The sequence below is a fragment of the Kitasatospora sp. NPDC087271 genome (assembly GCF_044744605.1).
GTDB lineage: Bacteria > Actinomycetota > Actinomycetes > Streptomycetales > Streptomycetaceae > Kitasatospora.
In genome coordinates, this window is the sequence record NZ_JBIUYQ010000004.1 from 225,600 (window position 1) to 282,580 (window position 56,981).

45 protein-coding genes, 2 tRNA genes, 1 pseudogene and 1 riboswitch (2 of these 49 cut by a window edge) are annotated in these 56,981 nt (G+C 73.3%); of the genes and pseudogenes, 39 read left to right on the forward strand and 9 right to left on the reverse strand.

Features of this window, described 5'->3' with window-relative positions:
• The 8 genes from rsmI to ACIO9K_RS09855 all read left to right on the forward strand — a co-directional run.
• A protein-coding gene (rsmI, locus tag ACIO9K_RS09820) for a 16S rRNA (cytidine(1402)-2'-O)-methyltransferase (protein ID WP_400328248.1) crosses the window boundary here: on the forward strand, positions 1-420 show its 3' portion. Its footprint begins 462 nt before the window's first position; 420 of the gene's 882 nt are visible here — the last part of the coding sequence; its start codon lies beyond the left edge, outside the window; it ends in the stop codon at positions 418-420.
• Between the two features lie 247 nt (positions 421-667).
• Positions 668-1,093, forward strand: a complete 426-nt coding sequence (locus ACIO9K_RS09825; RefSeq protein ID WP_363585339.1) for a hypothetical protein — start codon at positions 668-670, stop codon at positions 1,091-1,093.
• A gap of 175 nt (positions 1,094-1,268) precedes the next feature.
• Positions 1,269-2,888 (forward strand): methionine--tRNA ligase, encoded by a 1,620-nt coding sequence (metG, locus tag ACIO9K_RS09830; RefSeq protein WP_363619213.1) that lies wholly within the window; start codon positions 1,269-1,271, stop codon positions 2,886-2,888.
• Complete coding sequence (locus tag ACIO9K_RS09835; RefSeq protein ID WP_363619214.1) at positions 2,888-3,766, forward strand: TatD family hydrolase; 879 nt, start codon at positions 2,888-2,890, stop codon at positions 3,764-3,766. Before metG ends, ACIO9K_RS09835 begins: the two co-directional genes overlap by 1 nt.
• A gap of 70 nt (positions 3,767-3,836) precedes the next feature.
• Positions 3,837-4,436 carry a Uma2 family endonuclease gene (locus tag ACIO9K_RS09840; RefSeq protein WP_400328251.1) on the forward strand — a complete coding sequence of 200 codons (600 nt, stop codon included), beginning with the start codon at positions 3,837-3,839 and terminating at the stop codon, positions 4,434-4,436.
• 28 nt (positions 4,437-4,464) lie between these two features.
• On the forward strand, positions 4,465-5,388 hold the full coding sequence (rsmA, locus tag ACIO9K_RS09845) for a 16S rRNA (adenine(1518)-N(6)/adenine(1519)-N(6))-dimethyltransferase RsmA (RefSeq protein WP_400328253.1): 924 nt from the start codon (positions 4,465-4,467) through the stop codon (positions 5,386-5,388).
• The gene (locus tag ACIO9K_RS09850; protein ID WP_400328255.1) at positions 5,385-6,302 is read left to right on the forward strand and encodes a 4-(cytidine 5'-diphospho)-2-C-methyl-D-erythritol kinase; all 918 of its coding nucleotides are present in this window, start codon (positions 5,385-5,387) and stop codon (positions 6,300-6,302) included. Before rsmA ends, ACIO9K_RS09850 begins: the two co-directional genes overlap by 4 nt.
• A gap of 151 nt (positions 6,303-6,453) precedes the next feature.
• The gene (locus ACIO9K_RS09855) at positions 6,454-8,313 is read left to right on the forward strand and encodes an ABC-F family ATP-binding cassette domain-containing protein (RefSeq protein ID WP_363619218.1); all 1,860 of its coding nucleotides are present in this window, start codon (positions 6,454-6,456) and stop codon (positions 8,311-8,313) included.
• Between the two features lie 120 nt (positions 8,314-8,433).
• Here the strand turns inward: ACIO9K_RS09855 and ACIO9K_RS09860 are convergent, their stop codons facing one another.
• The gene (locus ACIO9K_RS09860; protein ID WP_363619219.1) at positions 8,434-10,332 is read right to left on the reverse strand and encodes an FUSC family protein; all 1,899 of its coding nucleotides are present in this window, start codon (positions 10,330-10,332) and stop codon (positions 8,434-8,436) included.
• A 417-nt stretch (positions 10,333-10,749) separates the two neighbouring features.
• On the opposite strand from ACIO9K_RS09860, the gene ACIO9K_RS09865 reads away from it, so the two are divergent.
• The 4 genes from ACIO9K_RS09865 (at position 10,750) to ACIO9K_RS09880 (ending at position 15,795) form a co-directional block, all read left to right on the forward strand.
• Entirely contained in the window at positions 10,750-11,196 is a 447-nt protein-coding gene (locus tag ACIO9K_RS09865; RefSeq protein ID WP_400328257.1) for a hypothetical protein, read from the forward strand.
• Positions 11,197-11,239: 43 nt separating this feature from the next.
• Positions 11,240-12,919 (forward strand): WXG100 family type VII secretion target, encoded by a 1,680-nt coding sequence (locus ACIO9K_RS09870; RefSeq protein ID WP_400328259.1) that lies wholly within the window; start codon positions 11,240-11,242, stop codon positions 12,917-12,919.
• A gap of 99 nt (positions 12,920-13,018) precedes the next feature.
• Positions 13,019-14,338 carry a S8 family serine peptidase gene (locus ACIO9K_RS09875; protein ID WP_400328261.1) on the forward strand — a complete coding sequence of 440 codons (1,320 nt, stop codon included), beginning with the start codon at positions 13,019-13,021 and terminating at the stop codon, positions 14,336-14,338.
• Between the two features lie 122 nt (positions 14,339-14,460).
• Positions 14,461-15,795, forward strand: a complete 1,335-nt coding sequence (locus ACIO9K_RS09880) for an MFS transporter (protein ID WP_363585328.1) — start codon at positions 14,461-14,463, stop codon at positions 15,793-15,795.
• Between the two features lie 20 nt (positions 15,796-15,815).
• On the opposite strand, the gene ACIO9K_RS09885 is transcribed toward ACIO9K_RS09880, so the two are convergent.
• Positions 15,816-16,412 (reverse strand): flavodoxin family protein, encoded by a 597-nt coding sequence (locus tag ACIO9K_RS09885; RefSeq protein WP_363619223.1) that lies wholly within the window; start codon positions 16,410-16,412, stop codon positions 15,816-15,818.
• 185 nt (positions 16,413-16,597) lie between these two features.
• Here ACIO9K_RS09885 and ACIO9K_RS09890 point away from each other — a divergent pair, with 185 nt between their 5' ends.
• The 5 genes from ACIO9K_RS09890 to ACIO9K_RS09910 all read left to right on the forward strand — a co-directional run bounded on the left by ACIO9K_RS09890 (position 16,598) and on the right by ACIO9K_RS09910 (position 20,528).
• The gene (locus ACIO9K_RS09890; protein WP_363585326.1) at positions 16,598-17,047 is read left to right on the forward strand and encodes a helix-turn-helix domain-containing protein; all 450 of its coding nucleotides are present in this window, start codon (positions 16,598-16,600) and stop codon (positions 17,045-17,047) included.
• A 195-nt stretch (positions 17,048-17,242) separates the two neighbouring features.
• Positions 17,243-17,318: transfer RNA gene (locus ACIO9K_RS09895), tRNA-Thr, on the forward strand.
• Positions 17,319-17,500: 182 nt separating this feature from the next.
• Entirely contained in the window at positions 17,501-18,169 is a 669-nt protein-coding gene (locus ACIO9K_RS09900) for a LuxR C-terminal-related transcriptional regulator (RefSeq protein ID WP_063348056.1), read from the forward strand.
• Positions 18,170-18,319: 150 nt separating this feature from the next.
• The gene (galE, locus tag ACIO9K_RS09905; protein WP_350877731.1) at positions 18,320-19,282 is read left to right on the forward strand and encodes a UDP-glucose 4-epimerase GalE; all 963 of its coding nucleotides are present in this window, start codon (positions 18,320-18,322) and stop codon (positions 19,280-19,282) included.
• 298 nt (positions 19,283-19,580) lie between these two features.
• Positions 19,581-20,528 carry a response regulator transcription factor gene (locus ACIO9K_RS09910; protein ID WP_363619224.1) on the forward strand — a complete coding sequence of 316 codons (948 nt, stop codon included), beginning with the start codon at positions 19,581-19,583 and terminating at the stop codon, positions 20,526-20,528.
• Positions 20,529-20,543: 15 nt separating this feature from the next.
• Here ACIO9K_RS09910 and ACIO9K_RS09915 read toward each other — a convergent pair whose 3' ends face one another.
• On the reverse strand, positions 20,544-21,041 hold the full coding sequence (locus tag ACIO9K_RS09915; protein ID WP_363585323.1) for a MarR family transcriptional regulator: 498 nt from the start codon (positions 21,039-21,041) through the stop codon (positions 20,544-20,546).
• A 110-nt stretch (positions 21,042-21,151) separates the two neighbouring features.
• On the opposite strand from ACIO9K_RS09915, the gene ACIO9K_RS09920 reads away from it, so the two are divergent.
• Positions 21,152-21,943 (forward strand): methyltransferase domain-containing protein, encoded by a 792-nt coding sequence (locus ACIO9K_RS09920; protein ID WP_363619225.1) that lies wholly within the window; start codon positions 21,152-21,154, stop codon positions 21,941-21,943.
• Between the two features lie 91 nt (positions 21,944-22,034).
• Here ACIO9K_RS09920 and ACIO9K_RS09925 read toward each other — a convergent pair whose 3' ends face one another.
• Together ACIO9K_RS09925 and ACIO9K_RS09930 are read right to left on the reverse strand one after the other, a co-directional pair.
• Entirely contained in the window at positions 22,035-22,637 is a 603-nt protein-coding gene (locus ACIO9K_RS09925; RefSeq protein ID WP_063348051.1) for a TetR/AcrR family transcriptional regulator, read from the reverse strand.
• Between the two features lie 191 nt (positions 22,638-22,828).
• The gene (locus tag ACIO9K_RS09930; RefSeq protein ID WP_363619226.1) at positions 22,829-23,821 is read right to left on the reverse strand and encodes an acyl-CoA desaturase; all 993 of its coding nucleotides are present in this window, start codon (positions 23,819-23,821) and stop codon (positions 22,829-22,831) included.
• A 249-nt stretch (positions 23,822-24,070) separates the two neighbouring features.
• On the opposite strand from ACIO9K_RS09930, the gene ACIO9K_RS09935 reads away from it, so the two are divergent.
• The 6 genes from ACIO9K_RS09935 to ACIO9K_RS09960 all read left to right on the forward strand — a co-directional run bounded on the left by ACIO9K_RS09935 (position 24,071) and on the right by ACIO9K_RS09960 (position 28,938).
• Positions 24,071-24,141, forward strand: a tRNA-Gln gene (locus ACIO9K_RS09935).
• A 144-nt stretch (positions 24,142-24,285) separates the two neighbouring features.
• Entirely contained in the window at positions 24,286-25,740 is a 1,455-nt protein-coding gene (gene glmU / locus ACIO9K_RS09940) for a bifunctional UDP-N-acetylglucosamine diphosphorylase/glucosamine-1-phosphate N-acetyltransferase GlmU (RefSeq protein ID WP_363619227.1), read from the forward strand.
• Between the two features lie 200 nt (positions 25,741-25,940).
• Positions 25,941-26,918 (forward strand): ribose-phosphate diphosphokinase, encoded by a 978-nt coding sequence (locus ACIO9K_RS09945; RefSeq protein ID WP_350877737.1) that lies wholly within the window; start codon positions 25,941-25,943, stop codon positions 26,916-26,918.
• A gap of 283 nt (positions 26,919-27,201) precedes the next feature.
• Complete coding sequence (locus tag ACIO9K_RS09950) at positions 27,202-27,789, forward strand: 50S ribosomal protein L25/general stress protein Ctc (protein ID WP_363619228.1); 588 nt, start codon at positions 27,202-27,204, stop codon at positions 27,787-27,789.
• Between the two features lie 109 nt (positions 27,790-27,898).
• Positions 27,899-28,477, forward strand: a complete 579-nt coding sequence (gene pth, locus ACIO9K_RS09955; protein WP_063348046.1) for an aminoacyl-tRNA hydrolase — start codon at positions 27,899-27,901, stop codon at positions 28,475-28,477.
• Positions 28,478-28,614: 137 nt separating this feature from the next.
• The gene (locus ACIO9K_RS09960; protein ID WP_363619229.1) at positions 28,615-28,938 is read left to right on the forward strand and encodes a hypothetical protein; all 324 of its coding nucleotides are present in this window, start codon (positions 28,615-28,617) and stop codon (positions 28,936-28,938) included.
• 160 nt (positions 28,939-29,098) lie between these two features.
• Here the strand turns inward: ACIO9K_RS09960 and ppc are convergent, their stop codons facing one another.
• Positions 29,099-31,834, reverse strand: a complete 2,736-nt coding sequence (ppc, locus tag ACIO9K_RS09965) for a phosphoenolpyruvate carboxylase (protein ID WP_363619250.1) — start codon at positions 31,832-31,834, stop codon at positions 29,099-29,101.
• A 334-nt stretch (positions 31,835-32,168) separates the two neighbouring features.
• Here ppc and ACIO9K_RS09970 point away from each other — a divergent pair, with 334 nt between their 5' ends.
• Entirely contained in the window at positions 32,169-33,437 is a 1,269-nt protein-coding gene (locus ACIO9K_RS09970; protein WP_363619230.1) for a histidine kinase, read from the forward strand.
• A gap of 69 nt (positions 33,438-33,506) precedes the next feature.
• Here ACIO9K_RS09970 and ACIO9K_RS09975 read toward each other — a convergent pair whose 3' ends face one another.
• Both ACIO9K_RS09975 and ACIO9K_RS09980 read right to left on the reverse strand, forming a co-directional pair.
• A complete protein-coding gene (locus ACIO9K_RS09975; RefSeq protein WP_363619251.1) occupies positions 33,507-34,016 on the reverse strand; it encodes an SUKH-3 domain-containing protein in 510 nt (169 codons plus the stop codon).
• Between the two features lie 77 nt (positions 34,017-34,093).
• Complete coding sequence (locus ACIO9K_RS09980; protein ID WP_350877742.1) at positions 34,094-34,555, reverse strand: YwqJ-related putative deaminase; 462 nt, start codon at positions 34,553-34,555, stop codon at positions 34,094-34,096.
• Positions 34,556-34,935: 380 nt separating this feature from the next.
• Here ACIO9K_RS09980 and ACIO9K_RS09985 point away from each other — a divergent pair, with 380 nt between their 5' ends.
• The 7 genes from ACIO9K_RS09985 (at position 34,936) to ACIO9K_RS10015 (ending at position 48,088) form a co-directional block, all read left to right on the forward strand.
• A complete protein-coding gene (locus ACIO9K_RS09985) occupies positions 34,936-36,120 on the forward strand; it encodes a Gfo/Idh/MocA family protein (protein ID WP_400328268.1) in 1,185 nt (394 codons plus the stop codon).
• Positions 36,117-37,247, forward strand: a complete 1,131-nt coding sequence (locus tag ACIO9K_RS09990) for a DegT/DnrJ/EryC1/StrS family aminotransferase (protein ID WP_400328269.1) — start codon at positions 36,117-36,119, stop codon at positions 37,245-37,247. Before ACIO9K_RS09985 ends, ACIO9K_RS09990 begins: the two co-directional genes overlap by 4 nt.
• A gap of 104 nt (positions 37,248-37,351) precedes the next feature.
• A complete protein-coding gene (locus ACIO9K_RS09995; RefSeq protein WP_363588387.1) occupies positions 37,352-38,353 on the forward strand; it encodes an SMI1/KNR4 family protein in 1,002 nt (333 codons plus the stop codon).
• A gap of 60 nt (positions 38,354-38,413) precedes the next feature.
• Positions 38,414-40,954: an SUKH-4 family immunity protein gene (locus tag ACIO9K_RS10000; protein WP_400328271.1), complete on the forward strand. Its 2,541-nt coding sequence runs from the start codon at positions 38,414-38,416 to the stop codon at positions 40,952-40,954.
• A gap of 265 nt (positions 40,955-41,219) precedes the next feature.
• Positions 41,220-42,542, forward strand: a complete 1,323-nt coding sequence (locus ACIO9K_RS10005) for a hypothetical protein (RefSeq protein ID WP_400328273.1) — start codon at positions 41,220-41,222, stop codon at positions 42,540-42,542.
• Positions 42,543-43,358: 816 nt separating this feature from the next.
• Positions 43,359-46,988 (forward strand): transcription-repair coupling factor, encoded by a 3,630-nt coding sequence (gene mfd, locus ACIO9K_RS10010; protein ID WP_363619234.1) that lies wholly within the window; start codon positions 43,359-43,361, stop codon positions 46,986-46,988.
• A gap of 71 nt (positions 46,989-47,059) precedes the next feature.
• Entirely contained in the window at positions 47,060-48,088 is a 1,029-nt protein-coding gene (locus tag ACIO9K_RS10015) for a MazG family protein (protein ID WP_400328275.1), read from the forward strand.
• Positions 48,089-48,105: 17 nt separating this feature from the next.
• Here the strand turns inward: ACIO9K_RS10015 and ACIO9K_RS10020 are convergent, their stop codons facing one another.
• The gene (locus ACIO9K_RS10020; RefSeq protein ID WP_363588377.1) at positions 48,106-48,531 is read right to left on the reverse strand and encodes an SDR family NAD(P)-dependent oxidoreductase; all 426 of its coding nucleotides are present in this window, start codon (positions 48,529-48,531) and stop codon (positions 48,106-48,108) included.
• A 275-nt stretch (positions 48,532-48,806) separates the two neighbouring features.
• On the opposite strand from ACIO9K_RS10020, the gene ACIO9K_RS10025 reads away from it, so the two are divergent.
• The 7 genes and pseudogenes from ACIO9K_RS10025 to ACIO9K_RS10055 all read left to right on the forward strand — a co-directional run.
• Positions 48,807-50,102, forward strand: a complete 1,296-nt coding sequence (locus ACIO9K_RS10025) for a cytochrome P450 (protein WP_400328278.1) — start codon at positions 48,807-48,809, stop codon at positions 50,100-50,102.
• Positions 50,103-50,312: 210 nt separating this feature from the next.
• A riboswitch (cyclic di-AMP (ydaO/yuaA leader) is annotated at positions 50,313-50,480 on the forward strand.
• Between the two features lie 5 nt (positions 50,481-50,485).
• Positions 50,486-51,403: a transglycosylase family protein gene (locus tag ACIO9K_RS10030; protein ID WP_363588373.1), complete on the forward strand. Its 918-nt coding sequence runs from the start codon at positions 50,486-50,488 to the stop codon at positions 51,401-51,403.
• Between the two features lie 267 nt (positions 51,404-51,670).
• Positions 51,671-52,957, forward strand: a complete 1,287-nt coding sequence (gene eno, locus ACIO9K_RS10035) for a phosphopyruvate hydratase (protein ID WP_400328280.1) — start codon at positions 51,671-51,673, stop codon at positions 52,955-52,957.
• A 206-nt stretch (positions 52,958-53,163) separates the two neighbouring features.
• Positions 53,164-53,676, forward strand: coding sequence for a septum formation initiator family protein (locus ACIO9K_RS10040; RefSeq protein ID WP_400328282.1), 513 nt, complete (start codon positions 53,164-53,166; stop codon positions 53,674-53,676).
• Positions 53,648-54,187, forward strand: a pseudogene (locus tag ACIO9K_RS10045) (DUF501 domain-containing protein); the annotation flags it as partial. The gene ACIO9K_RS10040 and the pseudogene ACIO9K_RS10045, both read left to right, overlap by 29 nt.
• Before the next feature lie 131 nt (positions 54,188-54,318).
• Positions 54,319-55,254 carry a Ppx/GppA phosphatase family protein gene (locus tag ACIO9K_RS10050; protein ID WP_063348031.1) on the forward strand — a complete coding sequence of 312 codons (936 nt, stop codon included), beginning with the start codon at positions 54,319-54,321 and terminating at the stop codon, positions 55,252-55,254.
• A gap of 428 nt (positions 55,255-55,682) precedes the next feature.
• On the forward strand, positions 55,683-56,981 hold the 5' portion of the coding sequence (locus ACIO9K_RS10055) for an NAD(P)/FAD-dependent oxidoreductase (protein ID WP_063348030.1). Its footprint extends 69 nt past the window's final position; the window shows 1,299 of its 1,368 coding nt (coding positions 1-1,299); its start codon is at positions 55,683-55,685; the stop codon falls past the right edge of the window.

Genomic DNA, 56,981 nt, shown 5'->3' on the forward strand with positions numbered 1-56,981 from the left:
GAGCCGCGCACCATGGTCTTCTTCGAGGCGCCGCACCGGATCGCCGAGGCGCTCGCCGCGATGGCCGAGGCGTTCGGCGCCGACCGGCCCGCCGCCGTGTGCCGCGAGCTCACCAAGACGTACGAGGAGGTGAAGCGCGGACCCCTCGGCGACCTGGCGGCCTGGGCCGCCGAAGGCGTCAGGGGCGAGATCACCGTCGTCGTCGCGGGCGCGCCGCCGGCGGCGCCGCAGGAGCTCACCCCCGCCGAACTGGCCCGGTTGGTGGCCGTCCGGGAGGAGGCCGGGGAGCGCCGCAAGGAGGCCATCGCGGCCGTCGCGGCGGAGCTCGCGCTGCCGAAGCGGGAGGTGTTCGACGCGGTGGTGGCGGCCAAGAACGAGGCGAAGAACGAGGCCGCGAAGGGGGCGGGGACGGGGCCGTGAAAGAGGGGTGAATTCCGGGGGGTTGCGTGACCCCGGGGGAGTCGTACCTTTGAGGGAAGGCCCCGGTAAACGCCCACGGAGCTGAAAGTTCGGTCGCGGTTTCCGGAACGATCCAGGCCTTTCGTATAGGAGTTCCCAACCCGCGTCCAACTCTTCACAAGCAGGGCATCGGCCGAGGCCGTCAGGGCATTTCCTGGAATGGAAAGACCCAGCCGGGCGAGCGCCCGGCGGGCGCTGGGAGACGGCTATGAGCGAGATGATCGGTAGCCCCCTCGGTGGCAACGCGCTGAGCGCCCCCGGCCTGGCCGGACGGCCGCACACTCCCGTCGAGACCGTGCGGGAGGCCTACTCCTTCGCCTGCCTGCGATGCGGGTACGGCTGGGAGCAGGCGTACGACATCGAGCACCACGCCGGCAAGGACGGGCACGTCGTGTTCGAATACCACGCCAACGGTGTCCGGGTACCGTCCCCGCTGCTCAAGCCGACCTGCCCGGGGTGTGGCGGACACACCGTCCGGATCATGCGCGAGGGCCGGGTCGCCACCGCCGACCAGTCCTGGCACCACGCCCCCGGCTACCCGGCGCACGCCGAGCCGGCCGGGGCGGCCCCGGTGACCGACCCCGCGAAGCCGCGCGGACGCTGGGCCCGGTTCTGGTCGCGGCTGCTGGGCTGACCGCCGGCACCGGGAGCGCACCCGGGGGCCGCCCGCCGCGAGCAGCGCGGCGGGCGGCCCCCGCCGTCGCCGGCCGGGCGGCAATCCGCCGAGGGCGGCGGGCGGTGATCCGTCGAGGGCGGCGGGTGGCAATCCGGTCGAGGGCTGCGGGCGGGCCCGACTAAGCTTTCCGACCATGGCGGCCACTGCAGACCACAGCACCACCGGGGCGACCGCCCCGGCGTACTACGTTTCCACCCCGATCTACTACGTCAACGATCGCCCGCACCTGGGCCACGCGTACACCACCGTGGCGGGCGACGTCCTCACCCGCTGGCACCGCCAGCGCGGCGAGAAGGTGTGGTACCTGACCGGCACCGACGAGCACGGTCAGAAGATCATGCGGACCGCCGAGGCCAACGGCGTCAGCCCGCAGGAGTGGTGCGACAAGCTGGTCGAAGAGGCCTGGAAGCCGCTCTGGGAGCACCTGGAGATCGCCAACGACGACTTCATCCGCACCACCCAGCAGCGCCACACCGACCGCGTGCAGGAGTTCGTCCAGGACCTGTACGACAAGGACGAGATCTACAAGGGCGGCTACTCCGGCCCGTACTGCGTCGGCTGCGAGGAGTTCAAGCTCCCGGCCGAACTGCTCGACGGCGCCACCGAGGACGAGAAGCTCTGCGCCGTGCACAAGCGGCCGGTCGAATGGCTGGAGGAGGAGAACTACTTCTTCCGCCTCTCCGCCTACGGCCCGAAGCTGCTGGAGTTCTACGCCGCCAACCCGGACTTCATCCAGCCGGCCTCGGCCCGCAACGAGGTGCTGCGCTTCGTCGAGCAGGACCTGAAGGACCTCTCGATCTCCCGCTCCACCTTCAACTGGGGCGTCCCGCTGCCCTGGGACGAGAAGCACGTCCTGTACGTGTGGGTGGACGCGCTGCAGAACTACATCACCGCGGCCGGCTACGGCAGCGACCCGGAGCGCTTCGCCGAACTGTGGCCGGCCTCCGTCCACCTGGTGGGCAAGGACATCCTGCGCTTCCACGCGGTGATCTGGCCCGCCATGCTGATGGCCGCGGGCCTGCCGCTGCCCAAGCGGGTCGTCGCCAACGGCTGGCTGATGGTCGGCGGCGAGAAGATGTCCAAGTCCAACCTGACCGGCATCTCGCCCACCGACCTCACCTCGCACTTCGGCGTGGACGCCTACCGCTACTACTTCCTGCGGGCGATCCCCTTCGGCACCGACGGCTCGTTCTCCTGGGAGGACTTCACCGCCCGGTACACCTCCGAACTCGCCAACGACTTCGGCAACCTGGCCTCCCGGGTCGCCGCCATGGTCGGCAAGTACTTCGACGGCGCGCTGCCGGCCGCCGCCGCCCCCGGTGACGCCGAGCAGGCCATCGCGGACGGCCTCGCCACGGCCCTCGCCACCGCCGACCGGAAGATCGGCGAGGAGCTGGACTTCGCCGGCGGCCTCGCGGCGATCTTCGAGTTCGTCAAGCAGGTCAACGGCTACCTCACCGAGCAGGAGCCGTGGAAGGTGGCCAAGGACGACTCGGAGCAGGGCCGGGCCCGCCTCGCCACCATCCTCTACACCGCCGCCGAGGCGCTGCGCGGCACCGCCGTCATGCTCAACCCGGTGATGCCGTCCACCGCCGAGAAGCTGTGGACCTCGCTCGGCGCCGAGGCCGGCCTCGGCGCGCTCGCCGCGCAGACCATCGCCACCACCGCCGACTGGGGCCGGCTGCCCGCCGGCAGCACCGTCACCAAGGGCGAGATCCTGTTCCCGCGCCTCGAAGAGAAGCCCGCCTCCTGATGTCTGCCAAGGACGACGCCCGGTCGACCCCGCCGCCACTGCCGGAACCCCTGGCCGTGGCGGTGGCCGACTCGCACACCCACCTCGACATGCAGGCCGGCACCCCGGCCGAGGGACTGGCCCGGGCCGCCTCGGTCGGGGTCACCACGGTCGTCCAGGTGGGCTGCGACGTGCCCGGCTCGCGCTGGGCCGCCGAACTGGCGGCCCAGTACGAGCAGGTGCACGCGGCCGTCGCCCTGCACCCCAACGAGGCGCCGCGGATCTTCCTCGGCGACGCGGACGGCTGGTCCGGCCAGCAGCGGAAGGCGGGCGGCGAGGCCGCGCTGGAGGAGGCGCTCGCCGAGATCGACCGGCTCGCCGCCCTCCCGCAGGTCCGCGCCGTCGGCGAGACCGGCCTCGACTACTTCCGCACCGGCCCCGAGGGCGTCGAGATCCAGAAGGAGTCGTTCCGCCGCCACATCGAGATGGCCAAGCGGCACGACAAGGCCCTGGTCATCCACGACCGCGACGCCCACGAGGACGTCATCGCCGTCCTGCTGGCGGAAGGCGCCCCCGAGCGGACGGTCTTCCACTGCTACTCCGGCGACGCCGAGATGGCCAAGGTCTGCGCCGAACACGGCTGGTACCTGTCCTTCGCCGGCCCGGTCACCTTCAAGGCCAACCAGCCGCTGCGCGACGCCCTCGCCGCCACCCCCCTCGACCGGATCCTGGTCGAGACCGACGCGCCCTTCCTCACCCCCCACCCCTACCGCGGCCGGCCCAACGCCCCGTACCTCATCCCGGTCACCGTCCGCTCGATGGCCGGCACGCTGGGGCTGCACGAGGACGAGCTGTCCACGGCGATCGCGGAGAACACGGCCCGGGCCTTCGGGTACTGAGCCGGTCGAACGAAAGTCTGATTCCGGTGGAACGATTCGGCACTCCCGGCTGCTTCTCAGGCTGGCTAGCATGAGTGCAGTGGGGGAGGTGGCGATGACCGCCGAGCCGATCGACTGGATGCATCCGCCGTCCCAGGGCTGGACGTACGAGCAGGTCAAGGACCTCGACCTGCCGTTCGATTGGGAACTGGTGGACGGAGCCGTCGTGGTCCGAGGGACGGCGAAGTGGTGGCACGACCAGGTGCGCGATCAGCTGCTCATCAGGTTGTCCGGCGCGCGGACCACGCCTTACGTCGTGAACGCCGAGCGCTGCGTCCTGCTCGACGAGTACAACACCTCCAAGCCCGACGTCGTCGTCATCGACAAGACCGGCCTCGACTTCTTCGAGCTGGAGTGCACCCCTCCCGAGTCGGTGGTCCTGGCGGTCGAGGTCGTATCACCCGGCTCCAGGGTCGCCGACCGTTTCCGCAAGCCCGGCCAGTACGCCGAGAAGAAGATCCCGTACTACTGGCGGGTCGAGCGCGGCCTCGACAACCTGCCGATCGTGCACGAGTTCCACCAGGACGAGGAGAAGGGCGTCTACCTGCCCGTCGCCCAGCACGAGGGCGTGCTCCGCACCTCGGTGCCGTACCCCGTCGAGATCGACCTCGCCCAGGTCGTCGAACTCTGAGGGCCCCGCGCGCCCGTATCCTTGGCGCGTGAGCACCACCGACCCCACCCCTGACAGCCACCTGCTGGGCGCCGCCGACATTCGGGAGCTGGCGGCCGCGTTCGGCGTGAAGCCGACCAAGCAGCGCGGGCAGAACTTCGTCATCGACGGCAACACCGTGCGGCGGATCGTCCGGGCAGGCGGGGTGACGGCCGAGGACGCGGTGGTCGAGGTCGGGCCCGGGCTCGGGTCGCTGACGCTGGCGCTGCTGGAGGTGGCCGCGCACGTCACGGCGGTGGAGATCGACCCGGTGCTGGCACAGCACCTGCCGGCGACCGTCGCGGCCCGGATGCCCGGCAAGGTCGACAGCTTCGACCTGGTGTTCAGCGACGCCATGGAGGTCACCGAGCTGCCCGGGCCGGCGCCCACCGCGCTGGTCGCCAACCTGCCGTACAACGTGGCCGTGCCCGTCCTGCTGCACATGCTGGCGACCTTCCCCAGCATCGAGCGCACCCTGGTGATGGTGCAGGCCGAGGTCGCCGACCGGCTCGCCGCCAAGCCCGGCAACAAGGTCTACGGCGTCCCGTCCGTCAAGGCCAACTGGTACGCCGACGTGAAGCGGTCCGGCGCCATCGGCCGGAACGTGTTCTGGCCCGCCCCCAACGTCGACTCCGGGCTGGTCTCGCTGATCCGCCGCGAGCCGCCGAAGACCACCGCCAGCCGCAGGGAGGTGTTCGCCGTCGTCGACGCCGCGTTCGCCCAGCGGCGCAAGACCCTGCGGGCCGCGCTGGCCGGCTGGGCCGGCTCCGCCGCCGGGGCCGAGCAGGCGCTCGCGGCGGCCGGGATCGACCACAAGCTGCGCGGCGAGATGCTCACGGTGGAGCAGTTCGCCGCGATCGCCGAGCACAAGCCGGAGATCGCCGAGCACGAGCCGGAGATCGCCGAGCACGAGCCGGAGGCGGACTCCCAGTGATCACCGTGCGGGTTCCGGCCAAGGTCAACGTCCAGCTCGGGGTGGGCGGACTGCGCGCCGACGGGTTCCACGACCTGGCCAACGTGTTCTTCGCCGTCGCCCTCGGCGACGAGGTCACCGCCACGGCGGGGGAGGGCGTCACGCTCTCCTGCAGCGGGCCGGACGCCCACGTCGTACCCCTCGACGACAGCAACCTCGCCGCCCGCGCCGCCCGCCTGCTCGCCGCCCACCACGGCATCGCGGACCCCGGCGTGCACCTGCACATCGCCAAGGCCATCCCGGTCGCCGGCGGCATGGCCGGCGGCAGCGCCGACGGGGCCGCCGCGCTGGTCGCCTGCGACGCGCTCTGGCAGCTCGACACCCCCCTCGACACCCTCCTGGAGCTGGCCGCCGAACTCGGCTCCGACGTGCCGTTCGCCCTGCTCGGCGGCGTCGCGCTGGGCCTCGGCCGGGGCGAGATCCTGCAGCCGCTCACCGTCGACGGCACCTTCCACTGGGTGTTCGCGGTCGCCGACGGCGGCCTCTCCACCCCCGCCGTCTTCCGCGAGTGCGACCGTCTGCGCGAGGAGGCCGGCACCGGCTCCAGCGACACCGACGTCCGCACCCCCGACGCCGACCCCGCGCTGCTCGCCGCCCTCGCCCAGGGCGATGCCGTCGCCCTGGCCGCCGCCCTCGCCAACGACCTCCAGCCCGCCGCCCTCTCGCTGCGGCCCGCGCTCGCCGCCACCCTGCGGGCCGGCACCGAGGCCGGCGCGCTCGGCGCCCTCGTCTCCGGCTCGGGGCCGACCTGCGCGTTCCTCGCCAAGGACGCCGACGCGGCCGCCGCCGTCGCCGAGGCGCTGCGGGCCTCCGGCACCTGCCGGACCGCGCACGCCACGTACGGGCCGGTGCCGGGGGCGGCGCTGGTGCCGTAGGGCCCGCCGGTTTCGGGCCCCCGCCGCCGCAGGCGGTGAGGGCGCTTCGGCGGGCCCATTAGGCTGGGGAGATCGGGGCGTCCCCGACAGGGGTGCCCGGCCGCGACCGGCGGGCCGCCCCGAGACCGCCAATCCCAGGAGCGCAGCAGACGTGGCCGTCAACCTCGCCACCATCGAGTCCGTCACGAAGGTCTACGGCACCCGCGCCCTCCTGGACGGAGTCAGCCTCGGCGTCAGCGAAGGCGACCGGATCGGCGTCGTCGGACGCAACGGCGACGGCAAGACCACCCTGATCCGGATGCTCGCCAAGCTGGAGGAGGCCGACAGCGGCCGGATCACCTGGAACGGCGGCCTCCAGCTGGCCGTCCTCACGCAGCACGACTCGCTCGACCCGACGGCCACCATCCGGCACGAGGTGATCGCCGACCGGGCCGACCACGAGTGGCTCGGCGACGCCCGCATCCGCGACATCGTCGAAGGCCTCTTCGGCGGCCTCGACCTGCCCGGCTTCGCCGACGGCCTCGACACCGTCATCGGCCCGCTCTCCGGCGGCGAGCGCCGCCGGATCGCCCTCGCCAAGCTGCTCCTCGGCTCGCCCGACCTGATCGTCCTCGACGAGCCCACCAACCACCTCGACGTCGAGGGCATCAACTGGCTCGCCCAGCACCTGCAGAAGCGCCGCTCCGCGCTGGTCTGCGTCACCCACGACCGCTGGTTCCTCGACCAGGTCTGCACCCGGATGTGGGACGTCCAGGGCGGCGCCGTGCACGAGTACGAGGGCGGCTACTCCGACTACGTCTTCGCCCGCGCCGAGCGCTCCCGGATCGAGGCCGTCGAGGAGCAGAAGCGCCAGAACCTCGCCCGCAAGGAACTCGCCTGGCTGCGCCGCGGCGCCCCCGCCCGCACCTCCAAGCCGCGCTACCGGATCGAGGCCGCCAACGCCCTGATCGCCGACGTGCCGGAGCCCCGGGACCGGTCCGAGCTGATGAAGTTCGCCAACGCGCGACTGGGCAGGACCGTCTTCGACCTGGAAGGCGTCACCGTCAAGGCCGGCCCCAAGCTGCTGCTGGAGAACCTCACCTGGCAGCTCGGCCCCGGCGAGCGGATCGGCCTGCTCGGCGTCAACGGCGCCGGCAAGACCTCGCTGCTGCGCGCCCTGCGCGACGCGTACGCCTCCGAGGGCGACGTGCAGCCCGCGTCGGGTCTGATCAAGGTCGGCAAGACGGTGCGGCTCGCCTACCTGTCGCAGGAGGTCGTCGAACTGGACCCGGCCATCCGGGTGCTCCAGGCCGTCGAGCAGGTCCGCTCGCGCGTCGACCTCGGCAAGGGCCGGGAGATGAGCGCCGGCCAGCTGTGCGAGCAGTTCGGCTTCGGCAAGGACAAGCAGTGGACGCCCGTCGGCGACCTGTCCGGCGGCGAGCGGCGGCGGCTCCAGCTGCTGCGCCTGCTGATGGACGAGCCCAACGTGCTGTTCCTCGACGAGCCCACCAACGACCTCGACATCGAGACCCTCAACCAGCTGGAGGACCTGCTCGACGGCTGGCCCGGCTCGATGATCGTCATCAGCCACGACCGGTTCTTCATCGAGCGGACCACCGACGTCGTCCACGCGCTGCTCGGCGACCAGAAGATGCGGATGCTGCCGGGCGGCGTCGACGAGTACCTGGAGCGGCGGGCGCGGATGGCCGCCTCGATCGCCGCCGCCGCTTCGGCCGCGTCGGGTGCTTCGACCGCCTCGACCGCTTCGGCCGCGGCGTCCGGCGGCTCGGACGCCGGGACCGCCGCGTCGGCCCTGTCGGGCGGCGACCTGCGGGCGGCGAAGAAGGAGATGCAGAAGATGGAGCGGCAGATCGCCAAGCTGGACCAGAAGGAGTCCAAGCTGCACGCCCAACTCGCCGAGCACGCCGCCGACTTCTCCAAGGTCGCGGAGCTGGACGCGCAGCTGCGCGCCGTCCGGGAGGAGAAGGAGGAGCTGGAGCTGAGCTGGCTGGAGCTGGCCGAGCAGGTCTGATCCCCGGTCGGGGTTCTGGCCGGAGTCCTGATCGGAGTCCTGATCGGGGTTCTGGCTGGAGTTCTGGTCGGAGTCTTCTGGTCGGAGTCCTCTGGCCGGGACCGGGACTCCGGTCGGGCCCTACCGGGCCAGCAGGGCCTCCAGCTCGTCCGCCGCACGGCCCAGCGCACTGCGCGCCGGGTCGTGCGGCGCCGTCGGGCGGGCCGCCGCCCCGGTCGGCGGGCGGTGCTCGCGGGCCGCCGCCGTCAGCTCGTCCAGCGCCCGGCGCACCCGCCCCACCTCCGCCGGATCCGGCACCCGGCCGCCGTACCGCAGCTGCGCCGCGAACGCCGCCACCGCGCCGCCCAGCCGCTCCAACGCCGCCGTCGCCGGCAGCCACTGCTCCGCCAACCGTCCCGTCGGCGGCGGCTCGGCCAGCCCCTGCCGCACCTCCTGGCGGGCGTCCTCCAACGCCCGGTACGCCGTACGGCGCAGCCACACCTCGGCCCGGCCCGCGTCCCCGGTGACCGCGTCCAGATAGGCCCGCAGCGCGGTGGCCGCGTCCACCAGCCGGGGCTCGATCCGGTGCCGCGGACGCTCCGGCCACAGCAGATAGCCGAAGAGCAGCACGATCGCGCTCGCGAGCACCGTGTCCAGCACACGCGGCCAGAACTCGGCCGCGCTGCTCTGCCCGCCCAACTGGAGCAGGATCAACGCCATCGGCGTCATCGCCACCGTGTTCAGCCCGTAGTGCGCCGCCGTCGCGTACGGCAGCAGGGCCACGCAGAACGCGGCGATCGCCGTCAGTACCCACGCGTCGGTCGTGAGCGACACCACGGCCGCCGTGACCGCCACCCCGAGCACCGTGCCGACCGAGCGGCTCACCGCCCGCAGGAACACCGAACCGAGATCCGGCTTCAACACGAAGGCGATCGTCATCGGCACCCAGTAGCTCTTGCTGAGCGGGTAGCTGGCCGTCACCGCCGAACCGACCGCGATGCACAACGCCACCCGCAGCCCGTACCGGACCGAACCGCGCGACAGCAGCCGCACCCGCAGCCGCCACGGATCGGGCGGCGGCGCCGGGGCGGTACCGACCTCCGCCTCCCGGCCGGCCACGGTGTCGGCCGCCGCGCGCAACGCCACGTCCAGGGCCTGCCGGGACGGCGTGTCCGGCTGCCACTGCGGAACGGCGACCTCGCCGCCGCCCCGCCGGACCGCGTCCGCCAACCGGAGCGGCACCTCCGCGACCTCGGGCGGCACCGGCCGCCACGCCCACAACAGGCCCGTCGCCGCCTCGGTGGCGGCCAACGCCGCCTCGTACATCCGGCGCAGCCGAACCGTACGGGCGGACTCCGACCCCGGGCGGTGCGGTCGCGGGAGGAGGTCCTGCAACTGGTTCAACCGGGCCGTCAACACCTGGCGCGAAGCCGCGCCCTGCGGCGTGCCCAAATCGGCCAGCGTCCGGCCGAACGCCTCGTACACGGCCGCCAGCGCACGGTTGCGCGGATCCGAGGCGGGACGGCGGTGCGCGCCCCCCGGCAGACCCAGCACCACCACGAACGCGGCACCCGCCAGCATCATCGGCGCCGCCGCCCACCACGGATCCGGCAACGGCATCCCGCTGCCCAACGCCGCCGACACCAGCAGAAGCATCCCCGCCGCCGAACCCCGCGGGCCCGTCGCACTCAGCGCGCCGGACGCGAACGCCGTGAACGTGAGCGCCGCACCGAGCACCACCGCCGAAACGTGCGCGTGCTGGAGGGAAGTGCCGATCAGCATGCCGAGCGCCGAAGCCAGCACCGCCGACACGATCCGGGGCACCCGCAGGCCGCTCGGCTCCGCGCGGTCGTTCATCGTCGCGTGCATCGCGCCCAGACCGGCGAACACCCCCAGATCCAGCCGGTGCGCCAGCAGCCCTGCGGCCAGCGGCACCGCCATGCCCACCGCCGCGCGGGCCATCAGCGCCAGCGGCACCGGCGGCCGGGAAGGACGGGCGGCACGGGCCCACCAGGAGGGGGCGGACTCGTCTGCGGGCATCAGGTCACGTCCGTTCTGCGGCCAGGGGTCGCTGCTGTGCGACATTGCGCGGCAGATGGGGGCGTACCCGGTCCAACCGGGCGAGACCAGTCTACCGGGGCCCGGCGTGACACCCCCGAGGGCCGCACGTGTCAAGTTCGTACCGATCCCGCACAGGCGGGCCAAGGGCCCTGCCGACCCGACAGGGGCGGTGGCTACGATTACGGAGGCGGAGACCGCCCCCAGGGCGGGCGGTGCACCGACCAGCACTGTACGACCGAGAAGTTGACGGTATGTTGCGGAGCGGCGGCCCCGGGGCTACCCCGAACCGCCGCCCGTACGGGGGAGAGGTGAACTGCTGTGGCAGGAGAGGTTCCACCGAACACGGGGGCCAGTCCGGACACGTCCGGTGACGTCACGCCATTTATGCTCAGCCACATGCTGGGGTTCGGCCCCCTCGTCAGCACCGTGCAGACGAACGTCAGCGCCGCCGACCTGGTGTCCGCCTTCGGCAAGAAGGACGTCAAGGTCGAGCTCGACACGCTCACCGCGTTCGCCAAGAAGATCGAAGCCCTGCTCCAGGCCATGGAGGGCTCCCCGGCGGCCCCGTACAAACTCCAGGAACAGAAGCTGACCGGCGGAAGCTTCGCCAGCGCGGAGTTCGCCGAAGCGACGGCCCTGACCGCGGCCTACGACAAGGTGCACACCCAGCTCGTCAAGCTGCACAAGGACTTCGTGGCGCAGATCGAGGCGATGAAGACCGCGGTCGCGGCGACGGCGGGCAACTACTCGGCCAACGAGGACGACACGGCGGCCGCGCAGAACGCCGTCGCGAAGAACGCGGGCGGCCCCACGCCGCCGCGGGCCGGCGGCGAGGGCTTCTGATGGTGGTCGGCGAGGGCGCCCACGGGGAAACGGGGAGTAAGTAGTGGCAGACGGAACGAACTTCGAGGGCGTCGGACACGCCCAGCTCAAGAAAATGGTCCAGAGCACCGACCCCACGACGGTGCTGAGCCGCGGCACCCAGCTGCAGTCGGCCGGCCGTGTCCTGAAGGAACTCGGCGCGGCACTCAAATCGCACATCGGCAACGTCAGCTGGGAAGGGCCGGCCGCCGAGAGCTTCAAGACCTGGGCCGGCAACCTGCAGCAGTCTGCCGCGTTGCTCGGTGACTACTCCACAACCGCCGGCGACGCCATGAACCAGGCCGGTGAGGCACTCAGCACCGCCAAGGTGGCCGTGCCGGACGTGCCACACGACGATGTCGACATCGTCAAGACGCGCTCGACCCAGGGGGCGCCCAACCAGTTGGCGCTCACGAGCGCCAACTTCACCCCGGCCGGGCCGACCACCGCCACGGTCGACGCCATGATGAAGAAGCAGAACTGCTCCTGGGTCACCGAGACGGAGGCTCTGGCCGCCTCCCAGCGGGTCTACAAGGCTCACCAGGAAGCCATCCACCAGATGGAGAAGCTGGGGCAGGCGTACGAGGCGGCGACGACGAAGCTGGCCGGGCTCGGGGACGTGGCTCTGCCGGGCACGCCGGATGCGAGTAAGAGCCGAGACGATGTGTCGGATTACCCAAAGGGTGGCAGCTACGGCGGCTACGGCGGTTCCGTCCGCAGCCCTCGTACGGGCAGTGGCGTCACCACCAGAGGGAGTTACAGCCTGCCAGGTGGAACCTATGGTGGCGGCTCGGCTGCACCCCGCAACCTGGGGTCGAGCTCGCAAGGCCCGCTCGTACCAGGCCACGCCGACCCGATTCCGCCGCGAAGCGGTGGCCAGGTGCCGCCGACGCCGGTGGGCCCGGGTTCCTCGACGCCTCCCTCTGTGTCGTCGGAACCCGTCCACCGTCCCGGTACCGGCCTCGACAGCCTGCCGACCGTGCCGCCCCTGCCAGGTCAGACCGGCCCGCTCGGCCCCAGTGGTGGTGGAAGTCTCCCGCCTGACGGTCCGAGTGGGATTCCCGGATACCCGGGTGGCCCCGGTGGCACCCCGGGATATCCGGGTGGTCCGGGTGGCGGCCCGGTGACCGGTTTCCCGGCCGGGGTCGGCGGTGGCTCGATCCCGGCCAAGGGTGGTGGCGGATCCGTCTCCGGCAGGGGCGGGGGCTCGATCCCCGCCCGTACGGCTCCGTTCGGCGGCGGCTCGGTGCCGGGAAAGTCCGGTGGCAACCCGGGTCTGCCCAGCGGGACGGTCTTCGGCGCCCGTGAGGCCCAGGCTGGTCGGGCGGGAGCGGCTGGCAGCGCAGGCGGGGTGGGCGGTATGCATCCGGGGATGGGTGGTGGTTCCGGAGCCGTTGGTTCGGGCGGCAGCTCGCGGGGTCGAGGCCTGACCTCGACCGGAGGAGGGGCGGTCGGCGGCCGCAGGGGACCGGCTGCTGGCGGGGAGTTCACGCCGGGTGGTACGGGCCTGCGTAACCGGGCGGCTGCTGCGGGAGCCGTTGAGGGCGAAGCCCGCTCCGGGCAGAACGGCATGATGGCTCCTGGAACGGCGGGTCACTCCGGGCGGAACGAGCGCGATCGCCGCAAGCGGGCCGACTACCTCCACGAGGACGAGGAGACCTGGACCAGCGGTACGCCGCACAGCAACCCGGACGTGATTGAGTAGGACGGCAACGACTGCCCGGCCACTGGGCTCTCCCGGTGGCCGGGCAGACCTGTTCGGGGCACGCTCCCCGGTCGACGGAGAGATTGACGAGGAGTTGCGATGGGGCGGACGAGCGCGCGCGCACGTTGGCGGATGTTCGCTGCGGCGCTTCTGGTGACGGGCGTCATGGCCGGTCCGGCGGCACCACTGGCGATCGCAGGCGATTCGATCCGCGAGGATCAATGGCATCTGGATGCCATGCATGCATCGGAGATGTGGAAGATCTCCAAGGGGGAGAGCGTTACCGTCGCAGTGATCGACGGCGGATTCAAGTTGGATCACCCGGATTTGGTGGGGCAGTTTATTCCGGGTAAGGACTTCAGTGGAAGCCCTGGTGGCGTCGGATCCTATGCGGAGGGGCATGGTACGCAGATGGCCAGCCTCATTGCAGGGTCCGGAAAATCCGACGGTGGAAAAGGTGCTTACGGTCTTGCTCCTGGCGCTAAAATCCTTCCATTGAAGATTTCCAACGGATCCGATGGGGCGGTGATTTCGTCCGATTTCCTTGGGCAGATTGGCCAGGCCGTCACCTATGCAGTCGAGCAAGGTGTCAAGGTCATCAACATTTCTCAGGGAACTTCTGCTGTCGCGACTCACCCTGAAGATGTTGCGAAGCTGAATACTATCCTGGCTTGGGCGCGAACGAAGGGGGCACTGGTAGTTTCCAGTGTCGGGAATTCAGCCCAGTCGGGAAATCTTGTGGAATATCCGGGCGCGCTCCCCAATGTTGTTGGAGTGGGGGCGGTGGGCCGCGATGTCATTGCGACATCGGAGTCACAGCAGGGTCCGCAGGTAGTCCTCGCAGCTCCTGGTGTCGATATGATCGAGGCTTGCACGGGGAAAACTGGATACTGCAAGAGTCATGGCACCTCGGATTCTGCTGCATTGGTGTCCGCCTCGGCTGCATTGATCTGGTCTATTCACAAGGATTGGTCGGCGAATCAGGTTCTGCGGGTGTTGATCAATACGGCCGGGAAGCCGACTGATGGATCCGTCCGCAACAATGATGTCGGTTATGGCGTAGTGCGGCCTCGGGTCGCTCTGGCGGACCCTGGTGATCCCGGGCCGGCGGACGTGTCTCCGGTTCCGGCGGCGGAGACTGCGCCTTCGGCCAGCCCGTCCGCGTCGGCGAGCCCGTCGGCTACTTCGACGCCTTCGCCGAGTACGGCCGCCCCGAGTCCGAGTGAGGTGGCCGTGGGGGTGCCTCCGGTGGGGCCGGCGGCGGAGAAGTCCTCCGGCTCGGGTGGTGCATTGCCGGTCGTGGCCGGTGTGGTGGGTGGGTTGGTGCTGGTCGTCGGTGTGGTGTTCGTCGTGCTGCGGCGGCGGAAGGCCGGTGGACAGCCTGCGGTGCCGCCGGGGGAGGACCCGTACGTGCGGTGATCCGGGGGCCTGCGCTGGTGTGCGCCTGCGGTGTTGAGCCGGGGGCGCGTGGGGTGGGGTGTGCGCGGGGGTCACTCGGGTGGGGGCTGGTGGCGGGGCGGGCTGGTGTCCAGGGTGGTGGTATGGATGCGGAGGAAGCCCGGCGGGCGGGGCAGTTGAGGCGTGCGGCGGCTGCGGCGCTGATCGGTACGGCGATCGAGTTCTACGACTTCTTTTTGTACGGGACGGCGGCGGCCTTGGTGTTCGGGTCGGTGTTCTTTCCTGAACTGGGCACGGTGGGGGCGCTGTTGGCGGCGTTCTCGGTGTACGCGGTGGCGTTCCTGGCCCGGCCGCTGGGGGCGGTGGTGTTCGGGCATTTCGGGGACCGGGTGGGGCGGAAGGCGACGCTGGTGGTGTCGCTGCTGTTGATGGGGCTGTCGACGGCGGCGGTGGGGGTGTTGCCGGGGTTCGGGTCGTGGGGGTGGTGGGCGCCGGTGGCCCTGGTGGCGTTGCGGGTGTGTCAGGGCGTGGGGTTGGGCGGGGAGTGGGGCGGGGCGGCGCTGCTGATCGCGGAGAACGCGCCGGCCGGGCGGCGGGGGCGGTACGGGGCGTTCCTGCAGTTGGGGCCGACGAGCGGGTTCGTGTTGGCGAACGGGGTGTTCCTGGCGGTCCAACTCGGCTTGGACGAGCGGGCGTTCCGGGAGTGGGGCTGGCGGGTGCCGTTCCTGGCGTCGTTGGGGCTGGTGGCGGTGGGGCTGTTCGTGCGGCTGCGGTTGGAGGAGACGCCGCTGTTCCGGCCGGACGAGCCGAGGGACCGGGCGCCGGTGGTGGAGGTGTTGCGCGGGCACTGGCGCACGGTGCTGCTGGGCTGCGGGGCGATCACCGTGGGGTACGCGCTGTTCTACCTGACCACGACGTACGCGTTGGCGTACGCGACGTCCGGGCTCGGGGTGGCGAGTTCGCTGGTGCTGGTGATGCTGCTGGTGGGCGCGCTGGGCATGGGCGTGACGGTGTGGGTGAGCGCGTCGCGCAGTGACGGCTGGGGGCGGCGGCGGACGCTGTGCTGGGCGACGGGCCTGGCGGCGGGGTGGTCGCTGGTGCTGTTCCCGCTGCTGGAGACGGTGCGCCGGCCGTTGATGTTCGTGGCGCTGGCGGGTGCGTTGGTGGTGCTGGGGTGCCTGATGGGGCCGGTGGCGGCGTTCCTGCCGGAGTTGTTCCCGACCCGGGTGCGGTACACGGGTGCCGCGTTGACGTACAACCTGGGCGGCGTGGTGGGCGGGGCGACGACGCCGCTGGTGGCGACGCGGCTGACGGAGGCGTACGGGACGGCGGAGCCGGTCGGCTGGTACCTGGTGGGGTTGGGCGCGGTGGCGCTGGGGTGCCTGTGGCTGCTGCCGGAGACCGGTGGCGCGGAGTTGGGGGCGGTGGACGGCGGACGCCGCCGGGCGCCCCTCCTGGGGGCGGACCCGGCGGCGTAGGTGCCGACCGTGCGGTGCGGTCAGCCGGCGAGGGCGGCGCGGCCGGCCAGCACGACGGCGGTGTGCTGGGCGACCCGCTCGCCGAGGTACTCGGCGGTCGCGATGTCGGCCTTGTGCACGGCCTCGGGGCCGGCGTCGGACGGGCTGGAGGCGGCGGCGCCGTTGAAGAAACCGAGGCGGTTGAGGTCGTTCTCGGTGGCGGTGGTGGCGTTCCAGCCGGGCTTGAGGCCGAGGTTGACCCAGCTCATGCCGTGCTGGGCGGCGAGGGTCTGGAAGAAGCCGAGGGTGCCGGCCTTGTCGCCGCTCTTGGAAGCGGAGTTGGTGAAGCCGGCGGCGACCTTGTCCCGCCAGGCGTCGGAGAACCAGCGCTTGCTGGTGGCCTCGGCGAAGACGTGGAAGGCGCCGGAGGCGGTGCCCATGTAGGTGGGGGAGCCGAAGACGATCGCGTCCGCGGCGTCGAGCTGGGCCCACTGCTCGTCGGTGATGGTGTCGACGGCGATCGAGACGACCTCGGCGCCGGCGGCGGCGGCGCCGCGGGCGACGGCCTCGGCGATGACGGCGGTGTGGCCGTAGCCGGAGTGGTAGGCGAGGGCGACGGTCGGGCGGATGGCGGTCATACGGGGGCACTCCTGTACGGGAACGGGTGCGGGCAGGGGCAACGCAGGCAAGGCAGGGGCAAGGCAGGGAGCGGCGGCGGGGGGCGTGCTGCCGCACCCCGGCCCGTCGACCGGTCTCCAATATAGACCAAGTCTCCATTAGTTACCAAGGGTGGATTGGAGACCGCGGGGCTACCCTGGACGGCATGACGACGGAGGAAGCGGCCCGGGCGGAGAGCGGCACCGGGCGGCAGGGGCAGGAACGGGAGGGCGGGCAGGACCGGGAGCAGGAGCTCGACGTCTTCGCCCAGCTCTGTCCCAGCCGCGCGATGTTCGCCGAACTGGCCGACAAGTGGTCGATGTTGATTCTGATGAGCCTCGCCGCCTGCGGGCAGCAGCGGTTCTCCGAACTGCAGCGCGGCGTCGGCGGGGTCAGTCGCAAGATGCTCACCCAGTCGCTGCGCAGCCTGGAGCGCAGTGGACTGGTGCGCCGCACCGTGTTCCCGGAGACGCCGCCGCGGGTGGTCTACGACCTGCTGCCGCTCGGCCGGGAGCTGGCCGTACTGCTGGCGCCGCTCGGCCGGTGGACGGAGCAGCGGACCGGGCAGATGCTGGCCGCCCGCGAGGAGTTCGACGAGACGCACGCCGAAGGCTGACCTGGCGCACGCCGAAGGCTGACCACGCGCGCACCGAAGGCGCGCCGAGGACTGGCCGGGCCCGCGCCGAGGGGCGGGTGCCCGCCCGCCGGGGGTCGGTCCGGCATGCGCCGGGGCCGCGGACCCGATTTCCCTTCCTGGCCGCCAGCCGTGTAATGTCTTCCTTGTTCGACCGGCCCGGTGAAAGCCCGGCAAGCCCCTATAGCTCAGTCGGTAGAGCGTCTCCATGGTAAGGAGAAGGTCTGCGGTTCGATTCCGCATGGGGGCTCCATTCGAAGGCCCTCGCTTCATGGCGAGGGCCTTTTGCTGTTCCCCGATCAGACCGTCGGGCCCGGTGCGGAGGCCGAGCGCGGCGGCCTAGCGGGTCGGGTACGGAATGCGCTGTGATGGTGCGTCATCGGCCGCCCGCCCATGGGGTGCGGGCGCGAGCCGAACCCCGACCGGGAGGGCGTCATGGGCGTTCGACTCGTGGTGGTCGACGATCACCGGCTGTTGGCCGAGGCGCTGGCCACGGCGTTGCAGCTGCGCGGCCACCGGGTGCTCGCGGTCGGCTGCCCGGCCGGGGTCGCGGCCGATCTGGTGGTCGGCCGGCGGCCGGAGGTGTGTCTGCTGGGGGTGGCCGCGCCGAGTGAGCCGGCGGCTTTCGACGGGCTGCGCCGGATCCGCCGGGAGCGCCCCGAGGTGGCCGTGATCGTGCTCGGTCCAGTGGGTGAACTGCGCGGTGTGGCGGGGGCGTTCGCGGCCGGGGCGGCGGGGTACGTGCCGAGCGACGAGCGGATCGGGGTGGTCGAGCGGGCGATCGGGCGGGCCCGGGCGGGCGAGGCGGCGGTGGCCGTGGACGTGCTGCGCGGGGCCTTCGACCAGTTGCTGCGGCCGGTCGCCGAGCCGGACGACGAGGCGGTGCGGCTGCTGCGGCTGCTGACCCGCCGTGAGGTGCAGGTGCTGGCCCGGATCGCGGACGGGGAGGACACGGCGGCGATCGCCGCCGGGATGCGGATCGCCGCGAGCACCGCCCGGACGCACGTCCAGCGGGTGCTGATGAAGCTCGGTGCGCGGACCCGGCTGGAGGCGGCCGCGGTGGCGGCCCGTACCGGGCTGCTGGAGCGGATGGCCGGCGGCTGAGGGGGGCTCGGGGTCCGTGAAACCGGCTCCCGGGCGGCCCGTTCACATGGTCCTGGGCACTCCGGCGGGCAGGGAGAATAGCCTCAGTCGTACACACGTCATCGACGGCCGCCGCTGACCGGCGGACCGTCGCCCGCTGGAGGTCTCATCATGAGTAAGTACCTGGTCACGGGTGGCGCCGGCTACGTCGGCAGCGTGGTGGCCGCCCACCTGCTGGAGGCGGGGCACCAGGTGACCGTCCTGGACGATCTCTCCACCGGTTTCCGCGAGGGCGTCCCGGTCGGTGCCGAGTTCGTCGAGGGTCGGGTCCAGGAGGCCGGCCGGGTGCTGGACGGTTCCTTCGACGGCGTGCTGCACTTCGCCGCCTCCTCGCAGGTCGGCGAGTCGGTCGTGGACCCGGAGAAGTACTGGCGCAACAACGTGGCGGGTTCGCTGGAGCTGGTCGCGGCGATGCGCGCGGCGGGTGTGCGCAAGCTGGTGTTCTCGTCCACCGCCGCCGTCTACGGCGAGCCGGAGGTCGTGCCGATCGCGGAGACCGCCCGCACCTCGCCGACCAACGCCTACGGCGCCACCAAGCTCGCCGTGGACCACCTGATCACCAGCGAGGCCGTCGCGCACGGCCTGGCCGCCGTCTCGCTGCGCTACTTCAACGTGGCCGGTGCGTACGGCGCGTACGGGGAGCGTCACGACCCCGAGTCGCACCTGATCCCGCTGGTGTTCCAGGCGGCGCTGGGTCAGCGCCCGCACATCGCGGTGTACGGCGAGGACTACCCGACCCCGGACGGCACCTGCATCCGCGACTACATCCACGTCGCGGACCTGGCCGACGCGCACCTGCTGGCGCTGGACGCGGCCAAGCCGGGCGAGCACCTGATCTGCAACCTGGGCAACGGCAGCGGCTTCTCGGTGCGCGAGGTGATCGAGTCTGTCCGGCGCGTCACCGGCCGGGAGATCCCGGTGCAGGCGGCCGGCCGCCGGGCCGGCGACCCGGCCGTGCTGGTGGCCTCGGCGGCCCGCGCCCACGAGGCGCTGGGCTGGACGCCGCGCCGCCCGAACCTGGACGACATCGTCGCCGACGCCTGGAAGTTCGCCCTGGAGAAGCACGGCAAGTAGGCCGCAGGACCCCGCAGGCGCCGCTCCCGGAGGTTCGGGGGCGGCGCCTCGGCGTTGCCCGCTTCGACCGGTGATGGCGTGAAATCCCGCCACTCGCGCACCTCCTGACGAAACTTCACCAAACCGCCACGAGGGGGTTTCCCGGCCCGTACGCTGAGTGCGGTACCGGTGGGGGCCGGCGCCCTTTTCGGCCTCACCGGCCACCGGTGGGCGGGCGGAGTGACGGGCCCAGACCGCGGGTGCCGGGGCCGGTCCCCGCCCCCGGGCTCGGGTCGGTCTGAGCAGGGGGGTAGTGACGATGGGGCGGATCCGCGTCCTGGTGGTCGACGACCACCGGATCTTCGCCGAGGCCCTGGCCGCGGCGCTCGCCGCCGAGCCCGACGTGGAGGTGGGGGCGGCCGGCAGCGGGGCCGCCGCCGAGCGGGCGCTGGAGCGTGCCGCCGTCGAGGGGCGGGCCTTCGACGTGGTCCTGATCGACGCCGACCTGGGGGCCGAGGGCACTGCTTCGGCGGGTGTCCGGAGCCGGCTCGGCCCGGACGCGGCCGACGCGGCCCGGCGGCGGCCGGCCCAGGCGGTGCCGCCGCCCCGCCACCCGGTCGGCCCGCCGGTGGCGCAGTCCGGCGGCCGCCCGGTGGACCTGCTGCGCCCGGGCGGGCGCGGCACGGAACCGGCCCGCTCCGACGCGTACCGGGCCGACCAGCTCAGAACCACGCCTCCGGCACCGGACGGCATCACCCTGCTCGCCCGGGTCCGCCGCGCCCATCCGGGGCTGCGGGCGGTCGTGCTGGCCGTCGCCGACGACCCGCACCGCGCCGCCCGGGCCCTGCACGCGGGCGCCACCGGCTGGGTGGCCAAGGAGAGTTCGCTGGCCCGGCTGCTCTCCGTGGTCCGGGGGGTGCTGCGAGACGAGACGCACCTGCCGCCCGCGCTGCTGACCGGGGTGATCCGCGAGCTGACCACCGCCCGGCGGGACCGCACCGAGAGCGAGCGGCTGGTCGACACCCTCACTCCGCGGGAGAAGCAGATCCTGCGCTGCATGGTCGCGGGCCTGGGCCGGCAGGCGGTCGCGGAGCGGCTCTACCTGTCGCCGCACACCGTCCGGACGCACATGCAGAACGTGCTCGGCAAGCTCGGGGTGCACTCCACGCTGGCCGCGGTGGCGGTGGCCCGCCGGGCCGGGGTCAGCCCGGCCGAGCCGGCCCTGCCGGCGCCGCCGTCCGTCGTGACCGCGGTGGACCGGACGTGAACTCCGGGGCGCGGATCAGCCCGGGATGTTGTCGAACGGGGCGACCAGCTGCCGCAGGAGCGCGGCGAGTTCGCCCTGCTGGCCGGAGCTGAGCTGGGCGAGCAGTTCGCGTTCGTGCGTGAGCAGTCCGGCGAGCGCCTGGTCGGCGCGGTCGCGGCCGTCGTCGGTGAGCCGGACGAGCACGCCGCGCCGGTCGTCCGGGTCGGGCAGGCGCTTGACCAGGCCCTTGCCGGTGAGGCGGTCGATGCGGTTGGTCATGGTGCCGGAGGTGACCAGGGTCTGGGTGAGCAGCTGGCCGGGGGAGAGCTGGTAGGGGGAGCCGGCCCGGCGCAGGGCGGTCAGGACGTCGAACTCCCAGGGCTCCAGCCCGTGCTCGGCGAAGGCGGTGCGGCGGGCGCGGTCGAGGTGCCGGGCGAGTCTGCTGACCCGGCTGAGTACCTCCAGCGGCTCCACGTCGAGGTCGGGGCGCTCTCGGCGCCACGCTGCGACCAGCCTGTCGACCTCGTCCTCCATGACGATCAGTGTATCGGTGGATGTGTCGATGTGAAGTCTCTTGACGTCGAGAAATGTGCCAGCAAGGCTACCTGGGATATCTTGATGTCGAGATACTTGCGAGGTGGACCATGACCAGTCCCGTCTGGGACCCGGCGCAGTACCTGCGCTTCGCGGACGAACGCACCCGTCCGCTGCGCGACCTGCTCGCCCGCGTCCCCGCCCTCCCGAACCCGAGCGATCCCGTGATCCTCGACATCGGCTGCGGCCCCGGCAACTCCACCGCCGTGCTGCGCGCACGCTGGCCGCACGCCCGCCTCACCGGCGTCGACAACTCCGCCCCGATGCTCGCCACCGCCCGCACCGACGGTGAGCCCACCGCCGACTACCTGCTCGCCGACGCCCGCGACTTCGACCCGGCCCCGGCCGGACCCGACCTGATCGTCTCCAACGCCACGCTGCAGTGGATCGACGGCCACCTCGACCTCGTCCCGCGCTGGGCCGGCGCCCTGCGGCCCGGCGGCACCGTCGCCTTCCAGGTCCCCGGCAACTTCGACGCCCCCAGCCACACCCTGCTCGCCGAACTCCGGCGCAGCCCCCGCTGGCGCGGCCTCCTCGGCGACGACGCCGCCAGGGCCGGCGTCCACCCGCCCGAGCGCTACCTGGACGCCCTCACCGCCGCCGGCTGCGCGCCCGACGTCTGGGAGACCACCTACCGCACCCTGCTCCCGGGCCCGGACCCGGTCCTCGCCTGGGTCAAGGGCACCGCCCTGCGCCCCGTCCTCACCCGGCTGACCGACCCCGCCCGCCGAGCCGCCTTCCTCGCCGAGTACGGGGCGCTCCTGCGCGAGGCCTACCCGGCCGGGCCGCACGGCACCGTCTTCCCGTTCCGGCGGATCTTCGCCGTCGGGACCAGGGCCTGATGCGGGGCGGGAGGGCCGCCGGCCCTTCCGCCCGTCGGTCGCTCCTTCCGCCCGCCGGTCGGCCCCACCCCGCCGCCGGTTCGCCCGCAGGTCAGTCCTTGCGCCCGCCGACCAGCCTCGGGTGCCGCTCCAGGCCCTCCAGCCCGTGCCAGGCCAGGTTCACCAGGTGCGCCGCGACCTGCGCCTTGTCCGGCTTGCGGACCTCCAGCCACCACTGCCCGGTCAGCGCCACCATGCCGACCAGCATCTGCGAGTACATCGGGGCCAGTCGCGCGTCGAAGCCCCGGGACTTGAACTCCAGGCCGAGGATGTCCTCCACCTGCGTCGCGATGTCGCTGATCAGCGACGCGAAGGTGCCGGTCGACTGGGCCACCGGGGAGTCCCGGACCAGGATCCGGAAGCCGTCCGTCGAGGTGTCGATGTAGTCCATCAGCGCGAACGCGGCCTGCTCCAGCAGCTCCCGCGAGTGCCCGCCGGTCAGCGCCCCCGTGACCATGTCCAGCAGCAACTGCATCTCGCGGTCCACCACCACCGCGTACAGCCCCTCCTTGCCGCCGAAGTGCTCGTACACCACCGGCTTCGACACCCCGGCCCGCTCGGCGATCTCCTCCACCGAGGTGCCGTCGTAGCCGCGCTCCGCGAACACCGTCCGGCCGATCTCCAGCAGCTGCTCCCGCCGCTGCTTGCCGGTCATCCGGACCCGCCCGCCCCGGCGGCGCGGCGCCGGGGCGGGCGCACCCCCCGAGGCGCCCTCGCCCGCCGGTGCAGCGGTTCGCGGACGGGCCGGCGCCGCGTCGGGCGCCGCGTCCGTCCGCGTGCTCTGGTGGCCGCCTGTGCTGTCTGCGCTGCTCCCGTTCACCCCTACATCATGCTGGAAGCGACGACTCATGCGGCGCGGCGGGCGGCGATCCGCTGCGCGTCCGGCCAACGGACGTCCCGGACCCAGCCGGCCAGCTCGAACCAGCGGATCAGCCGGGCCGAGGAGTCGATCTGCCCGCGCAGCACCCCGTGCCGGGCGGCCGTCGGGTCCGCGTGGTGCAGGTTGTGCCAGGACTCGCCGCAGGAGAGCACCGCCAGCCACCAGACGTTGCCCGAGCGGTCCCGGGAGCGGAACGGGCGGCGGCCGACGGCGTGGCAGATCGAGTTGATCGACCAGGTGACGTGGTGCAGCAGGGCCACCCGGACCAGCGATCCCCAGAAGAAGGCGGACAGCGCGCCCGACCAGGACAGCGTCACCAGCCCGCCGACCAGCGGGGGGAGCAGCAGCGAGATCATGGTCCAGAGCCAGAACAGCCGGGAGATCCGCCGTATGGCCGGATCGCGGACGAGGTCCGGCGCGTACGTGAGCTGCGGGGTCTGCTCCTCGTCGAACATCCAGCCCATGTGCGCCCACCACAGGCCCTTGAGCAGGGCCGGGAGGCTCTCCCCGTAGCGCCACGGCGAGTGCGGGTCGCCGTCCTTGTCGCTGAACCGGTGGTGCTTGCGGTGGTCGGCCACCCAGCGCACCAGCGGGCCCTCGACCGCCAGGCTGCCGGCGACCGCGAGGGCGAGCCGCATCGGGCGGTTGGCCTTGAACGCGCTGTGGGTGAAGTAGCGGTGGTAGCCGACGGTGATGCCGTGGCAGGTGAGGAAGTACATGGCGACGGTGATCGCCGCGTCCGTCCACCCCAGTCCCCACCCCCAGGCCACCGGCACGGCGGCCACCAGCGCGGCGAACGGCACGAGGATGAACAGCCCGAGCGCCAGCCGTTCGGCGAGGCCCTGCTTCTCCCCGCCGCGGGTGGCGGACAGCCGGGTGGCGGCGGTGTCGGTGGGATCGGGGGATTCGGTGGGAAGCGCGGCGTTCCCCGCGCTCGGCTCGCCGGCCTTGGTGGTCATGGGCGTCCCTTTGCGTCATCCCTGTGCGGGAGGCAGGAGCGGAGGCTACGTTGGCGTAACCTACGGCATCGTAGGTTGCGCTCCGCGGCGAAGGGAACACGCCGCCGCACGGCGCTTGAGTGAATTCACCCGACTGGATGGATGAACCGGCGGCCCGGCTTGTTCGACCGTTCCCGGCGGATCGGGGCCTGCGGATCGCGGCAGTTGATACCCATGGCAGGGTCGACTCGGGTAGGGTCTGAGCAACCATCCGCCGTGGTGTAATGGCAGCACAGGGCCCTTTGGAGGCCTTTGTCTGGGTTCGAATCCTAGCGGCGGAGCCTCTGCACGCCTCAGGTTCGGGCGTACCGCCGAACCGCCGGTATTGTCGGTGCTGCTCGGCGGACTGTGCGAATGGCGACCGGCCTCGGTCCGGTCCGGGCCCGTTCTGCCCGCTCTGTGAACCGACCGAGGAGCCTCCCCGCATGGGTGCCAATTCGCTTGCCGCCGTTGTCGTGCTCGCCGCCGGTGGCGGGACCCGGATGAAGTCGAACAAGCTGCCCAAGGTGCTGCACGAGGTCTGCGGCCGGTCGCTGGTGGGTCATGCCGTCTCGGCGGCCAGCGAACTGACGCCGGAACAGCTCGTCGTGGTGGTCGGACACCAGCGGGAGCAGGTCCAGGAGCACCTCGCGGCGCACTACCCGGCGGCCCGTCCGGTGGTGCAGGAGGACCAGAAGGGCACCGGGCACGCGGTGCGCACGGCGCTGGAGGCGCTGGCCGCCGACGGCGTGGTGCTGGACGGCACGGTGATCGTCACCGCCGGGGACTCCCCGCTGCTGACCGGGGACACGCTGCGCCGCCTGGCGAAGGCCCACGCCGGCCAGGACAACGGGGTCACCGTCCTGACCGCCGTCGTCCCCGAGCCCTTCGGCTACGGCCGGATCCTGCGGGACGAGGACGGCACCGTCGCCGCGATCGTCGAGGAGCGGGACGCCACCGCCGTCCAGCGCTCGATCGCCGAGATCAACTCGGGCGTCTTCGCCTTCGACGCCAAGCTGCTGGTCGAGGCGCTGGCCGAGCTCACCACGGACAACTCGCAGGGCGAGGAGTACCTCACCGACACCCTGGAGATCCTGCGCACCGCCGGACACCGGGTGGGCGCCGTGGTCGCGGAGGACCACCGGGACATCCTGGGCATCAACGACCGGGTGCAGCTCGCGCAGGCCCGCCGGCTGCTGAACGACCGCCTGCTGGAGCGGGCGATGCGGGCCGGCGTCACCGTGGTGGACCCGGCGACCACCTGGATCGACGTGCAGGTGACGTACGAGCCGGACGCCCTCGTGCTGCCGAACACCCAGCTGCAGGGTGCCACCCACCTGGGCGAGGGCTGCGAGGTCGGCCCGAACTCGACCCTGACCGACACCCTGATCGGCGCCGGCGCCCGTGTGAGCAACACCACGGCGGACCGCGCCGAGGTGGGCGAGCTGGCCACCGCCGGCCCGTACGCCTACCTGCGGCCGGGGGCCAAGCTGGCCCGCAAGGCGAAGGTCGGCACCTACGTCGAGGTGAAGAACTCCGAGCTGGGCGAGGGCGCCAAGGTGCCGCACCTCTCCTACATCGGGGACGCCACGATCGGCGAGGGCACCAACGTCGGCGCGGCCTCGGTCACCGTGAACTACGACGGCGTCAACAAGCACCGCACGGTGATCGGTGCGCACTGCCGCACCGGTTCCGACAACATGTTCATCGCCCCGGTGGCGATCGGGGACGGCGCCTACACCGCGGCCGGTTCGGTGATCACCACCGACGTCCCGCCGGGCGCGCTCGGAGTGAGCCGGGCGCACCAGCGCAACATCGAGGGCTGGGTGGAGCGCAAGCGCCCGGGGACCACCTCCGCGCGGGCCGCGAAGGCCGCGACGGACGGGGCCGCGGACGCCTGACGGGACGGGCGGGAGCCCGAGGGCGGTCCCGGGGCGGACGGTTTCTGCGTGGGCGCGTAACCTTGGGGTCATACGTGCGCCACTGGGCTTACGGCCCGTGTCCAGGCGTACCGACAATTCCCCCGACCCCGTGCGAGCCGGCTGCGCCTGCCCGCACGGGACGACGGGGTTCAGCGTCAGCAACGCGAGGAGACGGTGCAGTGAGCGGGATCACGACGTCGGGTGAGAAGAAACTCAAGCTCTTCTCCGGCCGTGCCCACCCGGAACTGGCGAGGGAGGTGGCCGAGGCGCTCGGGACCGAGCTCGTCCCGACCAAGGCCCTGGACTTCGCCAACGGCGAGATCTACGTCCGCTTCCTGGACTCGGCCCGCGGCGCGGACTGCTTCGTGATGCAGAGCCACACGGCTCCCATCAACCAGTGGATCATGGAACAGCTGATCATGATCGATGCGCTGAAGCGGGCCTCCGCCAAGAGCATCACCGCGATCCTGCCGTTCTACGGGTACGCCCGCCAGGACAAGAAGCACCTGGGCCGCGAGCCCATCTCGGCGCGCCTGGTCGCCGACCTGCTGCGCCAGGCGGGCGCCGACCGGCTGATGGCCGTGGACCTGCACACCGCGCAGATCCAGGGCTTCTTCGACGGCCCGGTGGACCACCTGTTCGCGCTGCCGATGCTGGCGGACTACGTGGGCGGGAGGGTGGACCGCTCCAAGCTGACCATCGTGTCGCCGGACGCCGGCCGGGTGAAGGTGGCCGACCAGTGGTGCGACCGGCTGGACGCGCCGCTGGCGATCATCCACAAGCGCCGCGACATGACCCAGGCCAACACCATCCTGTCGGCCGAGGTCGTCGGTGACGTCAAGGACCGGGTCTGCGTCCTGGTCGACGACATGATCGACACCGCCGGCACGATCTGCGCCGCGGCCGACGCGCTGTTCGACAACGGTGCCGCGGACGTCCTGGTGGCGGCCACCCACGGCGTGCTCTCCGGCCCGGCCGCGGACCGGCTGAAGAACTCGCGGGTGAGCGAGTTCGTGTTCACCAACACGCTGCCGACCCCGGCGCAGATCCAGCTGGACAAGATCACCACGCTGTCCATCGCCCCCTCGATCGCGGCCGCGATCCGCGAGGTGTTCGAGGAGGGTTCGGTCACGAGCCTCTTCGAGGGCGTGCACTGACGAAGCCCGACGGCGGCGGCCCCGGTCCGGATCGGACCGGGGCCGCCGCCGATTTCACGGGAGGCCGTTCATGCGGTTAGACTCGTGAAACTGCTCGGCGAGGGATGCCGTGCGCCTGCTTGCCGGGTGCCCGCTCCGTGATCGACGCGCTGCCGGTGTCGGATTTCCGTCCGTCGGCAGAGGCCGTTACCGCCGAGTGACCCCCGAACGTACTGAGGGTGTGGCCCCGGCGGTTTTTCGCGTTGCCTGCACCCCCGCGCCAGTCTTCCCGAGGAGTGCAGTCGTGTCCGAGATCCGCATCGCCGCTGAGACCCGTTCCGAGTTCGGCAAGGGTGCCGCCCGTCGCGCCCGCCGTGCCGGCTTCGTCCCCGGTGTCGTCTACGGCCACGGCCACGCCCCGGTTCACCTGAACCTGCCGAGCCACGACCTGATGATGGCGCTCAAGACCCCGAACGCCCTGCTGGTCGTGCCGATCGAGGGCAAGGACGAGTACGTGCTGCCCAAGGCCGTGCAGCGCGAGGCCATCAAGCGCACCATCGAGCACGTCGACCTGCTGCTGGTCAAGCGCGGCGAGAAGGTCACCGTCGAGATCCCGGTCCTGACCGAGGGCGAGCTGGCCCCCGGCGGCAACCTGCTGGAGCACGTCCTCAACGCGCTGCCGATCGAGGCCGAGGCCACCCACCTGCCCGAGTCGGTCACCGTCTCGGTCGAGGGCCTGGAGTCCGGTGCCTCCGTCCTCGCCAAGGACATCGCCCTGCCGGCCGGCGTCACCCTGGCCGTCGACGCCGACGCCGTCGTGCTGCAGGTCATCGGCGCCCAGGCCGCCCCGGCCGAGGACGAGGCCGCCGAGGCCGAGGGCACCGAGGCCTGAGCCTCGCCCCACCAGCTGTGACCGCTGCCCCGGTCGCTCCCCTCGGAGCGGCCGGGGCAGCGGTGTGTCCGGGAAGATGACGTAGAGCGCGCACAGGAGGAGAGAGGGCATGGCTGACGAGTACGAGGGCCCCTGGCTGGTGGTGGGGCTGGGCAACCCGGGCGAGCAGTACGCCCGGAACCGGCACAACATCGGGTTCATGGTGGTGGACCTGCTGGCGCAGCGGATGGGCGCGAAGTTCAAGGCGCACAAGAGCCGGGCGCAGGTGGCCGAAGGACGGCTGTCCGGCCGCCGGGTGGTGCTGGCCAAGCCGATGTCGTTCATGAACCTCTCCGGCGGGCCGGTGACGGCGCTGCGGGACTTCTACAAGGCGCCGGCCTCGGCGCTGGTCGCCGTCCACGACGAGCTGGACATCGACTACGCGGCGCTGCGCCTCAAGCTGGGCGGCGGGGACAACGGCCACAACGGACTGAAGTCGATCACCAAGTCGCTGGGGCCGGACTACTACCGGGTGCGGTGCGGGATCGGCCGGCCGCCGGGCCGGATGGAGGTCGCGGACTTCGTGCTGAAGGACTTCTCCGGCGCCGAGCGCAAGGAACTGGAGTGGTTCGTGGACCGCTCGGCGGACGCGGTGGAGGCGCTGCTGTCCGAGGGGCTGGAGCGGGCGCAGGGCACCTACAACTCCTGATGCTCCATCAAGTCCGGGAGCGGTGTTACGCAACGGTCGTACAACGCTTGACGGTCCAAACCTGAATCCGTGTGAGAACCCTGTGCGGGATCGGATAGCGTCGGCCTGGTACGCGAACGAGTCCTGGGGAGTTCTCGATGCGGGGTTTTCGTCCGGTCCGCCGACTGCGGCGGCTCCGGGTGGTCCGACTGAAGCAGTTCGGACGGCGGGTCGGCACGGTCGGTGCGCTGGGGGCGGCCGGGGTGCTGCTCTCGGGCGGCGCGGTGGCGCACGCGGACGCGGTGGCCGAGCCGGATCCGGGCGTCTCCGCGGATCCGGCGGCGGCGCAGTTCGGGCCGCTGCTCGGTGACTCGATGGGCACGGACGCCGGGCTGCTGGCGGTCGGCGGCGGCCTGGTGGTCGCGGCCGGCGGCGCCGCGCTGTGGCTGAAGCGCCGGCGCACGGGCGAGCCGGGCGAGTAGGCCGTGTCCGGGGCCTGGCCGCCCGCGCGGTGAGCACGACACCGGGCCGGTGCCCACGGGCGCCGGCCCTTTCGCGTGCCCCGAACCCTTCCGGTACGGGACGGGGCCGCCGCCCACCCCGGAGGGCGGACGGCGGCCCCGTCCCGTACGCGCGGTGGCGTCAGCCGGTGTTGCGCAGGCCGGCGGCGATGCCGTTGACGGTCAGCAGCAGCGCGCGGGCGCGCAGCGGGTCCTCGTGGCGGCCGGTGGCGACCTCCTCGCGCTGGCGGCGCAGCAGCGCGACCTGGAGGTAGGAGATCGGGTCGAGGTAGGCGTCGCGGACGGTGAAGGTCTGCTTGAGCACCGGGTTGTGCTCCAGCAGTTCGCCCTCGCCGGTGAGCCGGAGCACCTCGCGCAGGGTGAGGTCGTGCTCGGCGACGATCTGGTCGAAGACGTGGTGCAGTTCGGCGGGCACCAGCTGCTCGACGTAGTGGCGGGCGATCCGCAGGTCGGTCTTGGCCAGCGTCATGGCGACGTTGGACAGGAAGTTGCGGAAGAAGTGCCACTGGCCGTGCATCTCGTCGAGCACGCCGCCGAGGCCGGCCGCGCGGGCGGCGGCGAGGCCGGAGCCGACGCCGTACCAGCCGGGGACGATCTGGCGGGACTGGGTCCAGCCGAAGACCCACGGGATGGCCCGCAGGCCGTCGAGGCCGGCGCCGGAGTCGGGGCGGCGGGACGGGCGGGAGCCCAGGTGCAGCGAGGCGAGCTGGTCGACCGGGGTGGCGGCGAAGAAGTACTTCGGCAGGTCGTCCTGCTCGACCAGGGCGCGGTAGGCGGTGTGGGCGGCCGCGGAGACCTGGTCCATCGCGGCGTCCCAGCGGGCCAGTTCCTCGGGGGCCTGGCGCGGGGCGGTGTGCAGCGCGGAGGCGGAGAGGGTGGCGGAGATGGTCAGCTCCAGGTTCTCCCGGGCGAGGGAGGGGAGCAGGTACTTGTCGGAGATGACCTCGCCCTGCTCGGTGACCTTGATCTCGCCCTCCAGGGTGCCCCAGGGCTGGGCCAGGATGGCCTCGTGGGAGGGGCCGCCGCCGCGGCCGACGGTGCCGCCGCGGCCGTGGAACAGGCGCAGCCGGATGCCGTAGCGGTGGGCGACGTCGCGCAGCCGGCGCTGGGCGCGGTGGATCTCCCACTGGGAGGTGGTGATGCCGCCGAACTTGGAGGAGTCGGAGTAGCCGAGCATGACCTCCTGGACGTCGCCGCGCAGCGAGACGAGCAGCCGGTAGGAGGGGTCGGACAGCATCTCGTCGAGGATGAGGTCGGCCTTCTGGAGTTCCTCGGTGGTCTCCAGCAGCGGCACGATGCCGATCTTGGCGATGCCGCCGTGCAGGTCGATCAGGCCGGCCTCGCGGGCCAGGACGGTGGCGGCGAAGACGTCGTCGGCGCCCTGGCACATGGAGATGATGTAGCTCTCGACGATCTCGTCGCCGAAGCGCTCGAAGCCCTCGCGGATGGTGTTGAAGACGCCGAGGGTCTTGGTGCCGGCGGCGTCCAGCGGGGCCGGGGTGGGGGCGAGCGGGCGGCGCGAGCGGAGCTCCTTGGCGAGCAGCTTCTGCCGGTACTCGCGGGGCATGTCGGCGTAGCGCCAGGCCTCCTCGCCGAGGCGGTCGAAGAGCTGGCCGAGGGCGTGGTGGTGGGCCTCGGCGTGCTCGCGGACGTCCATGGTGGCGAGCTGGAGGCCGAAGGCCTCGATGGTGCGGATGGCGCGGGCGAGGCGGCCGTCGGCGATCAGCTCGCCGCGGTGGGAGCGCAGGGAGTCCTGGATGAGCCGCAGGTCGGTGATCAGCTCGCGGGTGCCGAGGTAGTCGCGGCCCTCGACGTGCGGGGTGCCCTGGGCGAGCCGCTCGCGGGTGTTCTCCAGCTTGAGCCGGACGCAGGTGGCCTTGAGGCGGTAGGGCTCCTCGGCGTTCATCCGCTTGTAGCGGGGGCTGAGCTCGGGGAGCTGGTGCAGGTCGGTGTTGAGCGAGGCGAGCAGTTCGACCGAGGCGCCGGCCAGCCGCTCGGAGGTGGAGAGGGTGCTGCGCAGGTCGTCGACGGCGGCCAGGGCGTCCTTGATGCCGTACTCGTGCTGGAGGTTGAGGACGTCCCAGGTGACCTGCGGGGTCACGTTGGGGTTGCCGTCGCGGTCGCCGCCGATCCAGGTGCCGAAGGTGAGCGGGCGGACGCCGTCGGGCAGGGTCAGGCCGACCCGGCCGAGCTCCTCGTGCAGTTCCTCCAGGACCTGGGGGACGGCGTCGCGGTAGAGCTCGTCCAGGTAGTAGACGGCGTTGCGGGCCTCGTCGGTGGGCTCGGGGCGGGCGATGCGCAGCTCGTCGGTCTGCCAGAGCAGGTCGATGACCTCGGCGAGGCGGCGGTCGGCCTGGCGGCGGGCGCTGCTGGTGCGGGCCGGGTCGGCCTGGGAGAGGCCGGCGGCGATCTCCTCGCGGTGGATGCGGTCGAGGAGTTCGCCGATGCGGCGCAGCTTGTTGAGGACGCTGCGGCGGGCGGCCTCGGTGGGGTGGGCGGTGAAGACCGGCCGGACGGCGAGGTGGGCCAGGGTGTTCTCGAGGTGCTTGGGGTCGGCCTCGGCGAGCTGGTCGGCGGTCTGGGCGAGCAGCGAGCCCTCCCGGGCGCGGCGGGTGGCGAACTCGCGGCCTCGGTGCACCTGTTCGGTGACGTTGGCGAGGTGGAAGTAGGTGGAGAAGGCCCGGACCAGCTTGGCGGCGGTGTCCAGGTCGATGTCGGAGAGGAGTTCGGCGGTGGCCTCGCCGTCGGTGCGGCTGAGCAGGCGGACCTGTTCGACCAGGCCCAGCAGCTGGGGGCCTTCCTGGCGGACCAGCGTCTCGCCGAGCAGGTCGCCGAGGCGGCGGATGTCCGCACGCAGGGCCGCGTTGTCGGCAACTGGGCCGGTGGCGTGGACATTGGGGCTGTCCGCCGGGGTGGGGACCGGAGCGGTCACGGCTGGCTCCCTGTGGTGGTGGGGTTCGGCAACGGCTCATCGTCACAGGTCCGCCCGCGTGTGGCGGGTGTGACGCGTGCGGACCGCGCTGTCCGACGCGACCAGCATAGGTGTCGGGGCGGTCGCTGTCCGCGAGGTGGCCGGATGGCGGACAGTGACGCCGCAGGCCGCATGTGGTCTGGACCACTTGGGGGTCCGGGGAGGTGCCGGGGGCAATCCCGGTGGGGAGGGGAGGGGGTTGCCGCTTAGGCTGTCGGCCATGAGCAAGTCGCCTGGGGAGCGCGCGCCGGTCCGGTCGTTCTGGTGGTGGGAGCGGCCGCGCAGCGCCTTCCTGGACATCGGGCTGGCGGTGCTCGCCGCGCTGGAGTGCGCGCTCAGCACGATCGCCTTCCTCTCCGGCCGGGTGCACCTGGACGCCGCCGGGGTGGCCGGCACCTCGCTGCTCGGCGTGGTGGCGGGCGGTTCGCTGGTGCTGCGCCGCCGCTGGCCGGCCGTACCGGTGCTGGTGACCCTGGTGGCGATGCCGGGGATGCTCGGCGTCCTGCTGCTGGTGGTGTCGCTGTACACGCTGGCGGCGACCTGGGAGTGGCCCACCCGGCGCTGGCGGGTGGTGGCGCTGTCCGCACTGGCCTTCGCCGAGACCGTCGCCGTGATGATGGTGTCGATGCTGACGCCCGGCGACACGGCGGTGGAGCAGCCGCCGCTCTGGGGCCAGGTGCTGATCGCGGTGCTGGTCTCCGTCGGCCTGACCGTCCCGCCGGTGGTCACCGGACTGTACGTGGGCGCGCGGCGGCGGCTGATCGACTCGCTCAAGGACCGCGCGCACGGCCTGGAGACCGAACTGGACCTGCTGGCCGAGCAGGCCCAGGAGCGCGCCCGCCGGGCCCGGCTGGAGGAGCGTACCCGGATCGCCCGGGAGATGCACGACGTGGTGGCGCACCGGGTGTCCCTGATGGTGGTGCACGCCGGGGCGCTGGAGCGGATCGTCGCCAAGGACCCGGAGAAGGCCGCGCAGAGCGCCAAGCTGATGGGCGAGGTCGGGCGGCAGGCGCTGAACGAGCTGCGGGAGATCCTCGGCGTGCTGCGGATGGACGACGAGCGCCAGCCGGAGCCGGACTCGCTGGCCGGGCTGCCCCGGCTGGTCGACCAGTCCCGGGCGGCCGGCATGGCGGTGACGCTGACCGTCAGCGGCAGTCGGCAGGAGTTCACCGGCGAGGCCGAGCAGACCGCCTACCGCGTCGTCCAGGAGGGTCTGACCAACGCGCACAAGCACGCGGGCGGCGCACAGGTGTCCGTCCTGCTCGCGTACGCGCCCAACGGGGTGCGGGTGAGCGTGGTGAACGCCTGCCCGGGCGGCGGCGGGGGCGCGGCGAAGCTGCCCAGCGGCGGCAACGGGCTGGTCGGGATGCGGGAGCGGGTGATCGCGCTGGGCGGCACCTTCTCCTCCGGGCCGGAGGCGGACGGCGGGTTCCGGGTCGAGGCGGTGCTGCCGTCCCGGCTGGCGGTCCGGGCCGAACGGCTGCGGTGACGCGCCGCCAGGCCCGGCCCGGCGGTCAGGGCGCGTCGGCGGACCGCCCCGGGGCCCGCCGGGCCGCCGTCAGGATCCGTCGGCGGTGCGCAGCCGCTCCGGGGCGGTGCCCAGGACCAGGGTGGTGACGGCCTGGTCGATGCCGTGCCCGAGGAACCACTCGCCGGTGTGGTCCAGGCTGTAGACCCGGCCCTCCTCGTCGACGGCCAGCAGCGCCTGCCCGTACGCCTCCTCGCCGAGCGGGGCGAGCTGGGTGCCCAGGGCGCGGCCGAGGTCGAGCAGGGTGCGCGGCTGGTGCAGCCCGCACAGCGGGTCGATCAGGAACGGGGTGCGGGCCAGCTGGCGGCCCGGGCCGGCCAGGTCGAAGGCGAGGCCGCCGAACTCGGCCCAGGCCTCCACCGCCGCCGGGAACACCGCGTGCCGCAGACCGGACGGCCCGCCGTACCCGACCAGGGCGTCGGCCCACTCCTCGGCCTGCCGTATCTGCCAGCGGCCGGGGTGCCAGCCGGCCGCCTTGAGCTCGGCGGCGACGTCGGCGGGGAAGCGCGGGCGAACCCGCCCGGTGGGGGCGGCGGACAGGGTGGCCGGCGGGGGCGGGCTGGGCGGGTTCAGGGCGGACTCCAGGGCTCGGGGACAGGGGGCGTACGAGGGCGCGGTCAGGGCGCGGGCGGCCCGACGGCGACGCTCTGCACGGTGAAGTGCTCCAGCATCGGCGCGCAGGAACGGCACGGCGGGGCGTGGGTGCCGTGCGCCGGGTCGCCCTCCTCCCGGATGCGAACGGTCGTCATCCGGGAGCCCTTGAGCGCCTTGCGGGCCTCGTGCAGGGTCATCGGCTTGCGGGCGGCGCGCTTGGAGCGCCGGCCGTCGACCGCGGCCAGGTGCTGGGAGAGCAGGACGGCCTCCGGGCAGCGGCCGGTGAACCGCTCGCGCGCCTCGACGGGCAGCGTGTCCAGGAACTCGCCGACCAGCGGGTGCAGGACCGGCCGTCGGGCGTCCTTGTCCCCGGCCAGGGTGTGCACCTCGCCGCCCTTGAGCGACAGGGCGGCGGCGACGGCGGGCAGCAGGCTGTCGCGGTGGTGGCGCAGCACGGGCGGGCCCGCGGGCTCACCGGTGGTCATGCGTCGTCCTCCTCCTCTGTTCCCGCTGACGGAAGGACCGGTGGGACGGTCCGGGGCAAGCCTGTCAAACGACACCGACATCCGCACAACCGGGGTGCGGGGGCGGACGAACGACCGTGCGGGACCGGCCGGGCCGTCACCCGATCCTCGCCGGACCGGGGCCGGATCCGCACACCGTCGTCACGACTTGTCCGCCGATTTCCCGAAACCACCCCCGGGCCGGGGGCACGGCCGGTACCGTTCCGGCAGCGAGGCCGAAGGGGATCCGGCCGACCGTCCGCGGACGCGCGGACGGGCCCGGACCCGGTGCCCGTGCCGGACGTTGGGGCCGCCGGGGTGGGCCCGCGCCCGCCCCGGCGGCGGAGCGAAGGGGCTCGTGGATGACGTCGGAGCAGCCCGGTCGGAACGGACCACGGCAGCGGTCGGGGGCCTGGGACGCGCAGGCCGCCAACCAGGCGCCCGGCGGGCACGTGCCCACGCCGGGCGAACCGCCCCGGCCGGCGCCGGAACGCCCGGTGGGCCTCGCCGTGGTCGGGGCCGGCTACTGGGGCCCGAAGCTGGTCCGCAACGCGCAGGACACCCCGGCGCTGCGGCTGCACTGGCTGTGCGACCTGGACGAGGCCAAGGCCCTTACCGTGCTGGGGGAGTACAGCACCGTCCGGGCGACCGGCTCCTACCGGCGGGTGCTCGACGACGAACGGGTCGGGGCCGTCGCGGTGGCCACGCCCGCGGCCGCGCACTACCGGCTGGTGCGGGCCGCGCTGGAGGCCGGCAAGCACGTGCTGGTGGAGAAGCCGATCACCACCTCCGCCGCCGAGGCCGCCGAACTGGTCGACCTGGCCGAGCGCAGCGGGCTGGTGCTGATGTGCGACCACACCTTCTGCTACACCCCGGTGGTGCGCCGGATCCGCGAGCTGGTGCACGGCGGCGAGATCGGCGACGTCCAGTTCTTCGACTCGGTGCGGATCAACCTCGGCCTGGTGCAGCCCGACGTGGACGTGCTGTGGGACCTCGCCCCGCACGACCTGTCGATCCTCGACTTCGTGCTGCCGCCCGGCGTCGAACCGGTCGGGGTGTCCGCCCAGGGCGCCGACCCGATCGGCGCCGGCCGGGCCTGCGTGGCGTACCTGACGGTCCGGCTGAGCAACGGCGCGCTGGCCCACTGCCACGTCAACTGGCTCTCCCCGACGAAGGTCCGCACCACGCTGATCGGCGGCTCCCGGCGCACCCTGGTCTGGGACGACCTCAACCCGCAGGCCCGGCTGGCCGTGCACGACCGCGGCGTCGACCTCACCCCGCCCGACCAGCTGACCGACGCGATCCGGCACCGGGCGCTGATCTCCTACCGGGTCGGCGAGATGGTCGCGCCCGCGCTGGTCGAGCAGGAGGCGCTGCGCAACGTGATGGCCGAGTTCGCCGCCGCGATCACCGAGCGCCGGGCCCCGCTCACCGACGGCCGGGCCGGGGTGCGGGTGCTCCAGCTGCTGGAGGCGGCCTCGCTCAGCCTCGAACTCGGCGGTGCCACCGTCCCGGTGGGGTCCGGGGACCGGGCGGCCACCCGGTGAGCGCCGGCATCCCGCCGGCCGACCCGATCCCGCTGGTCGACCTGGCGGCCGCGCACGCCGAGGTCGCGGCCGAGGTCCGGGCCGGCTTCGACCGGGTGCTCGCCTCCGGCGGCTACGTCAAGGGCCCCGAAGTGGACGGCTTCGAGCGGGAGTACGCCGACTTCACCGGCGCCCGGCACTGCGTGGGCGCCGGCAACGGCACCGACGCCCTCGAACTCGCCCTGCGCGCCCTCGACCTGCCGCCCGGCGGCGGCGTCGTGCTGCCCGCCAACACCTTCGTCGCCACCGCCGGGGCCGTACAGCGGGCCGGGCTGCGCCCGGTACTGGTCGACGCCGACCCGGCGCACCTGCTGATCGACCCCGAGCGGGCCGCCGGGGCGCTGCCCGGCGCGGTCGCGCTGCTGCCCGTCCACCTGAACGGCCAGCTCGCCCCGATGGGGCCGCTGCTGGAGCTGGCCGACGGACGGCCGGTGGTGGAGGACGCGGCGCAGTCCCAGGGCGCCCGGCAGCACGGTCGCACCGGCTACGGGCGGATCGCGGCCACCAGCTTCTACCCGGGCAAGAACCTCGGCGGCTACGGCGACGCCGGGGCGGTGCTCACCGACGACGACGAACTCGCCACCGCCGTCCGGCTGATCGGCGACCACGGCGCGCGCGAGAAGTACCGGCACGAGCGGTTCGGCTTCAACTCTCGGATGGACGCGCTGCAGGCCGTCGTGCTGCGGGCCAAGCTGCGCCGGCTGCCCGCCTGGAACGCCGCCCGCCGGGCCGCCGCCGCCCGCTACGACGCCCTGCTCGGCGGCCTCGACGGCCTGACCCTGCCGCGCACCGCGCCCGGCAACGAGCACGTCTGGCACTTGTACGCGGTGCGGATCGGCCCCGGCCGGGACCGCGACGCCGTCCTCGCCGCGCTGCGCGCCGCCGGGATCGGCGCCGGGGTGCACTACCCCGTCCCGGTCCACCTCCAGCCCGCGTTCCGTCACCTCGGCCACCGCGCGGGGGCGTTCCCGGTCGCCGAACGGGCCGCCCGCGAACTGCTCAGCCTGCCGCTGCACCCGCACCTCACCGAGGCGCAGCAGACCAGGGTCGCCGGGGTGCTGGCCGGGGCGCTCGGGCAGCGGCTCTGACGGTTCCCCTTCTCCCGGGCGGGGGCCCGGGCCCGGAGACGACCCCCTACGCTGGTGTCCAGCAAGCGCTTCGAGAATTTGCAGCAGCCAGTGGGGGCTCCCAGATGACGACAGGTCGGCCCGGCGTCGCCGCCGCACCGAACGCGGCGTACGCAGGTCAGGTGGTGCAGTTCCCGGATCCGGTCCGCGCGGAGCGACACCCCGCCGGGGTCCGGGTGGACGAGTACGGCTACCCGGACTTCGGCCCGTACGCCGCCGCCGCGGCCGAGGTCGCCGACCCGCCGGACGGCTTCGGCGTGGACGAGCTGCGGCTGACCGACTACGTGTCGGCCAACGCCGCGCTGTTCACCCAGGGCCACCCGCTCTGGGCCGACCTGGACACCGCCGTCGCCACCCCGCCCGGCTGGACCTGGCACCACGCGGTCGGCCGGGCCGCCCCCGGCTGGCGGCGGATGGAGCTCGTCCCGGTGGAGGTCAAGGCGCTGCTGCGGCACCACGCCGGCCTGGCCACCTCCGCCGCCGACCACACCCGCCGCGGCACCCGCCCGTTGCAGGAGCGCCGGCCCGTGCACTTCTCGCTGGCCAAGGACGGCGGCGACCCGATCGGCGTCCCCGAGGACCTGGTGCAGCGCGCCGAGGAGCGCCTCGGCTACCGGCTGCCCGGCGCCTACCGCACCTTCCTCAAGCTGGGCGGCGGCCGCGCCCCGGTCGGGGTGGCGCTGGACACCGAGCTCGGCATGCTGCTCGACCAGCCCTTCCTCACCCTCAGCGAGGAGTACGGCACCCAGGACGTCGTGTACGCCAACAAGTGCCTGCGCGACCACCTCACCAAGGACTACCTGGGCGTCGCCTACGCGCAGGGCGGCATCGTCGCGCTCAAGGTGCGCGGCGACCGGGCCGGCTCGGTCTGGTTCCACCTGTACGACGACGCCCGCGACACCGGCGCGCCGGAGGCCCCGGAGGACCGCTGCGCCCGGCTGCTGCTGCCCTGCGGCGAGGACTTCGACGCGTTCCTGCTGCGGCTGGCCGGCAGCCCGCCGGAGCTGGAGACGGTCGCGGAGCTGATGGTGGACGGCGGGTTCGCCCGGGCCGTCCCGGTGGACTGACGTGGCCGCGGCGGTGGAACGAGCGGGGACGACGAGGATGAGGGCAGGGGTGAACCGGGCGTGGTGACGTACGCGCAGGCGCAGGAGCTCGCCGAGGAGTGGATCAACGGCGGGGTGCCGCAGCCGCGGCAGCGCGAGGTACGGGTCCGGGAGTTCGACCTGGGCTTCGTCTGCTGGGCGGTGGCCCCCGGGGACGGGACGGCGGGGCCGTCGGGGGCGGGGGACGGGTCGGCCGGCGAGGCGCGACTGGTCATCGCCCGGGACTCCGGCGCGACCACGCTCTGGCCCGCGCTGCCCGTCAACGAGGTGGTCCGGCAGTACGAGGAGGCGTACGGGCGGCCGGTCGCGGCCAACCCGGCGGGGGCGGCGAAGCCCGCGCCAGGGCCGGTCGAGGCGACGTCCTTCCTGCTCAGCCCGCCGCAGTGGCTGCAGGAGGCGGGGGCCGCGGCGATCGCGGCGGAGGCGGAGCGGCTGGGGGGCCAGGGGGCTCCGGCTGCCGTTGCTCCGGTGGCCGAGCCGCCCGCGCCGGTCGCTGCGGCGCCCGCCGTGCCGTCCGGTCCCGCTGGTTTCGCCGTCCCGCCGCAGGCCCCGGCCCCCGTGCCGGTGCCGCCGGCCGGGGCCGAGGCGGCCACCGTCCTGATGCCCGAGGGGCTGCGGACCACCGGCTCCGACGTGCCCGACGCGCCCGCGCCGGCCGGGGCCGAGGCCGCGACCGTGCTGATGCCGCCGGAGGGTGGCTACGGCATGCCGCCGGTCCCGCCGCCCGCCGCCCAGCCGCCCGCCGTCGTCCCGCTGCCCGTGCCCTCCGCCGTCCCGCCGCCCGCGGCCGTCGAGCCGGCGCCGACGCTGCTCGCGTCGCCGGACACCGTGCCGGGGCTGATGGGCCTGCCGGGTGCGCCGTCCGGGCCGCCCGGCGGGGTGGAGCAGACGCCGACCGTCCTGGCACCGCCCGCCGCCGCCCCGCAGCCGGCCGCGCCGGTGGAGCACGCGCCGACCGTGCTCGCCGCGCCCGGCGGCCTGCCCGGCCTGGGCGGTCCGCCCGCTGCCTCGGCGCCCGGGGCTCCCGCGGCCCCGGCGCCGACTGCGCCGCCGCAGGCCGGGCTCGGCCGCAACCCGGGGTCGGCCCCGCCGCCGCCTCCTCCGGCCGCGCTGCGCGGTGGCGCGTCCGGTCCGGGCGCGCACGGCGTCGCGCTCGGCCGCAGTTCGGCCTCCGCCCCGCCGCCGCCCCCGCCCGCCGGGCTGCGGCACACCCCGGGGGCCGGCGTGCCCGCCGCGGGCCCCGGCGGCCGCGCGGCCGGTTCGACCCCGCCGCCCCCGCCTCCGGCGGGCCTGCGCGGGGCCGGCGCCCCGGCGCCCGCCCCGGTGCCGCCGGCCGCGCCCGCCTCCGGCGCGGCGTACGAGGCGACCCAGCTGGCCGAGGCGGTCGACCCGGCGCTGCTGGGCGCCGTGCCGGCCGACCCGGGCACCCCGCCGTCCGGCGGCCCCGCCGTCCCGCCGCCGCCCGGCGGTCCGGCGGCCCCCGCCGCGCCCGCGGCCGGGTACGGCTACCCGAACGCGGGCGGTGCGGCCCCGGCCGTCCCGCCGGCGCCGGTGCCCGGCGTGCCGCAGGGCGCCGCCGTCCCGCCGGGGGTGCCGGCGGTCGGCCCCGGCTACTTCGCCGCGCTGAGCTACCGGGGCCCGGACGGTTCCGAGCAGAAGCTGCTGCACCGCAGCGAGCCCGGCACCCCGCACCCCGAGTGGAAGATCCTCCAGGACCTGCGGCGGCTGAACGTGCCGCCGGAGCAGGTGCTGGAGCTCTACACCGAGCTGGAGTCGTGCGACCTGCCGGGCGGCTACTGCAACCGCATGATCGCCGCGTCCTGGCCGAACGTCCGGCTCACCCACACCGCCGCCTACGGCCGCGACCACGCGTCCCGGCAGGCCGGCATGGCCGAGCTGCTCGACCACCTGGACGAGCTGCACCAGCTGGCCTCCGGGGCCCAGCGGGTCCGCCCGTCCCGGGTGCCGTTGCCCGCGCCGGGGACGGTCCAGCCGCTGCCGCCGCTCCCGCCGCAGCAGCTCGCCCAGGAGCTCGGGGCGGCCTTCGGCCAGAACGTGTTCCGCTACGAGCAGCGCGCGGTCTCCCGTCAGGGCGTGCCCGAGCCGGTGTCGCAGGCCCTGGTGTGGGCGGGGCTGCCGCGCGACTTCGGCCCGTTCTTCTGGGCGCAGGCGCAGGAGGGTCGGCCGATCCCGACGCTCGCCGAGCTGGCCGCCGAGCGCGGTCTGCCCGCGGCCCCGGACTTCGGCGGCTACCTGGTGCTCGGCAACGACTACGGCCGCCAGCTCTGTGTCCAGTACGGCACCGCGAACGTGGTCGCCGTGGACGTCGACGGAACCGGCCAGCCGCCCCGGTTCGTCAACACGGGTGTACCGGAGTTCGTCCGCGCGATGGCCCTGCTGGGCCGGATGTGGCGGCTGCGGTACGGGCTGACCCCGGACCAGGCCGGTCGCTGGACGACCGACTTCCAGGCGCAGCTCGCCGCGATCGACCCGGCGGCCCTGCAGACGGCGGACACGTGGTGGGCCGTGCTGCTGGAGCAGTTCTGGGACGGCCTGCTGTAGCGGGTCGTCGCGGATCCTCGCAGGTGGGGAGGGGTCGTTCCGGTGTTTGGAACGACCCCTCCGGCATGCCGTCCCGGCTGTGCCTCGTTGGGGTTTCGCCCGGATCTGCGCAAAATAGGTCAAGAGGATGGGTCTTTCGTCCGGTCCTCGACGTATTCCGGTCCGCCAGGCGTCCGATTTCGGCCCTGGCCGCCGAACCGGTTCCGGATCCGTCCGTTCCGTCCGATCATGGGCTCCGCAGCCCGCGACATGAGGGGAAGAGCCCATGAGCGACGCCGTCCCCGAGTACGGCTTCACCTCTGCCCGGCGCGGTTACGCGCCCGAGCAGGTCGACCGAGCCCTCACCGCCCTCACCGCGCAGCGCGACGAGGCGTGGGAGCGGCTGAGCGTCCTCGGCGCCGGGATCCGGCAGATGGAGGCCCGGCTGGCCGACATCCGCCGGGCCGCCGAGGACGCCCCGGAGCCCGACTACGAGGTGCTCAGCGAGCAGGCCGCCGGACTGGCGGTGATGGCCCAGAACGAGGCGCGCGCCGTCCGGGAGAAGGCCGAGCGCTTCTCGGAGGACCTTCGGGACGAGGTCTACGAGGCCGGCCAGGCCCTCGGCCACGCCGCCAAGGAGTACGCCGCCACCACCCGCTCCGAGGCCGACCAGGCCGCTCGGCGCACCGACGAGCGCACCCGCGCCGAGGCCGAGGGCATCCGGGCCGAGGCCGACCGGGAGAGCCGCAGCGCCCGGGACGCCGCCACCTCCTACGCCGCCAAGGTGCGGGTGGCCGCCGCCGAGGCCGGCGAGCAGGCCGAGGCCACGCTCGCCGAACTGCGCCGCAAGGCCGACGAGACCTTCGCCCAGGCCCAGACCAAGGCCGACGCCGAGGACGCCCAGGTCTCCGCGACCGCCGAGCGGCGGGTCAAGGAGGCCGAGCAGCACCGGGAGACCGTGCTCGGCCGGATCAAGCAGCTGGAGACCGACGCCCAGGCCAAGGCCGACCAGCTGATCGAGCAGGCCCGCCGGGAGGCCGAGCGGATCAACGCGGCGAGCGAACGCGAGCAGGGCGAGTTCGACGGCCGTCTGGAGACCGTGCAGAAGCACCTGGACCACATCAAGGCCACCCTGGCCTCGCTCACCGGCGCGGCGGTCGGCGCCATCGAGCCGGAGCGGCTGGCGGCGGCGGTCGCGGGGCCGGTCGCCGACGCGGCGCCGGTGGACGCGGCGCCGGTGGACTCGGAGGCGGACACCGGCGAGATCGAGGTGGCCGACCTGCGGAAGGCCGTCGCACCGGCGGCGCGGGAGAAGCCGGTGGCCGGGCCGCGGATGCCGGTGGTGGGCGGGGCCGCCGCCGGGGCCGCGAGCGGTTCCGGTGCGCCCGCCGACAAGGCGCCCGCCGGGGCGGTGGCGACCGGTCCGGTCGCGCCGGCCGCGGCGCCGCCGAAGCCGGTCGGACCGCCCCGGTCGGCGGAGGCCGACAGGGACGGCGACGGCGCCGAGAAGGAGCCGCAGGAGGAGACCCGGGTCATCCCGAAGATCGTCATCGTGGACGACGGTGCCGGCTACGCCACCCCGAACACGGTGAGCTACCGGCGCCGCTGACCGCCGCGCCGGCGCCTCCGCCGGCGGCTCGCCCGTGATCAGCCCGGGTGGGCTTCGCGTCCTGGGCCCTGACCGCTCCCACCGGGCGGCCAGGGCCTGCGCGTCGCGGCCGACCGGCCGGCGCCGGCAGCCGGCCGGGACGGCGAACCGAAGAGGAGCGGTACGGCTTCGCCGCCGACCAGGGGCACCAGGTGATGACGTACGACGTCGGCCCCGTCCCGCCGGTGGTCGCCGCGCCCGTGGCGGCGGCGGTGGGCCGCAACGCGGTCCGGCGGGGCGCGGCCATGAGTGAGGCCGAGACCCGTGGCGCCCTCCAGGAAAGGGCGCCACGGTTCCCGGCGCTTGGGCGGGCGCCCCCACCCAGGGTCGCCCGGCCTCGCACCTCCGACCCCCATCGGGGGTGCGACAGTGCCGCCACAGCCATCCCCCACGGTTGGGTGCGGCGGGCACATTCACCATGGTGCGCGATCTCCATGGACAGGCAGTGACAGGAGTATGTCCAGTTCGTGGCAGATCGCGGAGCCGAATCTGACCGGGGGCCGGACGGTTCGTCCACCGGCCGGTCCGGTGTTCCGTCCAGTGGTTCGTCCGCGGTCCGGTCGCGGCCCGGTCCCGGGCTCCGCCCGGGGCCGTTCGTCGCCCCGGGCGGTGGTTCGTTCCCGCCCGGCCCCGCCGGGCCGTACACCGCGTGCGCGTCCGTGCCGCGGCGTAGGCTGGAGACCCCCGGCCGCTCGGCGTGCCGGGCCGTTCGCGTTGCCCCGGCAGGCCGCTGCCGCCCGGAGGCAGCACCAGCCACGGGACGAAGAAGAGACCCTGATGAGTCTGACCGGACTGCTCGATGTCGTCGCGCGGGACTCGGCCCTCGCCGAGGCCATCGAGGCGGCGACCGCCACCGGAGCCGCGGCCGGCGGCCGCCGCCACCTGGACCTGGTCGGACCGCCCGCCGCCCGGCCGTTCGCCATCGCCGCGCTCGCCCGCGCGCTGGCCGGCCAGGCCGCCGGCGAGCGCGGCCGTCCGGTGCTCGCCGTCACCGCGACCGGCCGGGAGGCCGAGGACCTCGCGGCCTCGCTGCGCTCGCTGCTGCCGCCGGACGCGGTCGCCGAGTACCCGGCCTGGGAGACCCTGCCGCACGAGCGGCTGTCGCCCCGCTCGGACACCGTCGGGCGCCGGCTGGCCGTGCTGCGCCGGATCGTGCACCCGCGGGCGGACGACCCGGCGGCCGGCCCGGTGCAGGTGGTCGTCGCGCCGGTCCGCTCCGTGCTCCAGCCGCAGGTCAAGGGGCTGGCCGAGCTGGAGCCGGTGGCCGTCCGGCGCGGCGAGTCGCACGACCTGGAGGAGGTCGCCCGACGGCTCTCCGCCGCCGCCTACGCGCGTGTCGAACTGGTCGAGAAGCGCGGCGAGTTCGCCGTCCGCGGCGGCATCCTGGACGTCTTCCCGCCGACCGAGGAGCACCCGCTGCGGGTGGAGTTCTGGGGCGACGACGTCGAGGAGATCCGCTACTTCAAGGTCGCCGACCAGCGCTCGCTGGAGATCGCCGAGCACGGCCTGTGGGCGCCGCCCTGCCGCGAGCTGCTGCTCACCGACGAGGTGCGGGCGCGGGCTGCCGAGCTGGCCGCCGAGCACCCCGGGCTGGCCGAGATCCTGGACAAGATCGCCGAGGGCATCGCGGTCGAGGGCATGGAGTCGCTGGCGCCCGTCCTGGTGGACGACATGGAACTGCTGATGGACGTGCTGCCGCTCGGCTCGGTCGCCGTGGTCTGCGACCCCGAGCGGGTCCGGACCCGGGCCGCCGACCTGGTGGCGACCAGCCAGGAGTTCCTGCACGCCTCCTGGGTGGCGGCCGCGGCCGGCGGGGACCGGCCGATCGACCTGGAGACCATCGACGTCTCCGCCGCCTCGCTGCGCTCGCTCGCCGAGGTGCGCGAGCACGCCGCCGAGATCGGCCTGCCCTGGTGGTCGGTCAGCCCGTTCGCGACCAGCGAGTCCACCGTGAACGAGGTCCTGGAGTTCGACGCCAACACGCTCACCCTCGGTATGCACGCCGTCGAGGCCTACCGGGGCGACACCGCCCGGGCGATCGCCGACGCCAAGGAGCGGCTGGCCGCCGACTGGCGCGTCGTGATGGTGACGGAGGGCCACGGGCCCGCCTCCCGGCTCGCCGAGGTGCTCGGCAACGAGGGCATCCCGGCCCGGCTGGTCGCCGACCTCGCCGAGGCGCCCACCCGGGACGTCGTCTACGTCTCCTGCGGCTCGATCGAGCACGGCTTCGTCGACGAGGCCCTGAAGCTGACGGTCATCACCGAGACCGACCTGTCCGGCCAGAAGTCCTCCACCAAGGACATGCGCCGGATGCCGTCCCGGCGCCGCAACGCGATCGACCCGCTGGCCCTGGCCGCCGGCGACTACGTCGTTCACGAGGCGCACGGCGTCGGCCGGTACGTCGAGATGGTGCAGCGCACCGTCCAGGGCGCCACCCGCGAGTACCTGGTGCTGGAGTACGCCCCGGCCAAGCGCGGCCACCCCGGCGACCGGCTGTTCGTGCCGACCGACCAGCTCGACCAGGTCACCAAGTACGTCGGCGGCGAGGCCCCGACGCTGCACCGGCTCGGCGGCGCGGACTGGGCGAAGACCAAGCAGCGGGCCAAGAAGGCGGTCAAGGAGATCGCCGCCGACCTGATCAAGCTGTACTCGGCGCGGATGGCCGCCCCCGGCCACACCTTCGGCCCGGACACCCCCTGGCAGCGCGAGCTGGAGGACGCCTTCCCGTACGCGGAGACGCCGGACCAGCTGACCACCATCGCCGAGGTCAAGTCCGACATGGAGAAGTCCGTCCCGATGGACCGGCTGATCTGCGGCGACGTCGGCTACGGCAAGACCGAGATCGCGGTGCGCGCCGCGTTCAAGGCGGTGCAGGACGGCAAGCAGGTGGCGGTGCTGGTGCCGACCACGCTGCTGGTGCAGCAGCACTTCTCCACCTTCGCCGAGCGGTACGCCAACTTCCCGGTGTCGGTGAAGGCGCTCTCCCGGTTCCAGAGCGACAGCGAGGCCAAGGCCGTGCTGGAGGGCCTGTTCGAGGGCTCGGTGGACGTCGTCATCGGCACCCACCGGCTGTTCTCCTCCGAGACCAGGTTCAAGGACCTCGGCCTGGTCATCGTCGACGAGGAGCAGCGCTTCGGCGTCGAGCACAAGGAGCAGCTGAAGAAGCTGCGCGCCAACGTCGACGTGCTCACCATGTCCGCGACGCCGATCCCGCGCACCCTGGAGATGGCCGTCACCGGCATCCGCGAGATGTCCACCATCACCACCCCGCCGGAGGAGCGGCACCCGGTGCTGACCTTCGTCGGCCCCTACGACGAGAAGCAGATCTCGGCCGCGATCCGGCGTGAACTCCTGCGCGAGGGCCAGGTGTTCTACATCCACAACCGGGTGGAGTCGATCGACAAGGCGGCCGCCCGGCTCAAGGACCTCGTCCCCGAGGCGCGGATCGCCACCGCGCACGGGCAGATGGGGGAGAACCAGCTGGAGAAGGTCGTCGTCGACTTCTGGGAGAAGGAGTTCGACGTCCTGGTGTCGACCACGATCGTGGAGTCCGGCATCGACATCTCCAACGCCAACACCCTGATCGTCGAGCGCGGGGACACCTTCGGCCTCTCCCAGCTGCACCAGCTGCGCGGCCGGGTCGGCCGGGGCCGCGAGCGCGGCTACGCGTACATGCTGTACCCGCCGGAGAAGCCGCTCACCGAGACCGCGCACGAGCGCCTGGCCACCATCGCCCAGCACACCGAGATGGGCGCCGGCATGTACGTGGCGATGAAGGACCTGGAGATCCGCGGCGCCGGCAACCTGCTCGGCGGCGAGCAGTCCGGGCACATCGCGGGCGTCGGCTTCGACCTCTACATGCGGATGGTCGGCGAGGCGGTGGCCGAGTTCCGCGAGTCGCTGGCGAACGGCGGCGAGCCGGAGGAGGAGCCGCTGGAGGTGAAGATCGAGCTGCCGGTCGACGCGCACGTGCCGCACGACTACGCGCCCGGCGAGCGGCTACGGCTGCAGGCGTACCGCTCGATCGCGGCGGTCAACTCGGAGGCGGACATCCAGCAGGTCCGGGACGAGCTCGTCGACCGCTACGGCAAGCTGCCCGAGCCGGTGGAGAACCTGCTGCTGGTCGCGGCGCTGCGGCTGTACGCCCGGCGGTGCGGCATCGCGGACATCACCCTCCAGGGGGCCAACGTCCGGTTCGGGCCGGTGGAGCTGCGGGAGTCCCAGCAGCTGCGGCTGAACCGGCTCTACCCGCGCAGCCAGGTCAAGGCGGCCGCCCAGCAGCTGCTGGTGCCGCGGCCGAGCACCGGGCGGATCGGCGGCAAGCCGCTGGTCGGGCGGGAACTGCTGGGCTGGTGCAGCGAGTTCCTGTCGGCGATGTTCGACGACCTGGCGGGGTCGAAGAAGTAGGACCCCGGCGGGAGGGGCGGGTCCCGTCGGGCCCGTCCCCGCCCCGGGCGGGCGGCGGGTAGGTTCGGGGTGTGACGACGAATGTTCCGGACGCGAAGCTGATCCTGTTGACGACCACCCACCGGGTGGCCCCCGGGTTGCTGGCGTGGCCGGCGTGGGAGGCGCTGCGGTCGGCGGGGCGGGTGCTGGCGGGGGACGCGGGGCATCCGCAGGTGGCGGCGGTGCGGCAGGCCGGGGTGGAGGTCGAGGTCGTGGCGGCGGGATCGGCACCGGCGCTGGCGCGGCTGCTGACCGGACAGCCGGGCGGGGCTGGGCCGACGGTGTGGCTGGGCAGCCCGGACGGGGATCCGGGGCTGACGGACGCGCTGGCGCGGCTGGCGGTGGAGCACGCCGGTGAGGTGCCGGAGATCGAGGTGCTGCCGGGGTCGTACGACCTGCCGGGGGCGCGGCTGCTGGACCTGGTGTCGGTGATGGACCGGCTGCGCTCGCCGGGCGGTTGCCCGTGGGACGCCGAGCAGACGCACGAGAGCCTGGTGAAGTACCTGGTCGAGGAGGCGTACGAGCTGGTCGAGGCGATCGAGGAGGGGGACCGGGAGACGCTGCGCGAGGAGTTGGGCGACGTGCTGCTCCAGGTGTTCTTCCACTCCCGGATCGCCGAGGAGCACCCGGCGGAGGCGTTCTCGATCGACGACGTGGCCGGTGACATCGTCGAGAAGCTGATGTACCGGCACCCGCACGTGTTCGGGGACGTCGAGGCGGAGGGCGCCGCCGAGGTGGAGGCGAACTGGGAGCAGCTGAAGGCGGCCGAGAAGGCGGACCGGGAGTCGGTGCTGGACGGCGTGCCGGCCGGGCTGCCGTCGCTGGCGTACGCGGCGAAGCTGGTGTCGCGGGTGCGCCGGGCGGGCTTCGCGGGCGTGCCGGACGAGCCGTACGCGCTGCCGGCGGAGCTGACGGCGCAGTCGGCGGGCCGGCTGCTGCTGGCGGTGGCGCAGCGGGCGCACGACGCCGGGGTGGACGTGGACGCGGCGCTGCGCTCGGCCGCGCGCGGTTACCGGGACGCGGTGCGCGCGGCCGAGGGCCTCGGGCCGGTCGGCGGGTAGCGGGCCCGGGCAGGGCCTCAGGCGGCCGTGGCGGTGTTCTCGATCGGCCGCCGCTGCCGGGGGACGACTTCGCCGATGGCCTCGCCGACGAGGGCGAGGAGTTCGGCGAGGCGTTCGAGGTCGAGGCGGGCGGGCAGTTCGGCGAGCGAGACGATCCGCTCGCCGTCGGGGCCGGCGACGCAGAACAGGTCGATGGGGCCGAGGTGCTTCTCGGCGGTGTCGACGAGGGCGGCGACGTCGCTGGGGCGGCGGATGTCGCCGCCGACGCCGACGACGGGGCAGCCCGGCCGGTCGAGTTCGGTGGCGAGGTCCTCGGCGACGCCCGCACGTTGGTCGGCGATCAGCACTCCGGCGGCGCCGGCGGCGGCGAACCGGCGGGCGAGCTCGGCTCCCGATCCGCCGTCGAGTACCGCGATGACGACGACTGCCCCGCTGACCCGCATGGTCTGCTCCTCCCTGTGGGCGACACCGCACCGGCGCCCACGATTTCTGCGGAGGATCGTAGGCAGGTCCTGACCCTCCGCAACAGGGATTACCCCTCAGGTGACCAGGGTCACGCCCGCCACCCGGCCAAGAGCTGTCCAAGAGCTGTCCACGGACCGTCCACGGGGCGTCCACGGAGCGTTGACGGGCCGTCCGCCGGGTGTCGACGATCCGGCCCCGCCGGTCGCGTCCGCCGGAGGCGGTGCGGCCCCGACCCACCGGATACGGTCGACGCATGCCAGTGCAGCCCGATCCCGCCGCCCCGCAGCTCTTCACCTGGGAGTTCGCCACCGATCCGTACCCCGCCTACGCCTGGTTGCGCGAGCACGCCCCGGTTCACCGCACGACGCTGCCGAGCGGGGTGGAGGCCTGGCTGGTGACCCGCTACGCGGACGCGCGGCAGGCGCTGGCGGACGGCCGGCTGTCGAAGAACCCGGCGCACCACAGCGAGCAGGCGCACCGCACCGGGCGGGTGGGAATTCCGGGGGAGCGCCAGGCGGACTTGATGACGCATCTGCTGAACATCGACCCGCCGGACCACACCCGGCTGCGCCGGCTGGTGTCGAAGGCGTTCACGCCGCGCCGGGTGGCGGAGTTCGAGCCGCGGGTGCAGCAGCTCACGGACCGGCTGATCGACGGCTTCGCGCAGCGCGGTTCGGCGGACCTGATCCACGAGTTCGCGTTCCCGCTCCCCATCTACGCGATCTGCGACCTGCTGGGCGTGCCGGCCGAGGACCAGGACGACTTCCGGGACTGGGCCGGGATGATGATCCGGCACGGCGGCGGCCAACGCGGAGGCGTGGGGCGGGCGGTGAAGCGGATGCGGGCGTACCTGCTGGAGCTGATCCACCGCAAGCGGGCGGATCCGGGTGATGACTTGATCTCGGGCCTGATCCGGGCGAGCGACCACGGCGAGCACCTGAACGAGAACGAGGCCGCCGCGATGGCGTTCATCCTCCTGTTCGCGGGGTTCGAGACGACCGTCAACCTGATCGGCAACGGCACGTACGCGCTGCTGCGCAACCCGGAGCAGCGCAGGCTGCTGCAGGAGTCGGTGGTGCGCGGCGAGACGGCGCTGCTGGAGACCGGGATCGAGGAACTCCTGCGCTACGACGGGCCGGTGGAGATGGCGACGTGGCGTTTCGCGACGCGGCCGCTGTCGATCGGCGGGGTGGACATCCCGGTGGGCGATCCGGTGCTGGTGGTGCTGGCCGCGGCGGATCGCGATCCGGCCAGGTTCGCGGACGAGAACACCCTGGACCTGGCCCGCACGGACAATCCGCACCTGGGTTTCGGCCACGGGATCCACTACTGCATCGGCGCCCCGCTGGCCCGCCTGGAGGGGCGGAGCGCACTGGCCACGCTGCTTTCCCGGCTGCCGGACCTGCGGCTCGCGGAAAACCCGGAGAACCTGCGCTGGAGGGGCGGCCTGATCATGCGCGGCCTGCGGGAACTCCCGGTCGAATTCACTCCGGAGACCCGCTCTCCGCACGCGCCGCCGGTCACGCCGACCGCCGCCCCGACACGCTGACGGCATGTCTCCGGCGGCCCGTGGAGCCAGGTCTGAACCCGCATTAATCCGGACATACCGCCGCCGTTGGTAGGCGATTGACCACGCGCCGTAATTTGTGTGTGATATCGGTGATATGAGCTTGTTATTGGTCTGATGATCTGTCTACTCTCCCTGGAGTTCGCAGCTGCGGACCTCGTGCGCGGAACGCCGAATCCTGCCCGCCGCGTCACGGGAAACCGACCAGACCCTGGGCAGGGGCGGGGGAACCAGGTTTGTTGCCGTTCCCCGACGGCTTGGGGTGAAGCCGCCCGAGCGGAATCGTTTCCGCTTTCGGCGGCCGGGCCACCTCCCGGTCCGAACCCGACAGCTCACCTCGCAGGCGTGCGGAGAGGGACCTCTTCATGCTGTTCGTTGGAACCGGCCGCCACCGCCGTCGCACCCAGACCGAGAAGGCCATCGCCGTCGCCGGTGTGGCCGGCGTCGGACTCGCGATGCCGCTCCTCACCGCCACCGGCGCCTCCGCCGCCCCGGCCTCCACCTGGGACGCCGTCGCCCAGTGCGAGAGCGGCGGCAACTGGAGCATCAACACCGGCAACGGCTTCTCCGGCGGCCTGCAGTTCACGCCCAGCACCTGGAAGGCGTACGGCGGCACCTCCTACGCCCCGCAGGCCAACCAGGCCAGCAAGGCGCAGCAGATCTCGGTCGCCGAGAAGGTGCTGGCCTCGCAGGGCCCGGGCGCCTGGCCGGTCTGCTCCCAGAAGGCCGGCCTGAGCAAGGGCGGCGCCCCGGCCTCCGTGGACACCTCCACGGACGCCAAGCCCGCCAAGCAGTCCGCCGCCAAGCCGACCCAGCAGGCGCAGGCCCCGAAGCCCGCCCAGCAGCCGGTCAAGCAGGCCGCCCCGAAGCCGGCCGCCCAGCAGCCCGTCCAGCAGGCCCCGCAGCAGACGCAGCCGCAGACCCAGGGCTTCTCCGGCAAGGCCGGCTGGGATGCCGACGCGAAGGTGTACTGGTACCAGAACAACGGCGCCTGGTACTGGACCAGCCACCAGAGCGTCTACCAGCAGTACGCGGGCCAGCCCGCCGCCCAGCCGCAGTACGCGCCCCGCGCCGCGCAGCCCGCGCAGTCCGCCCCGGCCGCGCAGCCCGCCGCCGCGCAGGGCGGTCACGACTACACCGTCCGGGCCGGCGACACGCTGTCGACGATCGCCGCCGCCCAGGGCGTGTCCGGCGGCTGGCAGTCGGTGTACGACGGCAACCGCGGCACCGTCGGCGGCAACCCCAACCTGATCATGCCCGGCCAGGTGCTGCACCTCGGCTGAGCGGCCCGGGCCCTGAACGGCCCGCGCCCTGCGGGCGAAGGGGGACGGGACCCGTCCCCCTTCGCCCGCATTCCCCCGTATTCGCCCGCTTCGATCGGGCAAGCAGGTGAACTACCGGTGGGTAGCCGGGCCACACGCTGAGACGGGACCGAGGCCAGCGCGGCCCCGGGGGCCGGGGCGGTTAGGCTCTGGTCGTAACGACTCCGCAATCGTCCCGCCGGCAGCACCCAACGTCAGCCGGACCCTGCTTCCGCAAGGAGATGCCTCGTGCCGTCCATCGATGTCGTCGTAGCCCGTGAGATCCTCGACTCGCGTGGCAACCCCACGGTCGAGGTCGAGGTCGGCCTCGACGACGGCAGCACCGGCCGTGCCGCTGTCCCGTCGGGTGCCTCCACCGGCGCCTTCGAGGCGCTCGAGCTGCGCGACGGTGACAAGAACCGCTACTTCGGCAAGGGCGTGGAGAAGGCCGTCCTGGCCGTCATCGAGCAGATCGGCCCGGAGCTGGTCGGCTACGACGCCACCGAGCAGCGCCTGATCGACCAGGCCATGCTCGACCTGGACGCCACCCCGGACAAGTCCTCGCTCGGCGCCAACGCGATCCTGGGCGTCTCGCTGGCCGTGGCGCACGCCGCCTCCGAGGCCAGCGACCTGCCGCTGTTCCGCTACCTGGGCGGCCCGAACGCGCACGTGCTGCCCGTTCCGATGATGAACATCCTCAACGGCGGTTCGCACGCGGACTCCAACGTCGACATCCAGGAGTTCATGATCGCCCCGATCGGCGCGGAGTCCTTCTCCGAGGCCGTCCGCTGGGGCGTCGAGGTCTACCACACCCTCAAGGGCGTGCTGAAGGAGCGCGGCCTGTCCACCGGCCTCGGCGACGAGGGCGGCTTCGCGCCGAACCTGGACAGCAACCGCGAGGCCCTGGACCTCATCACCGAGGCCATCCAGAAGGCCGGCTACGTGCCCGGCCGTGACATCGCGCTCGCCCTGGACGTCGCCGCGTCCGAGTTCTACGAGGACGGCGCCTACCAGTTCGAGGGCAAGGCCATCTCCGCCGTCGAGCTCATCGAGTACTACGCCGAGCTGGTCGACGCCTACCCGCTGGTCTCCATCGAGGACCCGCTGGACGAGTCGGACTGGGACGGCTGGAAGGCCATGACCGTCAAGCTGGGCGACAAGGTCCAGCTGGTCGGCGACGACCTGTTCGTCACCAACCCGGCCCGCCTGGCCAGGGGCATCGAGACCGGCACCGCCAACGCGCTGCTGGTGAAGGTGAACCAGATCGGCTCGCTGACCGAGACCCTGGACGCCGTCGAGCTGGCCCAGCGCAACGGCTACCGCTGCATGATGTCGCACCGCTCCGGCGAGACCGAGGACGTCACCATCGCCGACCTGGCCGTCGCCACCAACTGCGGCCAGATCAAGACCGGTGCCCCGGCCCGCTCCGAGCGCGTCGCCAAGTACAACCAGCTGCTGCGCATCGAGGAGATCCTCGACGACGCCGCCGAGTACGCCGGCCGCGGCGCCTTCCCGCGCTTCCGCTCCGCGGAATAGCAAGCACAGCCGCTTCGCGGAATAGCGAGCACAGCCGCTCCGCGGAGCAGCGAGCACAGCCGCTCCTCGGAGCGGCGAGCACGGTCGCTCCGCCGACCGGTGAGCACGCCTGACCGGTGCCCCGCCGTTCACCCCGTAGGGTGGACGGCGGGGCACCGTCGCGACCAGGAGGGGAACGGGAGATGGCAGGCTGGAGGATCCCGGGCTTGGCGGCCCGGCCTCGCTTCACGAGCCGGGCGACCGTCCTCGTCCTGGTGCTCTGCTCGCTGGTGGCGATCCTCGCCTACCCGACGCGGCAGTTCATCTCCCAGCGCGCCGAGATCTCCGCCCAGCAGGCGAAGGCCGACCGCTCCCGCCAGCAGGTCGAGCAGCTGCGCCGGGAGAAGGCCCGCTGGCAGGACCCCGAGTACGTCAAGGCGCAGGCCCGTGCCCGGCTGCACTACGCGATGCCGGGGGAGACCCCGTACATCGCGGTGGATCCGGCCGGTCCGGCCGCCGCCCGGCCCTCGGCGTCCGCCTCCGGTGTCGCTGCCGGCGCCGCCCCGGCCGCCTCCGACGGCGCGCCAGGCGGCTCGGCGCGGGCCGCCAAGCCCTGGTACGCCAGCATCTGGGACTCGGTCGACGCCGCCGACACCACCGACGCCGCCGCCCCGGCCCCCGCCTCCCCCCGTCCGCTCCCACCGTCCCCCGCTGGAGACACCTCCCCCCATGACCACTGAGAACCACCCCGCCGTCTCCGACGCCGACGTCGCCGCCATCGCCGCCCAGCTCGGCCGGGTGCCGCGCGGCCTGCGCGGCGTGGCGCACCGCTGCCCCTGCGGCAACCCGGACGTCGTGGAGACGGCCCCCCGACTGCCGGACGGCACGCCGTTCCCGACGCTGTACTACCTGACTTGCCCCAAGGCCGCCTCGCTGATCGGCACCCTGGAGGCGGACGGCGTGATGAAGGAGCAGACCGCCAGGCTCGCCGAGGACCCGGAGCTGGCCGCCGCCTACCAGAAGGCGCACGAGGACTACATCGCCCGGCGCGATGCCATCGAGGTGCTGGAGGGCTTCCCGAGCGCCGGTGGCATGCCGGACCGGGTGAAGTGCCTGCACGTGCTGGTCGGCCACTCGCTGGCGGCCGGCGAGGGCGTCAACCCGCTCGGCGACGAGGCGATCGGCCTGCTGGAGGACTGGTGGGCCAAGGGCCCCTGCGTCTCCCCGGCCGAGGTCGAGGCCGCCGGTGAGCGGGTCGCCCGCAACCGGGCCAAGGACCAGGACCACCAGGCCGTGATCGAGGCCAAGCAGCAGAAGGCCGCCGAGCGCGCCGCGAAGAAGCGGGCCGCCGAGGAGTCCGACGCCGGGGAGTCCGCGTGAGCATGACCCGGGTGGCCGCGATCGACTGCGGCACCAACTCGATCCGGCTGCTGGTCGCCGACCTGGACCCGGCCACCGGGGAGATCACCGACCTCGACCGCCGCATGATCATCAATCGGCTGGGCCAGGGCGTGGACCAGACCGGCCGGCTGCACCCGGACGCGCTGGCCCGCACCTTCGCGGCCTGCCGCGAGTACCGGGAGGTCATCGCCGGGTTCGGGGTCGGCCCGGAGCGCACCCGCTTCGTCGCCACCAGCGCCTCGCGGGACGCCGAGAACAGCGACGAGTACGTCGAGGGCGTGCGCGCGATCCTGGGCGTCGAGCCCGAGGTGGTGAGCGGCGAGGAGGAGGCGCACCTGTCCTTCGTGGGCGCCACCAAGGAGCTGACCGGCGGCCAGTTCCCGGCGCCGTACCTGGTGTTCGACCTCGGCGGAGGCTCGACCGAGTTCGTGCTGGGCGGTGCGGACGTGCAGGCGGCGCGCTCGGTGGACATCGGCTGCGTCCGGCTCACCGAGCGGCACTTCGGCGGCGCCGAGCTGCCCTCGCCGGAGCAGATCGAGACGGCCCGGGCGCACGTGCGGGCCGAGCTGGACAAGGCCGAGGAGGTCGTCCCGCTGCGCGGCGCGGCCACCCTGGTGGGCCTGGCCGGGACGGTCACCACGGTGTCCGCGATCGCCCAGGACCTGCCGGCCTACGATTCGGCGGCGATCCACCACTCGCGGATCGGCCGGGAGCGGGTCGCCGGGATCGCCCGCGAGCTGCTGGGTGCCACCCACGCCGAGCGCGCGGCCATCCCGTCGATGCACCCGGGCCGGGTGGACGTGATCGCGGCCGGCGCGCTGGAGCTGCTGGAGATCATGGAGCGGACGGGCGCGGCCGAGGTGGTCGTGAGCGAGCACGACATCCTGGACGGCATCGCCTGGAGTATGGCCTCCTGACCTCCTGCGAGCCTTACCCGACCGGCCCCGGCACCCCTTTCGGGGGTCCGGGGCCGGGGCGCGCCCGGACCGGTGCGGGAAAGTTCGTGAATTTCTTCACATGGCGATCCAGTCATTCGTCGCAGCCGCTCGCCCGCTACGTCCGAAATGTGGGACCGAAGGTCTGCTCGCCGTGACGACCCCTGGATCGCAGGTCAAGCCTCGGTTGAGGTTTGAAAATCGAAATCACGAGCGGGAACCCGGGCACCGTACGGATCGTTGCTGCTCAGCAGGGTGGTATTCCGGCGTGCGCTCACGAGGGGGCGCCCGAGGCCGTGAGCCGGCGCGCCGGGCCCGGATTTGCGGCCGCGCAGTGTAGCACGGGGTGTCCAGAAGCTTGTGACCGGGCTCACGAAGGCTGCTCCGGACGGTGCTGGATACTTTCGGATATGAGCACCACGGAGCGTCCTCGCATCCTCATTGTCGGCGGTGGTTACGTCGGCCTGTATGCCGCGATGCGCATCCTCAAGAAGATGCGTTACGGCGAAGCGACCGTCACGGTCGTGGACCCGCGGTCGTACATGACGTACCTGCCCTTCCTCCCCGAGGCGGCCGGCGGCAACGTCGCGCCCCGCAACCTCGTCGCGCCGCTGCGCAGCGCCCTCAAGAAGGCGGAGGTGCTCACCGGTGCGGTCACCGGTGTGGACCACGCCCGCAAGGTCGCCACCATCCAGCCCGCGGCCGGCGACAGCTACGAGCTGCCCTTCGAGTACCTGGTCGTCGCGACCGGCTCGGTCTCCCGCACCTTCCCGATCCCGGGTCTGGCGGAGCACGGCATCGGCATGAAGACGGTGGAGGAGGCCATCAGCCTCCGCAACCACGTCATGGCCCAGCTCGACAAGGCCGAGTCCACCGCCGACGAGGAGGTCCGCCGCAAGGCCCTGACCTTCGTCGTCATCGGCGGCGGCTTCGCCGGTGTCGAGACGATCGCCGAGGTCGAGGACATGGCGCGCGACGCCGCCAAGATCTACAAGACCGTCAGCCGTGACGACATGCGCTTCGTCCTGGTGGAGGCGGCCAACCGCATCCTCCCGGAGATGGGCCCGGACCTCGGTCTGTGGACCAAGGAGAAGCTCGAGGAGCGGAAGATCGAGGTCTACATCGAGACCTCGATGGACTCCTGCGTCGACCAGCACGTGGTGCTGAAGAACGGCCTGGAGATGGACGCCTCCACCATCGTGTGGACGGCCGGCGTGAAGCCGAACCCGGTGCTGGCCAACTTCGGCCTGCCGCTGGGCCCGCGCGGCCACGTCGACACCGCGCCGACCCTCCAGGTCCAGGGCTTCGACTACGTCTGGTCCGCCGGCGACAACGCCCAGGTCCCGGACCTCGCCTCCGGCGAGGGCGCCTGGTGCCCGCCGAACGCGCAGCACGCCGTGCGCCAGGCCGCCGTCCTCGGTGACAACGTCATCTCGGGCATGCGGGGCTTCCCGCAGAAGAACTACGAGCACAAGAACCTCGGTGCGGTCGCCGGCCTTGGCCTGCACAAGGGCGTCGCGATCCTCTTCGGCAAGGTCAAGCTGAAGGGCCGTCTGGCCTGGTGGTTCCACCGCGCGTACCACGGCGCCATGGTCCCGACCATGAACCGCAAGGTCCGGGTCTTCACCGACTGGACGCTGGCCATGTTCCTGAAGCGCGAGATGGTCGGCCTCTCCCAGATGGAGCAGCCGCGCCTGCCGATCCAGGAG

What these genes read in the sequence shown, in the direction of transcription:
- ACIO9K_RS09985 (WP_400328268.1), top strand. Translation starts at nt 34,936, where the DNA reads ATGACGTCGGAGCAGCCCGGTCGGAACGGACCACGGCAGCGGTCGGGG.
- ACIO9K_RS09885 (WP_363619223.1), bottom strand. Translation starts at nt 16,412, where the DNA reads ATGACCGCCATCCGCCCGACCGTCGCCCTCGCCTACCACTCCGGCTAC.
- ACIO9K_RS10050 (WP_063348031.1), top strand. Translation starts at nt 54,319, where the DNA reads ATGACCCGGGTGGCCGCGATCGACTGCGGCACCAACTCGATCCGGCTG.
- galE (WP_350877731.1), top strand. Translation starts at nt 18,320, where the DNA reads ATGAGTAAGTACCTGGTCACGGGTGGCGCCGGCTACGTCGGCAGCGTG.
- ACIO9K_RS10025 (WP_400328278.1), top strand. Translation starts at nt 48,807, where the DNA reads ATGCCAGTGCAGCCCGATCCCGCCGCCCCGCAGCTCTTCACCTGGGAG.
- ACIO9K_RS09920 (WP_363619225.1), top strand. Translation starts at nt 21,152, where the DNA reads ATGACCAGTCCCGTCTGGGACCCGGCGCAGTACCTGCGCTTCGCGGAC.
- mfd (WP_363619234.1), top strand. Translation starts at nt 43,359, where the DNA reads ATGAGTCTGACCGGACTGCTCGATGTCGTCGCGCGGGACTCGGCCCTC.
- ACIO9K_RS09875 (WP_400328261.1), top strand. Translation starts at nt 13,019, where the DNA reads ATGGGGCGGACGAGCGCGCGCGCACGTTGGCGGATGTTCGCTGCGGCG.
- ACIO9K_RS09900 (WP_063348056.1), top strand. Translation starts at nt 17,501, where the DNA reads ATGGGCGTTCGACTCGTGGTGGTCGACGATCACCGGCTGTTGGCCGAG.
- ACIO9K_RS09880 (WP_363585328.1), top strand. Translation starts at nt 14,461, where the DNA reads ATGGATGCGGAGGAAGCCCGGCGGGCGGGGCAGTTGAGGCGTGCGGCG.
- glmU (WP_363619227.1), top strand. Translation starts at nt 24,286, where the DNA reads ATGGGTGCCAATTCGCTTGCCGCCGTTGTCGTGCTCGCCGCCGGTGGC.
- ACIO9K_RS09840 (WP_400328251.1), top strand. Translation starts at nt 3,837, where the DNA reads ATGAGTGCAGTGGGGGAGGTGGCGATGACCGCCGAGCCGATCGACTGG.
- ACIO9K_RS10030 (WP_363588373.1), top strand. Translation starts at nt 50,486, where the DNA reads ATGCTGTTCGTTGGAACCGGCCGCCACCGCCGTCGCACCCAGACCGAG.
- ACIO9K_RS09930 (WP_363619226.1), bottom strand. Translation starts at nt 23,821, where the DNA reads ATGACCACCAAGGCCGGCGAGCCGAGCGCGGGGAACGCCGCGCTTCCC.
- ACIO9K_RS09865 (WP_400328257.1), top strand. Translation starts at nt 10,750, where the DNA reads ATGCTGGGGTTCGGCCCCCTCGTCAGCACCGTGCAGACGAACGTCAGC.
- ACIO9K_RS09825 (WP_363585339.1), top strand. Translation starts at nt 668, where the DNA reads ATGAGCGAGATGATCGGTAGCCCCCTCGGTGGCAACGCGCTGAGCGCC.
- pth (WP_063348046.1), top strand. Translation starts at nt 27,899, where the DNA reads ATGGCTGACGAGTACGAGGGCCCCTGGCTGGTGGTGGGGCTGGGCAAC.
- metG (WP_363619213.1), top strand. Translation starts at nt 1,269, where the DNA reads ATGGCGGCCACTGCAGACCACAGCACCACCGGGGCGACCGCCCCGGCG.
- ACIO9K_RS09835 (WP_363619214.1), top strand. Translation starts at nt 2,888, where the DNA reads ATGTCTGCCAAGGACGACGCCCGGTCGACCCCGCCGCCACTGCCGGAA.
- ACIO9K_RS09925 (WP_063348051.1), bottom strand. Translation starts at nt 22,637, where the DNA reads ATGACCGGCAAGCAGCGGCGGGAGCAGCTGCTGGAGATCGGCCGGACG.
- ACIO9K_RS09960 (WP_363619229.1), top strand. Translation starts at nt 28,615, where the DNA reads ATGCGGGGTTTTCGTCCGGTCCGCCGACTGCGGCGGCTCCGGGTGGTC.
- ACIO9K_RS09980 (WP_350877742.1), bottom strand. Translation starts at nt 34,555, where the DNA reads ATGACCACCGGTGAGCCCGCGGGCCCGCCCGTGCTGCGCCACCACCGC.
- ACIO9K_RS09915 (WP_363585323.1), bottom strand. Translation starts at nt 21,041, where the DNA reads ATGGAGGACGAGGTCGACAGGCTGGTCGCAGCGTGGCGCCGAGAGCGC.
- ACIO9K_RS09970 (WP_363619230.1), top strand. Translation starts at nt 32,169, where the DNA reads ATGAGCAAGTCGCCTGGGGAGCGCGCGCCGGTCCGGTCGTTCTGGTGG.
- ACIO9K_RS10005 (WP_400328273.1), top strand. Translation starts at nt 41,220, where the DNA reads ATGAGCGACGCCGTCCCCGAGTACGGCTTCACCTCTGCCCGGCGCGGT.
- ACIO9K_RS09995 (WP_363588387.1), top strand. Translation starts at nt 37,352, where the DNA reads ATGACGACAGGTCGGCCCGGCGTCGCCGCCGCACCGAACGCGGCGTAC.
- ACIO9K_RS10020 (WP_363588377.1), bottom strand. Translation starts at nt 48,531, where the DNA reads ATGCGGGTCAGCGGGGCAGTCGTCGTCATCGCGGTACTCGACGGCGGA.
- ACIO9K_RS09910 (WP_363619224.1), top strand. Translation starts at nt 19,581, where the DNA reads ATGGGGCGGATCCGCGTCCTGGTGGTCGACGACCACCGGATCTTCGCC.
- ACIO9K_RS09860 (WP_363619219.1), bottom strand. Translation starts at nt 10,332, where the DNA reads ATGCCCGCAGACGAGTCCGCCCCCTCCTGGTGGGCCCGTGCCGCCCGT.
- ACIO9K_RS09890 (WP_363585326.1), top strand. Translation starts at nt 16,598, where the DNA reads ATGACGACGGAGGAAGCGGCCCGGGCGGAGAGCGGCACCGGGCGGCAG.